Source organism: Jiella soli (genome assembly GCF_020615385.1).
Lineage (GTDB): Bacteria > Pseudomonadota > Alphaproteobacteria > Rhizobiales > Rhizobiaceae > VKMB-3413.
Genome location: NZ_JAJAVB010000023.1, coordinates 1 through 55,615, shown reverse-complemented (window position 1 = coordinate 55,615; position 55,615 = coordinate 1). Strand labels below are relative to the sequence as shown.

Below are 55,615 nucleotides of genomic sequence, written 5' to 3'. Positions count from 1 at the left end.
CTTCGCACAGGGGAGCCCCGCTTGCCCGAACCGCGCGGTGCAGGCGATGCGCCCGATCGCCTTTTGCGCTGCGGGCGAAGCGCGGCCGTCGCGGCCGACCGGGAAGTGCATCCGCACGATCGCCGCCGCATCGCTATCGCCGAGGGCGAGATTGTAGTAGCCGGAGCGCCGGTCCGCCTCGAGCCCGGAATAGACGAAGGCGTCGGCGAACTCCTTGCGATAGGTGATCCGTCCGCGCGGTTCTGCATCCCGCCGCGCGGCCTCGGCATCAAGCAGCGCCGGCGCGCCGACCTCAACCTCGACGTCGAGATCGCCGAAGCGATAGGTTCGGCGCCCAACGGCATTCTGCAGCGGGTCGGCGTCGGACACGAGGGCCGCGCTGAACCGCGACAGGAGGGTCGAGACTGGCTCGGACGGCCGCTCGACGGCCGCAGGCTCCGAAGGCTCCGAAGGCTCCGAAGGCGAAGGCTGGGACGGCAGCGCGATGCCCGCCTTGTCGTTCCGCATGGCGAGACGCGCCGCCTGCGGCAGATCGGCGATCCGCATCTCGTTCGGCAGGAGCCAGGAGAGCATAGGGGTCAGCCGCAGCGTGCTCTGCGCGGCCTGGCCGCCATTGTAGCCGGCCTGGTTCCAGCCGTCCTGCGCGAAGACGAAGTGGACGAAGGGCTGGGTGAAGGTGTCGCTGACATCGGCCTTCCAGGCCATCCGCGCGACGGAGATCGAGAATTGCGGCGAGGGGATCGCCTCGCTCGCCAGCGCGCCGCAGAACGAGGTGTTCAGCGGCCGGTCGTCGACGCGATAGCCGAGATAGGTCTCGCCTGCCTCCGCCTTGCTGTCGGCCTCGCCATATCGACGTTCCAGATTGTTCGGATCTGCCAGGCTCATATTGTAGTATAGCGCGATCAGCTTGGTGCAGACGTTCCAGGTGATCGCCTCGCGGCCGAGGCCAAGGGTTTCGACCGGGGCCGGGGGAAACTCGGCGCGAAAGGCGACGAGGTCTGCGATGGTGTCGAGCGACATCACCTGATCCGGCCCCATGCCGACGATCCGGTCGATCACCTGCGGCGCGACACCGAAGACTGTGAGGAAGCGGACGAGGGCGGAGATGCCGGTCCGCAGCCCGTTCGCCTGGATGCCGAGCCTTTCCTCCGGCGCGAGCGCCGCCATCGCCTGCGCCGAGATGTAGGGGGAATGGAAGCCGATCCTGGCTCCCGGCTCGATGGTGCGGTCGATATAGGTGCCGACGCCGCCGGTGGCGTGGAAGCCGGAACCGCCAAGCCAGGCGAGCGCGCAGGCCGAGAGGCAGACCTTGCCGTCTTCCACCACGGTCGCGACATTGGCCTCGCGGATAGCCTCGGCGAGCGCGATGCCCTCGCTGAAACTCCCGCCGGGACTGTCGAAGCTCACGATCGCCGAGACATTCTCAATGTCGCAATCCTTGCCGGCGCAGATCTGCTTGATCAGTGCCGCGAGCTTGTCGCGGTCGCCCTTGGTGACCACGCCGGAAAAGGTGATCAGCGGCTCGAACCGGGAATGGCTGTAATGCTCGCGACCGAGACGAAAATCACCGGCGAAGGCGACCACCGGCAGAAGGATCGCGGCGAGGGCCGCAATCGCGAGTGGTCTGATCGCCGGCATGTCTTGCCTCCTCCCCTTCGAACGGCCGGTTCGAACGGCCTGTCCACAATCCCGGCGATCCGGCCGCAGGATCGTTCTTGACGTATGGGAAGAATAACAAGTCTATCATCGGCTGCAACGGCAAACCGGCCAGACCGTCCGGGCGGTTTGCAGGTTGCGCGTGGGTGCCGCCCGCGATTCCGGCTATAGCCGCCCGCGGGGCGCTCCCCGGCTGGGGTCCTCCCGACGCCGCGGGACGTCGCCGATGGCCCGGCCCGGATCAGCGCGAAGCCAGTCATCGTAGAGCCAGACCATGCGGTCCACGAACCAGAGCTTGCCGCCGGACGCCATGACGAGGCCGAAGAGCGTGGGCCAGGCCTTCAGGGCGACCAGGCCATAGGTGAGGATCATTGCCCCGATAATGGAGACGGCGGTGAGGATCGCTGCCGCCCGGCGATGATGTCCGGGGATCGGCTCATGCCGGCGCGAAAGGAAGACGCGCTCGCCGAGCGTTCCCTTCGAGGCCCAATTGTCGAGGGATTCAGGAGGCGGAAACAGCCGCGGATTGACGAAGGCGAAGAGCGCGACCGCCGTCAGCGGCGCCAATGCCCACCAGCCGATCCAGGCCCGGCTGAAGACGGCGAGGGTGAAGAGCGGGAGGATCGCGACGCGGGTCCACACGCTCCATGGATTGGCATGGCGCGCCCAGGCCCGTCCGTCCATTCCCATCATGCGCTCGGAGAGGGCGAAGAGATCCATGTCCTCCAGGCGGTGCTTGCGACGGCGCGGCAGCGCCCGGCCGGGAAGGCCGGGAGAGCCTCTCCCGGCCGTCGCTTCTGGCGCAGGGGTTCGGCCAGCGGCCCGCCCCGTGCGGTAAGTCCGGCGATTGCCGGACTCGGTCCGCTAGGCCCCGGGTTCGGACGTAAGGCCGTCGAACAGGGCGGTCGACAGATAGCGCTCGGCGAAGGACGGGATGATGACGACGATGTTCTTGCCCTCCATCCCCTCGCGCTGGCCGACCTTGATCGCCGCGGCGAGCGCCGCGCCGGAGGAGATGCCGACCGGCACGCCTTCCAGCCGGGCGACGAGCCGGGCCAGTTCGAAGGATTCCTCATTAGAGACCTGGACGACCTCGTCATAGATGTCCCGGTCGAGGATCGCCGGGGCGAAGCCCGCGCCGATGCCCTGGATCTTGTGCGGACCGGGGTCGCCGCCCGACAGGACGTGCGAAGCCTCCGGCTCGACCGCGACGACCTTGAGGCCAGGCTTTCGTGATTTGAGCACCTGGCCGGCGCCGGTGATGGTGCCGCCCGTGCCGATCCCCGCGACGAGGACGTCGATCCCGCCGGCGGTGTCGTTCCAGATCTCCTCGGCCGTCGTGACCCGGTGGATCTCCGGATTGGCCGGGTTCTCGAACTGCTGCGGCATCACCGAATCCGGGATCTCGGCGATCAGTTCCTCGGCCTTGGCGATGGCGCCCTTCATGCCCTTCGGCCCTTCCGTCAGGACGAGGTCGGCGCCGAGCAGGCGCAGCATCTTTCGCCGCTCGATCGACATCGTCTCGGGCATGGTCAGGATCAGCCGGTAGCCCTTGGCCGCCGCGGCGAAGGCGAGCGCGATGCCGGTATTGCCCGAGGTCGGCTCGACCAGCGTCGTCTTGCCCGGGGTGATGCGGCCGTCCGCCTCGAGCTTCTCGATCATCGCGACGCCGATACGGTCCTTCACGCTGGCGATCGGATTGAAGAATTCGAGCTTGGCGAGAAGATTGGCCTTCACCCCCTTCTCACGGGCCAGCTTGTTCAGCCGCACGATCGGGGTATCGCCGATCGTATCGACGATGGAATCGTAGATCTTGCCGCGGCCCTTCGTGCGGGCCTGGTTCTGGTTGGCAGACGTATCCATGAGCGTCCTCCTGTTCGGCACCCGGTCTGCGAGCGCCCTTTTCCGTCGTCAGCGTCAATTTAGGTCATGATGTCGCGAGCGTTGAGGCGGGAAATGCCAAAGCCGTGGCGCGATGTGAAACAGCGTTCCATTTCCGGCGCGCAAGGGCGCCACACGGTCCAGAAAAATCAGGATTGCTCAATTGTCCGCAAATCCGTCAATCGTTTCTTGGGTTGATTCCGCGACACTCGCCGAAAGGGACAGGTGACGCGCCGGAACGACGGCAATAGCCGGTGGAGTTAGACCATGAACCGCCATTTCACATTCATCAAGGACGCCTGCGGCGAGTTCATGCTGCTCGTGGCGGTGGTCACGCTCGCCTCGGTGGCCTTCACCTTCGCCACCTTCCAGTCATACGGCCAGGACGTCCTCCTGAGCGCCCTGCTTCTGGCGCTGGGAATCCCGCTCGCCAGCGCCGTCCCCTATCTGATCTTCCTCTCGGTGCGCATGTCCTCGCTAATGACGGACAATGACGGCCTGCAGCGCGTCGCGACGACCGACCGCTTGACCGGCGTCCTCAACCGGCAGGGCTTCGACCGCAAGATCCGGCGGCATATCCACGGGCTGGTCGGCCAGACCGAGATGGGGCTTCTGGTCCTCATCGTCGACGCCGATCACTTCAAGCGGATCAACGACCGCCTGGGCCATCCGGTGGGCGATCAGGCACTGAAGAAGATCGCCGCGACGCTTCACCGGTCGGTGCGCGGCACTGACGCGGTCGGCCGCCTCGGCGGAGAGGAATTCGTCGTGTCGCTGCCCTGCACCGATCCCGAACAGGGCATGGCCGTCGCCGAGCGCCTGCGCCAGGCGATCAACCGGCTGGTCGTCGGGCAGGGCGCCAACAGCGCCCAGCTCTCGGTCTCGATCGGCGGGGCTTTCCTGCGCACGCCTCAGTCCTTCGACAGGATCTACGCCGTCGCCGACGCCAATCTCTACCGCTCCAAGCAAGACGGACGAAATCGCTGCACGATCACCTCGATCGCGGCGGGCGGGCGCGGTCATTTCCAGCCCCGCTCGGCTCACCGGCCGATCGCGCTCGTCGACGCGCGTTGAGCCGCACCTACGAGACCGCGCCGCTCACACCCAGTCAGCCGCTGCCGGTCGAGCCGAAGCCGCCCGCCCCGCGCTGGCTGGCGGAAAGGTCCGCCGCCTCTTCGAACGCGGCGCGGACCACCGGCGCCACGACCATCTGGGCGATCCGGTCGCCGGGCGCCAGCGTGTATGCCTCGCCAGACAGATTGACGAGAAGCACCATGACCTCGCCGCGATAGTCGCTATCGATCGTGCCGGGCGTGTTGAGAACGGTGACGCCGTGCCGGGCGGCGAGGCCGGAACGCGGCCGCACCTGCACCTCGTAGCCCTGCGGGATCTCGAAGACGAGACCGGTCGGCACCAGGGCGCGCGCGCCCGGCGCGAGCGTCAGCTCCTCGGATATCGCGGCGCGAAGATCGGCGCCCGCCGCCCCCTCCGTGGCATAGGAGGGCAGCGCGATATCGGCGCCATGCGGCAGGCGCGCAATGCGGATCGTCGGGGCGGTCATTGCGCCTCCAATTGGGCGAGCCGCGCCGCGATCCAATCGCCGAGGCGCCTTGCGACGTCCGTCTTGCCCAGCTTCGGCCAGTCCTCGACGCCCTCGCGGGTAACGATATGGACGGTGTTCTCCGTCCCACCCATGACGCCGGCCGTTGGCGAGACGTCGTTGGCGACGATCGCGTCCGCGCCCTTGCGGTCGAGCTTGACCCTGGCATTGTCGAGGAGTGCGTCGGTCTCCGCCGCAAATCCGACAACCAGCTTCGGCCGGTCCGGTGCATGGCCGATGGTCGAGAGGATGTCGGGATTCTCGGCGAGGGAGAGCGTCGGCGGCCCGCCCGCGTCCTTCTTGATCTTCGCCCCGCTTTCGCTCGTGACGCGCCAGTCCGCGACGGCGGCGACGAAGACCGCGATATCGGCCGGCATCGCCTTCTCGACCGCCGCGAGCATCTCCCGCGCCGTCTCGACGTGATGCACCGTCACGCCGGGGGGATCGGCGATCGCCACCGGCCCGGAGACCAGCGTCACCTCCGCGCCGAGTGCCGCCAGCGCCTCGGCGAGCGCATGGCCCTGCCGGCCGGAAGAGCGGTTGGCGATGTAGCGCACCGGGTCGATCGGCTCGTGCGTCGGACCGGACGTGACCACCGCCCGGCGGCCTGCCAGCGGCTTGTGCCCGGCGTCGAACAGAACCTCGGCGGCCGCGACGATCTCCAGCGGTTCCGCCATGCGCCCGGCCCCCGCCTCGCCGGCCTCGGCCATCTCGCCGGCATTCGGCCCGACGAAGCGGACGCCGTCGGCTTCAAGGCGCGCGAGATTGCGGCGCGTCGCCGGATGCGCCCACATCGCCGGGTTCATCGCCGGCGCCATCAGGACCGGCGCCCGGGTGGCGAGCAGGATCGCCGTGGCGAGATCGTCGGCCCGGCCGGCCGCTGCCCGCGCCATGAAGTCGGCGGTCGCCGGCGCGACAAGGATCGCGTCGGCCCCGCGCGCGAGGCGGATGTGGCCGACATCGTGCTCGTCCTCGCGGTCGAAGAGGTCGGTGAAGACCTTCGAAGCCGAAAGCGCGCCGACCGAAAGCGGCGTTACAAAATGCGCCGCCGCCGCGGTCATCACCGGCGTCACGGTGGCGCCGCGCTCTCTTAAGCGGCGGACGAGGTCGAGCGACTTGTAGGCAGCGATGCCGCCGCCGACGACGAGGAGGATGCGCTTGCCGGAAAGGATGCTCATGCGGGGATGGCCGAGGTATCGACGACGATCATTCCTCGACAAAGCTCCAGAGTTCGTCGGTGAATGCCTTTTGGTCGAAGGGCTCACCGAGCTTTCGGCCAAGAGATTGGAACCGCTTCATGACCCTCTCCTGCTCCTCGGGAGAGCGCCGGGACTGATCTTTCAAGAATATGTCGCCGCGCGTCTGCTCGGGCTGGCGTGGCTGGGCCTCGGACACCCTCGCCGTCAGAAGGCCCCTAGCCTCCTCTTCCACGGTGCGCCCGTTCAGGCGCGCGATCTCTTCCAGCCGATGCAGGGCCTCGTCGGGAACATCGGAAATGGTCAGGCTCGCCATGGCTGCCTCGCAAGATCTTGCGCGGCCGAAGCCGCCTCGTCTTCCTATCTATGCGGAGAGGCGCGGCCGGGCAACGACGCGGTGGCGGCGGAACCGGCCCCGGCGGCTGTGCGACATTCGTGCCGGCGGCGACGGTTCGTTCTTCCTCGGGAAGTCCCTTGGCTCAGCCGAAGAACAGCGTCCCGGCGATCGCCACCAAAGCCGCGGCGATCACCCAGCGCTCGATATGGCCGAGTACGATGGAGGTCTTGGAATCCTTGACCAGTTCGACCAGCGTATCGTCGTTGAGCCGCAGCCCGTTCTCGATCAGCTCCGGCAGCTGCGAGGCGAGGACGTCGAGACCCACCGCGAAATCCGGCGCCTTGCGAACGAGCCGCAACAGCGCATCGAGCCCCTGCCTGGCATCGCGCAGCTTCGCCGCCGGTCCGAGCTCGTTCATGATGTAGTCGGAGACGACGGGCTCGGCCGCGACCCACATGTTGAACTTCGGGTCGTAGGTCCGCGCGACGCCTTCGACCACCACCATGGTCTTCTGCAAGAGGATCAGTTCCGGCCGGGTCTCCATGTCGAAGAGCTCGGTCACCTCGAACAGCAGCGACAGGAGATGGCCCATCGAGATCGTCTCGGCGGGTTGGCCGTAGATCGGCTCGCCGATCGCCCGCAGCGCCTGGGCGAAGCTCGCCACGTCCTGGTTGCGCGGCACGTATCCGGCCTCGAAATGCAGCTCGGCGACCCGCCGGTAGTCGCGCCGGATGAAGCCGTAGAGGATCTCGGCGAGGAAGCGCTTCGAATTGTCCGACAACCTTCCGACGATGCCGAGGTCGACCGCAACGATCGCTCCGTCAGGCGCAACGAAAAGATTGCCCTGATGCATGTCGGCATGGAAGAAGCCGTCGCGCATGGCATGGCGCAGGAACGACTGGACGACCTTGACGCCGAGCTGCTTCAGGTCGTGGCCGGCCGAGGCGACGGCGGCCACGTCGTTCATCTTGATGCCCTCGATCCATTCCATGGTGAGGACGTCGCGCCCGGTCCGCTCCCAGTCGATCTTGGGGACCCGGAAATCGGGATCGTCGACGGTGTTGTCGGCCATCTCGGAGGCGGCTGCGGCTTCGAGGCGAAGATCCATCTCGATCTTCGTCGACTGCGCCAGCGTCTCGACGATCGCGACCGGGCGAAGGCGCCGCGAGGACCGCACGAAGCGCTCGAAGAATCTGGCGATGAAGGCGAAGGCCTCCAGCTCGCGTCGGAACCGCCCCCTTATCCCCGGCCGGATCACCTTGACCGCCGCCACCCGCTCGCTGCCGTCCGGATTGCGGATCCGCGCCTTGTAGACCTGCGCGATCGAGGCCGCGCCGATCACCTCGCCGAGATCGATGAAGAGGTCCTCGACCTTGCGGCCGAGCGTCGTCTCGATCTCGGCGACCGCCTGCGCGCGCGGAAACGGCGGCACCTTGTCCTGCAGGGAGCCGAGGGCCCGGGCGATCTGCGGGCCGACGATGTCGGGCCGCGTCGCCAGGAACTGGCCGAGCTTCACATAGGAGGGGCCGAGGCGATGCAGGGCGCGCGACAGATTGTCGGAACTGGCCCTTTCCTCGGCCGAGCCGCGTGCTACGAACCGCGACAGCGCATGCAGGAATGCCGGCCCCGCCGGGAGCCCCTCAGCCGGGAAGGACGCGATGACGCCTTCGCGCGCCAGAACATATATCGCCCGTATGAGGGCGACCGTACCATAAACGGGATTGGCCAAAGCTCAGTTGCCCAGTCGTCTCAGAGCTTCCAACCGGAATGGATCGCCGCGATGCCCCCAGACAGGTTGCGATAGTCGACGCGCTCGAATCCGGCCTCGCGGATTGCCGATGCGAAATTTTCCTGGTTGGGGAAGCGGCGGATGGATTCGACGAGATATTCGTAGGATTCGCGGTCGCGTGCGACGGTCTCGCCGATGCGCGGGATCGCCTTGAAGGACCAGGCCTCGTAGATGCGGTCGAGGATCGGCATGTCGACCTCGGAGAATTCCAGGCACATGAAGCGGCCGCCCGGCTTCAAAACGCGGAAGGCCTCGCTCAGCGCCACCTGGATGCGCGGGACGTTCCTGATGCCGAAGGCGATGGTGTAGGCGTCGAAGCTGGCATCGTCGAACTTCAGCGACTCGGCATTGTTCTCGACGAAGACGAGGTTCTGGTCGAGCCGGCGCTTGGCCGCGCGCTCGGCCCCGACACCCAGCATCGAGGCGTTGATGTCGACCACCGTGCCCTTTGCCCGGCGGCGCGAGGCCTCGACGATGCGGAAGGCGACGTCGCCGGTGCCGCCGGCAACGTCAACGAAGCGGTAGTTGGGGCTGTGCGGCGGGCTCAGCCAAGCCACCATCGCGTTCTTCCACAAGCGATGCATCCCGCCCGACATCAGATCGTTCATCAGGTCGTAGCGCTCGGCGACGCGGTGGAAGACGGCGTTGACGCGCTCCTGCTTCTCTTCGCCTCCCCCCACGGTCGCATAGCCGTAGGCGGTCTCCATCGCGTCGGCGCCGGTTACGCGGGTCTGCGACATCACTTCAACCTTCGTTGCATCGCACCTTATCGATGCGGATATAGGGAGAAACGAGCCGTCAAAGGCTCGGCACTCGGCAGAAGACGGCGGTTCCGCAAGGCGGCCGACGCGCTCCCGCGGATGAAGGACTTAAGCGAAAATGCCGGAATTGCCAGAGGTAGAGACCGTTCGACGCGGGCTTCTGCCGATTCTCGAGGGTGCCACGATCGAGGCCGTCACCTTGTCGCGGCCAGATCTGCGCTTTCCGCTGCCCGACCGCTTCGCCGAACGCCTCGCCGGACGGCGCATCGAGAGCCTGTCTCGGCGGGCGAAATATCTGATCGCCGACATCGACGGCGGCGAGGTGCTCGCCATGCATCTCGGCATGTCCGGCTCGTTTCGTATCGAGCGGGAGGCCGGCTCCAGCCAGCCCGGCGCTTTCGTGCATCCGCGCGGCATCGCCCGGCTGCACGACCACGTGCTGTTCGACGTCGTCGACCCCGACGGAACTCCGGCGACGGTGATCTTCAACGATCCGCGCCGCTTCGGCTACATGACCCTCTTCGCGCGGGCGGAGCTGTCGACGCATCCGCATTTTCGCGGGCTCGGCATCGAGCCGACCGGCAATGCGCTTTCGGGCGAGGCACTGGCGCCGCTCTTTGCCGGCCGCGCGGCGCCCTTGAAGGCGGTGCTCCTCGACCAGCGGATCATCGCCGGGCTCGGCAATATCTATGTCTGCGAAGCGTTGTGGCGGGCGCGTCTCTCGCCGCGCCGGGCGGCGGGCACGCTGGTAAAACGTGACGGGGCGCCGACCCGGCGGCTCGCAGACCTTGCAATCCACATTCGCGAGACGATCGCCGACGCGATCGCGGCCGGCGGTTCGTCCTTACGCGACTATCGCCAGGCCGACGGCTCGCTCGGCTATTTCCAGCATTCCTTCGCCGTCTACGACCGGGAGGACGAACCCTGCCGGCACGAAACCTGCCGCGGCATCGTGAAGCGGATCGTCCAGTCCGGCCGCTCGACCTTCTTCTGCCCGGTCTGCCAACGCTGAGGCGGCGGCAGGGCCATCCTATCAGCCGGCCGCACCGGGAAGGGCCCGTTTGGGGCGCCGGATTGCGTTTGCGACCCCGATGCGCCACTCATGGCGGCAAGGCGCCCCCCGCGGCGCGGCAATTCTTGACGTGGGACCGCCATGGCTTACGACACGATCAAGGTCGAGACGCGCGGCCGCGTCGGACTGATCACCCTCAACCGGCCGAAGGCGATGAACGCGCTTTCGATCCAGATGATGCGCGAGGTCGTCCAGGCGCTCGCCGGCCTCGGGGGCGACGCCAAGATCGGCGCCGTCGTCATCACCGGCTCGGAAAAGGCCTTCGCCGCCGGCGCCGACGTGAAGGACATGCACGAGATGGGCTTCTCCGAGGCCTACCAGTCGGACCTTTGGGCGGACTGGCAGGCGCTCGGAAGCTTCCGCAAGCCGACGATCGCGGCGGTCGCGGGCTACGCGCTCGGCGGCGGCTGCGAGGTGGCGCTGATGTGCGACTTCGTCATTGCCGCCGACAACGCCAAGTTCGGCCAGCCGGAGATCACCCTCGGCACCTTGCCCGGCATGGGTGGCACGCAGCGCCTCGCCCGCTCGATCGGCAAGGCGAAGACGATGGATCTCTGTCTCACCGGGCGCTTGATGGATGCCGCGGAAGCCGAGCGCTGCGGCCTCGTCGCCCGTGTCGTTCCGGCCACCGATTTGATCGAGGAGGCGCTGCGCGCAGCCGAGAAGATCGCCGACTTCTCCCTGCCGGCGGTCATGATGGTCAAGGAGGCCGTCAATCAGGCCTTCGAGACGCCGCTTGCCGAGGGGCTGCGCTTCGAGCGGCGGCTGTTCCACTCCACCTTCGCCACGGAAGATCGCTCCGAGGGCATGGAAGCATTCATCCAGAAGCGCAGCCCGCAGTTCCGCAACCGCTGACGAGGAGGCCGCCGTCCTGGCGGCCCGTCGCGCGAGGCGCTAGGCGCCGGAAAATCCATTCGCGGCGCCGTCCGGGCGAACGATCGCTTGACGCGCCCGCCTCGCCTTCTTATAAGACGCGCCATCAAGGCGGCGTCTTCGGGCGCCGTCCGTGTTTTTGCGCTGCCGACTCGTGCATGGTCCGCGCGGCGCCCCGAACGCACCGTTTGACGGATACGACTGACAGAAAGAGACCAAGCATGGCCAATACCCCTTCGGCCAAGAAGGCGACGCGCAAGATCGCACGCCGCACGGCCGTGAACACAACACGGCGTTCGCGCGTCCGGACCTTCCTGCGCAAGGTCGAGGAGGCGATCGCCGCCGGCGACAAGGACGCCGCCCTCGCCGCCTTCCGCATTGCCGAGCCGGAAATGATGCGCGCCTCGTCGAAGGGCGTGTTCCACAAGAACACCGCGTCCCGGAAGATCTCGCGCCTGTCGCATCGCGTTCAGGCGATCGGCTCGGTCTGATACGACTTCATTGTGGAAAGAGAAGGCCCGGCGGCTCGCCGGGCTTTTTTGATTCCGGCGATCGCGTCATGCTTTTAGCCGGCAACGTCACTGAGTCGTCATGTCAAACGCCCCGTGTCGACGATTATGAGTTGCGGTTCCGGGTTAAATCATGTTTTTCAGTGATTTACAGAAGGTCACTGAGCACCATCGGTCTGCCGGCTAACCGAATTTTCGGGAAGCCCGGAGTCAAGCGGGCCGCGGAAAAATTTGTTCATTTATAAAATTTTCGAGCCCCGCCGGTAGCCGGTCTGGCCCATACCCCGGCATTTGCTGCCTTTTCGGCGCCCCTGCCTCATGCTCGCATGACGAGTCCGCCACACATCGTCTCCTCCTGGGACAATTCTGGCCGGACTCGGCTTGCCGTGGTGGAGGTCGTTTCGTATTTTCCCGGAACGAAAAGTGCGGAGAAAGATGAAGTGCCGGATCGAGCCACGTATTCCCACAGTTTGAGAACACGAGCCCTCGAACCGCACTCGGTCAGTTTCCACGGCCGCACTTAGCTTCCCAAGCTTTTTTCAGTCCATCTTTAGATTTTCCACCGAGTTCTCGGAGAACTCGGGCGGACTTCTTTTGCTGACTACAGCGTAACCTCGGAGATCTCTACGATGAGCGCAGGATACAAGGGCGATGTCGGTGTCCGGCAATGCTGGTCGACGCTCGCCGAGACGCCCGATGCCGTTCTTGTGGATGTCCGTACCGTTCCGGAATGGACCTATGTCGGCATTCCCGAATTGTCGTCGCTGGGCAAGGCGCCTGTGCTGATGGAATGGCAAAGCTTCCCCTCGATGACCGTCGACCCGCATTTCGCCGAGACGCTGGCCAAGCGCATCGCCGAGAGCGGCGGCAACCAATCTTCGCCGATCTTCTTTCTCTGCCGATCGGGCGTGCGCTCGATGGCGAGCGCCGCAGCGCTGACCGCGGCCGGCTACGAAAATTGCTTCAACGTGCTCGACGGCTTCGAGGGGCCGCTCGACGAGACCGGACACCGCGGGTCGCGCGGCGGCTGGAAGGCCGAGGGCCTGCCCTGGGTGCAGCGATGAAAATGATCTCGGCCGTCGCACCCGCCGGGGCACTGGCACATTCGAAGAGTCTCGCGCCGGCCGGCAGCGGGACGACAGACAATTTTGGCATCGGGGCAGACACTGACATGGAGAGCAGCGACAGCACTGCGGAGCTGATGGACCGGGTTAATGCGCGACTGAAGGCGCAACTCGGCCAGGACATCTTTGCGAGCTGGTTCCAGCGCATGAAGGTGGACTCCGTCGGCAAGGGCGTGTGCCAGGTGTCCGTGCCGACCGCCTTCCTGCGCAGCTGGATCCAGTCGCACTATCAGGACCTTCTGACCGAGATTTTCCAAGCCGAGGTGCCGGGGACCCTGCGCGTCGACATCTCCATCCGCAGTGCCGTTCGCGGCGGCGGAGTGACCATCCGCCGCAGCCGCGTCGCCGGCCGCGCCGAAGATCCTTCCATGGCGCGCGCCACCCCGGCGGCGGAGACCGCCCCCTCCGCCTCGCGCGGCGAGCCGACGAGAGCCCAGGCCGCCGGCTTCGCCCTGCCCGCCCAGAGCACGCCCGATTTCGGTTCACCGCTCGACGGGCGCTACGTCTTCGAGACCTTCGTGGAGGGCGCCTCCAACCGCGTGGCGCTCGCCGCCGGACGGGCGATCGCCGAGAACGGCCCGCAATCGGTGCGCTTCAATCCGCTGTTCATCCATGCCGCCGTCGGGCTCGGCAAGACGCATCTGTTGCAGGCGATCGCCAATGCCGCGGTGCGCCGCCCCGACCGGCCGCGCGTCGTCTATCTGACGGCGGAATATTTCATGTGGCGCTTTGCCACCGCCATCCGCGACAACCGCGCGCTCGACCTGAAGGAGACGCTGCGCGGCATCGACATCCTGATCATCGACGACACGCAGTTTCTCCAGGGCAAGTCGATCCAGCAGGAGTTCTGCCATCTCCTCAACGCGCTGATCGATTCGGCGCGGCAGGTGATCTGCGCCGCCGACCGGCCGGCGACGGAGCTGGAATCGCTGGATCCCCGCGTCCGCTCGCGGCTCGCCAACGGCATCACGCTGGAGATCGCCAATCCGGACTACGACCTGCGCCGGGCGATTATCGAAAGCCGGGCGGCCGCGATGCGCGCCGAGGATCCCTCCTTCTCCATGCCGGAGCGGATGCTGGAGACGATCGCGCGCCGGGTCGCCGGGTCCGGGCGCGACATCGAGGGCGCCTTCAACCAGATCGCCTTTCGCCATTCGCTCGGCCAGCCGCTCTCGCCGGAGCATCTCGACGACCTCCTGAACCAGCTGAACCGGGCGGGGGGCGAGCGGCGCGTCCGGATCGAGGACATCCTGAAGTTCGTCTCGCGGCACTACAACGTGACCCGCACCGACCTTCTGTCGGCCCGCCGGACCAAGACGATCGTCCGGCCGCGGCAGATCGCCATGTACCTCGCCAAGACGATGACGCCGCGCTCGCTGCCCGAGATCGGCCGGCGCTTCGGCGGGCGCGACCATACGACCGTCCTCCACGCGGTGCGCAAGATCGAAGGCGAGCGGGCGAAGGACGAGAAGTTCTCCGAGGAACTCGACATCATCCGGCGGATGATCGAGGAATAGGAGGCGGGCCCGCCTCCCCTCAGCGCCGGGTCCCGGCCCGCGCCCTGCCCGACTGCGCGGGCGCCGCGGCTCGGGTTCCAGCCGAAGGCGGCCCGGGAGGCGGTCTGAGACCGTCGGCGGCCAACGGCTGCGCTTCAGCGGGGCGGGTTTCGCCGGTTTTGCCTTCCCAAGCCGGGCCGCAATCTCTAAGAACGACGAACCCGGTATCCGGCGCCGCGCGGGACGGCGCCCCGCACCGAACCAAACGGCCTTCAGTCATGCGTATCATTATCGAACGGTCCAACCTTCTGAAGTCGCTCGCTCACGTTCATCGCGTCGTGGAGCGCCGCAACACCATTCCGATCCTGTCGAACGTCCTCGTGCGCACCGAGGACGATGCGCTCAGGCTGAAGGCGACGGACCTCGACATCGAGATCACCGAGAGCGTTCCGGCGACCGGCGAACAGGCCGGCGCCACCACCGTGCCGGCGCATCTCCTCTACGACATCGTCCGCAAGCTGCCGGACGGCTCCGAGGTCAAGCTCGCCACCAATGGCGAGGGCACGCAGATGACGGTCTCCTCGGGCCGGTCGAACTTCCGACTGCAATGCCTGCCCGAATCCGACTTCCCGGACATCACCGCCGGCACGCTGACGCATGGCTTCACGATCAAGGCCGGCGAGCTCGAGCGGCTGATCGAGCGCACCCAATTCGCGATCTCCACCGAGGAGACGCGCTACTATCTGAACGGCATCTTTCTGCACACGATCGAGGCCGGGTCGGAGCTGCGCCTGAGGGCGGTGGCGACCGACGGCCACCGCCTCGCCCGCGCCGAGATGGACGCGCCGGCGGGCTCGGAGGGCATGCCGGGCATCATCGTGCCGCGCAAGACCGTGGGCGAGGTCCAGAAGCTCCTCGGCGACTGCGCCGACGACGCCGAGGTGAAGGTCGAACTGTCGGACTCCAAGATCCGCTTCACCATCGGCGACGTGGTGATGACTTCCAAGCTGATCGACGGCACCTTCCCGGACTATCAGCGCGTCATCCCGCAGAACAACGACAAGGCGCTGACGCTCGACCGGCAGGATTTCGCCGCCGCCGTCGACCGCGTCTCGACGATCTCGTCCGAGCGCGGCCGGGCGGTGAAGCTGGCGCTCACCGATTCGCAGCTCGTCCTCACGGTGAATTCGCCGGACTCCGGTACCGCGACCGAGGAGCTCGCCGTCGGCTACGATTCGGACGACATCGAGATCGGCTTCAACGCGCGCTACCTCCTCGACATCACCAGCCAGCTCTCCGGCGAGAGCGCGATCTTCATGCTGGCCGATCCGGGTTCCCCGACGCTGATCAAGGACGGCGGCGACGACGCGACGCTCTACGTCCTGATGCCGATGCGGGTCTGACCCGCACCCTCGCTTTGTCCGAGCGCCCCCGCAACGAGACCGACATCGACACAGATCCACCGCACCCGGCGGCCGTGCGCGTGACGTCGCTGCGGCTCGGCGATTTCCGCAATTATGCCGAAATCGCGCTACGGTTCGAGAGCTCCTTCGTCGCCTTTTTCGGCGACAATGGCGCCGGCAAGACCAATCTCCTGGAAGCGCTGTCGCTGCTTTCGCCGGGCCGTGGCCTCAGGCGCGCGACCTATGGCGACATGGTGCGGCAGGGCGGCAGCGGCGGCTTCTTCCTGCGCGCCGCGATCGTCTCGAACGACACGCCTTCCGACATCGTCAGCCAAATCCGCCCCGATCCTTCGGGCCTTGGGTCACGAACCGTCAAGATCGACGAGACCGCCGCGCGGACCAGCGAGGAACTCCTCGACCTTCTTCGCGTCCTCTGGTTGACGCCGGCGATGGACGGCCTCTTCACCGGGCCGGCCGGTGACCGCCGACGTTTCCTCGACCGCATGGTGCTTGCCGTCGACCCGGCCCATGGACGGCGGGCCAGCGATTTCGAGCGGGCGATGCGCTCGCGCAACCGGCTCCTCACCGAAGGCCGGCTCGACGATTCCTGGCTCTCCGGGCTCGAGGCGCAGATGGCCGAACTCGGCGTCGCCATGGCGCTGGCGCGAGCCGAGTTCGTGCGGATGATGGAAGACATGATCCACAAGGCCGCGGCGGACAGTCCCTTTCCGGTCGCGCGGCTGGAACTCGCCTCCGGCTACGAGGCGCTGGAACTCGGCGGAGCGGCGGTCGATGCGGAGGACGAGGTGCGTCAGCGCCTTCGCGCGGCGCGCCATGTCGACCGCGCCGCCGGGCGCACGCGCGAAGGCGCGCACCGGGCCGATCTCCAGGTCACGCATGCGGAAAAGGCGATGCCGGCAGCGCTTGCCTCGACCGGCGAGCAGAAGGCGCTTCTGATCGGCCTGGTGCTCGCCCATGCGCGGCTGACGGCCGCCGTCTCCGGCCTGCCGCCGATCCTCCTCCTCGACGAGGTCGCGGCCCATCTCGATCCGGGCCGCCGGGCCGCCCTCTTCGACCTTCTCGGCGCGCTCGGCGTGCAGGCCTTCATGACCGGAACCGACGCCTCGCTCTTTGACGCGCTCGGGGACCGGGCCCAGATGCTCAAGGTGAGCGGCGGTCGGGTCGGGCCGGACGCGGCGTGACACGCAGGATCCTGTCGATGAGCGAGACCATCTTCGAACCGGGCGAAGTCGAACGCTACGCCCGCCACATCGTCCTGCCGGAGGTGGGCGGGGCGGGCCAGCAGGCGCTGAAGCGGGCGAAGATCCTGGTGATCGGCGCGGGCGGCCTCGGCTCGCCGGTGGTCCTCTATCTGGCGGCGGCGGGCGTCGGGACGATCGGCATTGCCGATGACGACGTCGTGTCGTTGTCGAACCTCCAGCGCCAGGTGCTCCATGGCACCGGGGATGTCGGCCGGCCGAAGCTCGACAGCGCGGCGGACGCGGTGCGGGCGCTGAACCCGCATGTGCGGATCGTGCCGCACCCGCTGCGGATCGACCTTGAGAACGGGCCGGAGGTGATCCGGGGCTACGATCTCGCCATCGACGGTTCGGACAATTTCGCCACCCGCTACGCCATGGCCGATCTCTGCGAAGCGGCGGGGATTCCGCTCGTCACCGCGGCGGTCCAGCGCCTGTCCGGATCGCTGACCGTCCTCGCGCCGCATCTTCAGGACGGCGATGGCCGGCCCAATCCCCGCTACCGCGACCTCTTTCCGGAGGCGCCGCCGGCCGACCTCGTGCCGACATGCGCCGAGGCCGGCATTCTGGGCGTCACCACCGGCGTCCTCGGGACGCTCGCCGCCACCGAAGCGATCAAGCTCGTCTGCCGCTTCGGCGAGCCTCTGATCGGCCGCCTGTTGATGATCGACCTGGCGACGATGCGGTTCGAGACGATCCGCTATCGCCGGCCGAAGGCTGATTGAGGCGCCGGACGCAAGGCATCCTGCCCGCCTTCGCAGCCGGATTGCATCTTGAAGTCTTAAGACGCGGCCGCGATTCCCGTTGGACGTCGATGTCATCTGCGATGCCACGCGCCGGGCTGTCGCAGGCAATCGACCGTCACTCGAGGATGATGTGCGGAATGAAGCGCGAGAGGTTGCGGGTGATGCGGCTCGCATCCTCGCGAATGCCGAGACCACAGGCGCGGTCGGCGACGATCCAGCTGCCGAGCACGGCGAAGCGCTCGTTCGCCTGGAACAGCCGGGTGAGTTCCTGGACCACGAAGCCCTCGGCGCCGTAGTCGCCCTCGGCCGTCTCGGTCACCAAGCCATTCTCGATGATCACGACATTCTCGCCCTCGCGCGAGAAGAGCGGCTTCTTGACGGCGTTGGTCAGGCGGGCGGCGCCCGGATCGTCCTCGAAATAGGCCGGCAGCAGGTTCGGATGGCCGGGGAAGCGGTCCCAGAGCAGCGGCAGCAGGCCCTTGTTCGAGAGGATCGCCTTCCAGGGCGGCTCGACGATCATCGCTCCCGCCGTCGAAAGATGTTGCGCGAACGGCTCGCGCAGCATGTCCTCCCAGGGATAGAGCTTGAACAACAGGTCGATCACCCGGTCGTCGGTATCGGTGAAGCGGCCCTCGGCGTCGACGCCGATGTCGCGGATATCGAGCAGGCTGACGCGGTGGCCGGCCTGCACCGCGCAGTCCATCAGATAGGCCGCGGTGCCGCGGTCCTCGTCGCTCTCGGTATAGGCGGCGAAGTGGAAGATCGGCTCCGTCGGGAAGGCGGCGAAGGCCTCGACCAGGCTCTCCTGGATCGAATTGAACTGGTCGGCGTCCTCGGGCAGCACCCCGCGCGCGACATTGTCGGTCAGCCAATTGTACTGGAAATAGGCGGATTCGAAGATCGCGGTCGGTGTGTCGGCATTGTATTCGAGAAGCTTGGCGGGTCCCGTCCCGTCATAGGCGAGGTCGAAGCGGCCGTAGAGATGGCGGTCGCCGTTCTGCCAGGAGGTCTTCACGAGATCGCGCATCTCGCCGGGAATCGCCAGGCGGTCGAGGACGGCGTCGTCCTTGACGACGTCGGCGACGAGATCGAGGCACATCTCGTGCAGTTCCTGGCTGGGCGCCTCGATCGCCTCCTCGATCTCGGCGAGCGAGAAGACGAAGGCGGCATCGTCCACCCAATAGGGCTCGCCATACATTTCGTGGAAGCCGAAGCCGACCGCCTCGGCCGCCGCCTGCCATCCCTCCCGCTCGGGCAGATCGATCCGCTTCAACGCAAGGCTCCGCGCGCATCGGGAGGCCCGCGATTTTCTGGAGGAAAGCTGGTCGCCATCATCTAGCCGCCGAAGAAGCCGCGCGAGGAGGACCGGCCGCCGAAGCCGTAGCGCGAGACCGTGCGGGTGTTGACGTTCACCGGCCGCGAGGTGCGCTGGCCGCCGGAGATCGTCGATGTCAGCGTGTCGCCGGCGCGGTTGCGATAGATCGGCGTCGACGAATAGCGGGAGGAGGAGCGATAGTCCCGATAGGCCCCGTATCCCGACAGGTTCGAGAGCGCCGAGGACACCAGATAGCCGGTCATGAACGGCACGAAGAAGCCCGAGCCGGAGCCGCTGGTCTGGCCGGCGGAGTTCTGGCCGGCCTGCGCCGTGGGGTCGGTCGCCTGGAAGCACTTGCCCTCGCCGATCGCCGCTTCGCAGGATTTGAGATCCGTGTAATGCGGCGCCTGGGCCAGATGCTTCTGCAGGGCCTCCTGATATTCGGCCTCGCAGATCTGCAGGTCGATGCCCGATTGCGAGCATTCCTGCGGCGTCGAATATGCGACCTCCTGCGGCGTGTCGTCGCCGCAGCCGGAGAGCATCACGCCGGATGCGGCGATCGTCCCGAGCGCCAGCAGCGGCGGCGACTTGCGGGTGAAGCGTCTGCGCATCGTCTCCTCCTGTTCAGTACGTCATGCAGGCGGCATTGAGGATGCCGACGGCGAGCGCGACCCCGGCACCCCAGACGCCGGCCGCAACCTCGCCCTTGGTGATGCGGTCGGCCAGGCCCGGCATCATCGCCGAGGCCGCGAAGAAGGCGAGCAACTGGGCGATCGCCCCGATCACCGCCCAGATGACGAAGTCGACGATGGACACCGAATTTGCCGCCGCCGAGGCGAGCGGCAGCGAAAAGCCGAGAACCGTCCCAGCGAAGGCGGTGACCCCCGCAATATTGCCCTCGCGGATCAGCGCGAATTCCTTGTGCGGCGTGATCGCCGCGTAGACGAAGGCGAACACCGCATAGAGGATGAGGCCGAGGATGAAATAGGCCAGGAAGGCCGGCAGTCCCGAAGCGTAACCGTACATCGATCCCTCTCGTTTTTTCGTCGGCGAGCATTCGCCATCCGGTTGACTGGCGACGGGGCTCCTCGCCCGGCCGCCTTGCGTTCGATCAGATCCTGCGCACGTCCGCCGGTCCGAGCCCGTAGCCGAGCAGGAACTCCACCGAGCCGCCCTCGCGCCTTGCAGCGTCCGCGAGGTCGCGCTCGACATTGAGGAGCAGCATCTCCATCGTCGTGCCGAGCGGACGCGAGTAGAGCATGCAGGTCTGGTGGATCGAGCGCTTGGAGCGGCCGTCGTCGACCTCCTCGACGAACTGCACCGGTTCGGCGCGCCCGGCCCCCTCACCCCAATAGCGCTGGAAGAGGATGCCGTCGGCATCGTAGGTCGGCTGGCCGATCATCCCGGACGGGCCGGTCCAGCGGGCCCATTCGGCCGAGCCCACCGGAGCGACGCTGTCCCAGGACTGGTAGAGGCTGACGTCGTCGGCCGGGTCACCCGGCCGGCCGCCGGCCGAAATGACCTGCAGGATTCGGTCGTCGTCGTCGTAGTAGCGCGACAGGATCGTGTCGGCGTCGAGCCGCGCCTCGCCATAGGCGACGACGATGAAGGAGCCGCCCTCCGGCAGTTCCATTCCCGGCGATGCCCCCGTCGTGTCGGCCTGAAGCGCCAGCGTGTCGATCTCCAGCGCACCGCCGATGGGCACGGCCAAAGGACCGCGCTCCTCGGGCAGCTCGGGCGTCTTGTTCCTGCCGAACGGCCAGCTGATCATGCAGTTGTCCCTTGCAAGGCGTCCCAGGCGACGGAGCGGGGTTCGAGCCTGTGGTCGGAGATATAATAGAGGACGTCCCCGGCGCTGATCTCGTCGTCCTCGTCGCAGTTGAGATCGACCTGGCCGGATTTGGCGAGGCCGACCAGCGTCACCTTGTGCAGCCGCTTGAGGCCGGTCAGGGCGGCGCCGTAGCGGATGGTCGCCGCGATATCCGGAACCCGCACCGAATAGGCCGTGTCGGAGGACGCCGCGGACAGGAGCAGAGTGGCGACCTCCGACGAGCCGGGATCGCGCGCCGCCCGCACGAGAAGCTCGGAGGACAGGGAGGTCACCGCCTCGATGCGCGGATTCTGCCGCCTGAGGATCGCCGCCGTCCGCTCGAACTGGAAATAGGCGACCACATGGGTCGTCTCGGCGATCGCCGCTGCGATCAGCGAGGCCGCGAAGGTCTCGTCGTCGTTCTCACCCTGGACGATGATCGAGCGCGCACCGCGCGCCCCGCCGCGCTCGAGCGCTTCGGGATCGGCGAGCCGGTCCGTGCGCACGAAGTCGACATCGCCGGCCGCGGGATTGGAATCGATCGCCTTGGCGATCAGGACGACCGCCGGCTCGTTGCTCGCGCGTTCGGCCGCGAGCATCGCCAGCAATTGCCGTGTCGAGCCGTCGTGCCAGCCGACCACCACAACGTGGCCGCTGCGCTCCTCGAAGCTGCCGAGCCCCTTCATGCGTCTCCTCCAGAACGTGCCGACCGCCGTCAAGAGCTTGCCGAGGGTCGCGGTGAAGATCGCGATCGCCCCGGGGATCACCAGGAAGGACGCGGCGATCTTGCCGCTCGCCGTCACCGGCGAGAGATCACCGTATCCGACCGTGGTCGCCGTGACGACGTAGTAATAGACGAAATCGACCGCGTCACCCGCGAGTGTGCTCTCGCCCGCCAGCCGGAAGATCACCCAGGACAGGACCATGTGGGCGACGACGATGACGAGAATGGCCGACCAGGTGAGCTCGGCGAGCGCGACATAAAAGCGGCGCATGAAGCTGACAAGGAGGGGCACATCGACTCCAACGCAGGCGCGTAACGCCGGCAAACTTACCTAAAGTCAACACGAATCGAAACCGATCTGATTCCGTTTGTGTCGGACCGTGGGGCTGATGTAGGACTTCGCGACGATGCTACGCAACCCGAGGGACCAATGCCGCTGGAAACGTGGAATCTTACGAGCCTGACCGAACTGTTCGCTTCCGACCCGGAGGCGCTGGGTGACGTCGATGTCAGCATCGTGGAGACGGGCGACGTCATCCGCGTGACGCTGAAGGAGCGGGGCGATCTCGACGTCCTCGTCGCGCCGGGCGGCGACCAGATCCTCGCCAGCGTGATCCTGGCGCCCGCCGAATCGATCCCGAACCGCGCGGCCTTCGACCGGATGGTCCTGTCGACGCACAAGCTGGTGCCGCTGTCGACCTTCGGCATCGTCACCATCGACGGCGAGGAGTGGTATGAACTCTTCGGATCGCTGTCGGCGCGTGCGCGCGCCGAGGAGATGGTCGAGGAGGTGGCCGTGCTTGCCGCCAATGCGGTCGACGCGGCGAACATGATCGAGGATTGGAAGAAGCGGGAGACTGCCCGATGAGCGTCTGGAACAAGCTCTTCACCGCCGTGCGCGGCGGTGTCAACGAGGCGGCCGAAGGCGTCGCCGACACGCAGGCGCTCCGGATTCTCGACCAGGAGATCCGCGACGCCGAGGAGGCGCTGCGCCGCGCCCGCTCCGACCTTGCCGGGATCATGGCCTCGAACAAGTCGCTGTCGCGCCGCGTCGAGGAGGCCCGGGCCAAGGAGCAGAAGGACATGGAGAGCGCCCGCGCGGCGCTGCAGGCGGGGCGCGAGGATCTTGCCCGGGGGCTCGCCGAACGCGTTGCCAAGACCCGCTCCGAACATCAGCGCGACGCCACCGAACTGGAGCGCCTGCAGGTCCGCCAGCAGCAGATGATCAAGGCGGTCCAGGATACCGAGCAGCGCATCCAGCAGATGCGCCGCGAGGTCGAGAACGTGAAGGCGAACGAATCGCTGATCAAGGCGCAGTCGGCGATCGCGACCTCGCAGTCGGGCATCAATTCCAAGCTCGGCAATGCGATGGATTCCCTCGAGCGGATTCGCCGCAAGCAGGAAGAGGCGCAGGGCCGGCTCGAGGCGGGCCAAGAACTCGCCGCGCTGGAATCGGGCAGCGACCTCGACCGGCAGCTGCTCGAGGCTGGCATCGGCGGGCGCACCTCCTCGGCCGACGACGTCCTCGCCCAGATCATGGGGACCGGCTCGCAGACCTCGCTGCCCTCGTCCAAGGACCCGCTGTCGTTGGATCGGCCGAAGGAATCCTGACGCCGCCCCTCCCTCGGGACGAACGCGGCCGTTGCGGCCCGTCGTCCTCGGCGATCGCTGCGCGGCCCAACCCAGCTATCGAGACACCGCCGGAGGTCCATCCCCCGGCGGACGGCAGACGATGAACGATAAACTCCGCAACCTCCCGCCCGGGCAGTTCGACATCCCGCGCAGCGCCGCCCTCCTCGCGCCGGCCCTCGCAACATTTGTCCTGCCGCTCGTTCCCGCCCTCGCAGCGCCGCTTTTTGAGGCCTCGCCGACGGCGTCAGGATCCGGACCGGAGACCGCGCTTTCCACCGACTCCGAGACAGGCGCGATCGCCAGCGCGCAGTCGCCCGCGACCAGGATCATCGCCATGCCGCGGGCGCGCCCGAGCCGGCTCGCGCTGACGCTCGAACCGGTGGACGTCGTCGAGGGCGAGACCTATCAGATCGACGTCTTCCTGTCGGAGCCGGATGCCGCGCCCTATGCTCGCGCCTATGCCGGCACGGTCGCCTTTCCGGACCGTCCGCATGCGGACGAGCCGCAGTTCTTCCTGGTCAATGTCCCGCGCAACTTCTTTCTCCACGGCGAACGCGCGGCGGTGACGATCGAACTCGTCGGCATCAACACGCCGCTGACGCTCTCGCGCGTCCGCCTGGCGGACGCGCGACTGATTCGCTGACGAAGTTCAGCTCGGACGAAGACCGGCGGGATCAGCCGTCGACCATGACCTCTGCCGAGAGTTCGACCGGGAAATTCACCGAATTGGCGACGAAGCACATTTCATGCGCATTGGCATGGAGGCTTTCGGCCGCCGCGATGTCGGAGCCCGGCGCGATCCTCACGCGCGGCTTCAGGACGACGCGCCGGAACCGGCCGGCACCGCCGCCCTCCTCCGCCATCTCGCCCTCGGCGTCGTCCTCATAGCCGGTCACGACGACGCCCGCGACGGCGCAAAGATGCAGGTACCAGAGCTGGTGGCAGGCAGAGAGCGAGGCGACGAGAAGCTCCTCCGGGTTCCAGGAGGCGGGATCGCCGCGAAAATGCGGATCGGCGGAGGCGGCGATGGCCGGCTTGCCCGGCGCCTCGATCGCATGGCTGCGCGCATAATCCTTGTAGCCGCTGGTCCCGCTGCCCGTATTGCCGGTCCAGCGAACCCTGACCCGGTAGCGGTGAAGCCGTTCCATCGAATCCCTCCCCTGGCGAACTGGCGAGTTGTCGAAAATCGCCGCCCGGGGTTATGAGCGTGTGCCCGCCCGCGCGGAAGCGCCGGCCGGTCGCGGCTCAGGCGCCGGAACGATCAGTATCACAAGGACGAGCGCATGCGCGCCTATGAGGATTTCACCGAGGGAAGCGAGTTCGCGCTCGGCCCCTACGCCGTCACGCGCGACGAGATGGTCGCCTTTGCCGAGGAATTCGACCCGCAGCCCTTCCATCTCGACGACGCGGCAGGCGCCGCCAACGATCTCGTCGGTTCGCTATCGGCCTCCGGCTGGCACACATGCGCCATGCTGATGCGCATGATGGCCGAGAGCTTCATCCTCGATTCGACCTCGCAGGGCTCGCCGGGCGTCGACTTCGTGAAATGGCTGCGGCCCGTCCGGCCCGGCGACACTTTGTCCGGCACCGCCCGCGTCGTCTCGGCCCGGCTCTCGGCCAAGCGGCCGACCCTCGGCATCGCCAAGATGGCGGCGGATCTCGTCAACCAGAAGGGTGAGCCGGTGCTCGCCTCGGAATACACGCTCCTGCTCCTCACCCGCTCGGGGGCCGCGGCATGAGCTTCTGGGACACGATCACCGTCGGCGAAAAGGTCGACCTCGGCTCGCACACCTTCACGGCGGAGGAGATCGTGCGCTTTGCCGAGCGCTACGACCCGCAAATCTTCCATCTCGACGAGGAGAAGGCAAAGAGCTCGGTCCTCGGCGGCCTTTGCGCCTCCGGCTGGCACACGGCCGCGGCCTGCATGCGGCTCAACGTCGAGACCCGCTATCGCCGGGCGCGCGAATGGGTGGAGGCCGGCAATCCCCCGCCGCGGGTCGGCCCCTCGCCGGGCGTGAAGAACATTCGCTGGCTGAGGCCGGTCTATGCCGGCGACACGGTCAGCTTCAGCCAGACGGTGACGGCCAAACGCGCCTCGGCGAGCCGGCCTGGCTGGGGCGTCTTGGAATTCGTCACGAAAGGCGTCAACCAGGCCGGCGAGACGGTGTTCAGCTTCGAGGGAGCCGCCTTCCAGGGCCTCGACTGAGACGGCGCCCGACGCGCCGGTAGGCGATCATCCAGATCGCTTGACGCCGCCGGGTCCGGCTCCGGGCCAACCCGTTGATGCCCGCCCGGCTCGGACGATGTCCGCTCGAGGCGACCGGACATCGTCTCATGCCCCCGGGGCGTTTTACTGCGCGGCCGGCGTCCAGGGCTTCAGCGCTTCGACCTTCTTCGCCCGCTTCTCCTCGGTGGAAAGCTTGTAATTGTTGTCGTAGGCGGTCGATTCCCACGAGCCGTAGGTCGGATTGGCGAGCATGAACCAGTCCTTGCCGAAATGGTCCTTCAGCTCCTCGAACGCCGCCTCGCGCTCGTCCATCGTGCCCGAGGCCTTGTCGGTGAAATCGTTGAAATTGTCGCCGAAGAGTTCGAGGACCCGGTAGTCCTTCGCGACATGGTCCCGGCGCGGCGTCTTGTCGGACGTCCACTCCGGCTTCTCCTTGTTCATCAGGAAGGTGTCGACATTGCCGCCCATGGGGTAGCCGAGCGCCTCCATGTTGGCGCGCGTCGCCTCTTCCTGATCGGCGTTGCGATTGGTGATGTAGAAGATCTTCACGCCCTTGGAATCGGCATATTTCAGGAAGTCGATCACGCCGGGAACGGCCTTGGCGTCCTCCGCCTTCGTCCAGGCGTCCCAGGTCTTGGAGCTGTAGTCGCTGTTGGTGGTGACCAGGCCGGATTCATAGGCGGAATTATCGATCGCGGTCTCGTCGAGATCGAGGATGATCGCCGCTGGCTTGTCGGCGGCGTCGCTCTGGTCGAGCGCGCTCCAGGAGGGGTCGGCGAGCGCCTCGTCGAGGCGGACCCGCCCGAGGGCGTAGATGACCAGCGAATTGGCCTTGTACTCGACCGAGCGCTGCATCCACAGCGTGGCGTTGAGAAGGTCGTTCGGCCCGGTCGGCGAGGCCATGGCCGGTTCGGCGGAGGTCGCCTGGTCCTGGGCCCAGGCGGGCGCGACGGCAGATCCCGCGATCAGGCAGGCCACCGCAGCCAGGGCGGTGATCGATCCACTTGCGGAAAGACGGGACAGTCTCGGCATCATCGGGTTCTCCACGTTCGCCTGACGATACCCCGCCCGAAGCGGGACGTCGTCCGATCGACTTATGAAGAGCCGCCTGCCGCTCTCGTCAATGGCCGGGGAAGGCGACCAGCGTCTTCACCTCGACGCCGAGAGCCTCCAGCCGCTTGCGGCCGCCGAGATCCGGCAGGTCGATGACGAAGGACGCGCCGACGATCTCAGCGCCGAGCTCGCGCAGGAGCTTGACGGCGCCTTCGGCCGTCCCGCCCGTCGCGATGAGGTCGTCGGTGAGGAGCACCCGGTCGCCCGGCTTCACCGCGTCCCGGTGCATCTCCATCTCGTCGATGCCGTATTCCAGGCTGTAGGCGATCCGGACGGTGTCGTGCGGCAGCTTGCCCTTCTTGCGGATGGGCACAAAGCCGCAGGAGAGCTGATGCGCCTGCGCCCCGCCGAGGATGAAGCCGCGCGCCTCGATGCCGGCGACGAGATCGACCCCCATCGCCTTGTAGGGGGAGACCAGCGCGTCCACCGCCGCCCGGAACGTCGCAGGCTCGGCGAGAAGGGTGGTGATGTCGCGGAACAGGATCCCCGGCTTGGGATAGTCCGGGATGGTGCGGATCGCCGCGGCGAAGTCCACCGCGGCTTCTTCGTTCGTCTCGATGGCCGATGCCATGGTCAGGCGTCCCGGCCGATCGTCTGGATGACCTCGAAGCCCTCGAAGTTCGGATGGCCCTGATAGAGCGGCCGCGTGGAGCCGGCACCGCCATGGGCTGCGCGGAAGGCTTCCGACTTGGTCCAGCCCTCGAAGGCGGCATAGCTCTCCCAGACTGTGTGGGACGAATAGAGCGTATGGTCCTCGTTCTTCGGCCCGCGCAGCATGTGGAATTCGACAAAGCCCGCGACCTCGCGCAACTTCGAATCCCGGTTCAGCCAGAGCGTCTCGAACTCCTCCTCGGCGCCGGGCAGCACCTTGAAGCGATTCATCGCGATATACATGGTTCCTGTCTCCTTCAGCCCGTGACGGCCGCACCGAAGTCTATCCGGCCGCGAGCGAACGCGCATGGAAAAAGGGAGCCGAAGCCCCCTTCCCCTCAGACCGGACCGGCGAGCGGCGCAAGGTCAGTGCGGCGTACCCGCCCAGACCCGCTTCTTCACCACATAGAGCATGCCGGCAAAGACGATCAGGAAGATCATCGTCACGAAGCCGGTCGCCTTGCGCTCGACGAGATGCGGCTCAGCGGCCCACATCAGGAAGGCGGAAACGTCCCGCGAATACTGGTCGATCGTCTCCGGCGCGCCGTCCGGATAGGTGACGACGCCGTCGGACAGCGGCGGCGGCATCTTCAGCGCCGGACCGGAGATGAAATTCGGGTTGTAATACGTGCCGTCGGCGACCGTGATATCGGCCGGCGGTTCCGCGTCATAGCCGGTCAGAAGACCGTGGATATAGTCGGGCCCGGCTTCCTGATACTGGGTGAAGATGTCGAACACGAAGTTCGGGAAGCCGCGCTCGACGGCCCGCGCCTTGGCAATGAGCGACAGATCCGGCGGCGCGGCGCCGCCATTGGCGGCCGCGGCGGCTTCCGGATTGGCGAAGGGCGACGGGAAGTAGTCCGACGGAATGCCCGGCCGGTCGAACATGTCGCCGTCGCCGTTCGGCCCGTCCTGCACGGTATATTCCGCCGCGAATGCCTTCACCTGGGCGTCGCTGTAGCCGAGCGCCTCGAGATTGCGGAAGGCGACCAGATTGAGCGAATGGCAGGCCGCACAGACGTTCTTGTAGACGTTGAGCCCGCGCTGCAACTGGCCGATGTCCCAATGCCCGAAGGGACCCGCGAAGCTCCACGAGAGCATTTCCGGCTCCCGCATCGGGTAGTGCGGCGTATGCGCCGCGCCCGCTTCGGCCGCGTGTTCGGACGGCGCGCCGCCAGTGGCCGCGGCCTCGTCGGCCGCGGAATTCTCGGTCGGGCCCTGACCGTCCTGCGCATGGGCAAGAGCGACCGGCGCGAGCAGCATGCCGGCGGCCAGAAGGGCTGACAGAAGTCTTTTCATCTTGCGTCTCTCTCCGAAGCCGTCTTGCGGTCAGCCTTTGGTCTCGGGCGAAGCGGTGGCGCCCACCGGCGTGCCGGAGCCCCCGTTCTTGGCGAGCACCGCCTCGGCGATCGAGCCCGGCAACCGCTTCGGCGTCTCGAGAAGGCCGAGCACCGGCAGCACGATCAGGAAGTGGCCGAAATAGTAGATCGTGCCGGCCAGCGCCAAGGCCGGGTAGATCCCCTCTGCCGGCTTCGAGCCGAGCCAGCCGAGGAAGATGCAGTCGGCGACCAGGATCCAGAAGAAGATCTTGTAGATCGGCCGGTAGGCCGTCGACTTCACCCGCGAGGTGTCGAGCCAGGAGACGAAGAACAGGACGATGATCGAGCCGAACATCACCAGGACGCCGCCGAGCTTGGAGTCGATCGGACCGATGTTGAAGGTGATGGCGCGCAGCATGGCGTAGAACGGCAGGAAGTACCATTCCGGCACGATGTGCGACGGCGTCTTCAGCGAGTTCGCCTCGATGTAATTGTCGGGATGGCCGAGATAGTTCGGCAGGTAGAAGACGAAATAGGCAAAGACCGCCAGGAACACGACCATGGCGAAGCCGTCCTTGACGGTCGCGTGCGGCGTGAACGGCACGGTGTCCTTGGACGACTTCACCTCGACGCCGGTCGGATTGGTCTGGCCGGTGACGTGCAGCGCCCACACGTGCAGGATCACCACGCCGGCGATCATGAACGGCAGGAGATAATGCAGCGAAAAGAAGCGGTTGAGCGTCGCGTTGTCGACCGAGAAGCCGCCGAGGAGCAGCGCGTGGATCGGGTCGCCGATCAGCGGAAAGGCGGTGAAGAAGTTGGTGATCACCGTCGCACCCCAGAAGGACATCTGGCCCCAGGGCAGGACGTAGCCCATGAAGGCGGTCGCCATCATCAGGAGGAAGATGATCACGCCGAGGATCCACAGCACCTCGCGCGGTGCCTTGTAGGAGCCGTAATAGAGGCCGCGGAAGATGTGGATGTAGACGGCGACGAAGAAGAAGGAGGCGCCGTTGGCGTGCATGTAGCGCAAGAGCCAGCCCCAGTTCACGTCGCGCATGATCTTCTCGACGGAGGTGAACGCGATGGCCGAGGACGCCGCATAGTGCATGGCGAGGACGACGCCGGTGAGGATCTGGGCGACGAGGAAGAGCCCGAGGATCCCGCCGAACGTGTAGGCGTAGTTGAGATTGCGCGGCGTCGGATAGGCGACGAAGGAATCGTAGACGAGCCGCGGCAGCGGCAGCCGCGCGTCCAGCCAGCGCATGAAGCCGCCCGAGGGCACGTAGGAGGAGTGGCTGCTCATGATCGTCTGGTTTCCCTTGTCAGCCGATGCGCACGGTGGTGTCGGACGTGAACTCGAACGGCGGAATCGCCATGTTTTCCGGCGCCGGGCCGGAGCGGATCCGGCCGGCGGTGTCGTAGACCGAGCCGTGGCAGGGGCAGAACCAGCCGTCATAGGCGCCGGACTGGCCGAGCGGGATGCAGCCGAGATGCGTGCAGACCTGCACCATGACCAGCCACTGCTCCCTGTCCGGCGCCGCGCGATTGGCGTCGATGGCGGGAGCATCGCCCGGCAGGTTGGCGTTGCGGGCGATCGGATCCTTCAACTCGTCGAGCGAGGCGTCCTTGGCGGCAAGGACCTCGGCTTCGGTTCGCTGGCGGATCTCCACAGGCTTGCCGCGCCATTTGGCGACGATCGACTGGCCGACGGCGATCTGGCTGACGTCGACGTCGATCGCGGCGAGCGCCAGCGTCGCGGCGTCCGGGTTCATCTGGTCGATGAACGGCCAGGCGAGCGTCACCGCGCCCACGGCGCCCACGGCGCCCGTGGCGATGTAGAGAAAATCCCGGCGGGACGGTTCGGCAGTGTCTTGGACGCTCACGGCGGCTGGAACTCCTTGACTGATCCCCTGGGATCGGTCGCCCCCGCGCCCGATCCATGTGGCGGGGGAGACCCGTCAAGATTCGCGTCTTTGCCCCCCCAGCATCTTTGGAGGCGTTCTATGCGCGAAACTCTCCGCTTGTCCAGAGCCGACGAAAGACGGATGGCAACGTGTCGCTGCGGCGGGGGAGGGAAAATCAATGTTCGCCGTTCTGCCGAGCGGCCGAGCCGACAGGTCCCAACAGGAACCTGCCGGAATGCCGGCCATGGTGGAAGATGTTGGTGATCCTATCTGGTTTGCTCGGTCGTCAGATACCGGAACCGGAGAATCCACCCTGTTGCGCGACAGCGGCCGCATCGCGCGCACCGTGAAGCACCCGCACGATCACCACCTGGCGATCATCGTGCACGTAGTAAACGGCGTATTGGCCTTCGAACGTCACGCGTAGGCCGGAGCGAATGTCTCGCGCATGGCACTCAGCTGCGGGAATTCGCAAAGCGGCCGGCATGCGAGCTCGATCCGGCGTACGAGCTGGTTCGCAACAGCTTCCGAGGCATTGCCGGCCACATAGGCCCAGATGGCGGCAAGATCGGCTTCCGCCTTCTCGGTCAGGCGGAGGGCGAGCGGACGGCTAATCGCTTTTTCCCCCGCGCGATGATGCCTTCCGCGTCGAAGCTCCGCACGCGCCCTACAGCGAGATCGGCGAGACCCGCGGCGATGTCGTCCCTCAGTGCCGACGCGTCGTTTTGATCGCCCGTTACTCCAACTCTTCTCTCCGAGAGTGCAGCCTGATGGTCCGATTCCGCCGCTTGTCTCTCGAGGGAAGGATCGATGCCAGCTTCGCTGGCGTCACCACCGGCCTCGACCGGAGGCGTCCAGCTTCCGGCGCAACTCATCCAGCTTCGCCTCCCGCTCCGCGACCAGACGCAGAAGAATTTCAAGAAAAGGATCGAAGCACGTTCACCGGCTATGGCCACGAGGACGGGCGTGTGCTTAGCGCTCGAGGGAACAAGCTGGTTCACGGAACTTGGAAGTAAGTTCGACTTCCAATCGGCTCCCCGTTATTCTCGAAGCGCCCGGACGTCCACTTCTCGGGGCGCTCCATGAAGATTTCCCAGACCATCAATCCAAAGCAGCGAGCGGCGATGTCAGAGTTCTGACGGGCGGCCTTTTCGTAGATTGCCTGAAACGGTGTCGGCCTCCAGTCCGATCCGGGCATCCAACCGGCGGTCTGAATCTCTGTGCCGTCAATCTTCGCATTGAGTTCCGCTTTAATCGCCGCGACCTCAGCAGGTGTCAGGCGAGCCATCCATTTCCGGTATTCCTTTCCAAATGGGACCTCCGTGATCGCCTTGCCGCTCATCATGTCGACCAACATTTCTTTCCCTCCTCCTTCACCCAGGCGCGCTCGCCCGTCCGCGCGGGTGCATGGGCTAGCGCATAGATATAGATGTTATCACACACCCACACCTTGAGTTGTCCCCTACTCCGCCGCCTCGCTCTCCTCCGCCGCCGTGTCCAGCAAAAACCCGCCGGACTGCCGCGCCCAGAGGCTGGCATAGAGGCCGCCGCGGGCGATCAGTTGGGCGTGCGTGCCCTCCTCGACGACGCGGCCCTTGTCGAGGACGACGAGGCGGTCCATCGCGGCGATGGTCGAAAGGCGGTGGGCGATGGCGATGACGGTCTTATTCGCCATCATCGCGGTGAGGTTCTCCTGGATCGCCGCCTCGACCTCGGAATCCAGCGCCGAGGTCGCCTCGTCGAGGATGAGGATCGGCGCATCCTTCAGGAGCACGCGGGCGATGGCGATGCGCTGGCGCTGGCCGCCGGAGAGCTTGATGCCGCGCTCGCCGACATGGGCGTCGTAGCCGGCGCGGCCCTTGGGATCGCGCAGCGTCGGGATGAACTCCTCGGCATTGGCGCGTTCGGCTGCCATCAGGATGTCGCCCTCGTCGGCGCCCGGCCGGCCATAGGCGATGTTCTCGCGGATCGAGCGGTGGAGGAGCGAGGTGTCCTGGGTGACGACGCCGATCGCGGCCCTGAGTGAGGCCTGCGTCACCTGGGAAATGTCCTGCCCGTCGATCAGGATGCGCCCGCCCTCGAGGTCGTAGAGGCGCAGAAGGAGGTTGACGAGCGTCGTCTTGCCGGCGCCGGACCGGCCGACGAGGCCGACCTTCTCGCCCGGCCTTATGGTCAGCGACAGTTCGTCGATGACACCCTCGCCCTTGCCGTAGTGGAAGGTGATGCCGTCATAGCGGATCTCGCCGCTGGACGCGTCGAGCGGCTGGGCGTCCCTCGCGTCGATCAGCGTCGGCAGGCGCGTGACGGTGGCGACGGCGTCCTGGATGGTGCCGTAATTGCGCACGAGGCCGTTGATGTTGAACATCATCCAGCCGGACATCTGATTGAGGCGCAGGACCAGGCCGAGCGCCGTCGCAACCCCGCCGGAGGTCACGTGGCCGGCCTGCCAGCCGAGGATCGCGATCGCGCCGACGCCGGTCATCATGAAGCCGTTAAGGACGGCGACGACGGTTCGCACCTCGGTCAGCGCCCGCGTCATGCGGCGGGTGGCGTCGACGAGATACTGGAACCCGTCCTTGACGAAGGTGTCCTCGCGCCGGGTCGAATCGAAGAGCTTGACCGAGAGGATGTTGGTGAAGCTGTCGACGACGCGGCCGGAAACGACCGAGCGCGCCTCCGCCGTCGCCCGGCCGTTCTCGCGGATCTTCGGCAACAGATTGCGGATGATCCAGACATAGCCGAGCGTCCACAGGCCGAGCACGACCGACATGCGCCAGTCGATGGCGCCGAGGATGGTGACGGTGAGGATGATGAAGGTGACGAAGGACCAGAAGGTCTGCAGGACCGTCGTCACCAAGTCGCCGGTCGCCTGGCCGACCTGCTGGACCTTCTGCGCGAGCCGGCCGGCGAAGTCGTTCTGGAAGAAGGTGTAGGCCTGGTCCATCAGCCGCCGATAGCTCTGCCAGCGGATGCGGTTGTAGAAGCTCGGCGAGATCACCTGCTCCTCGATCACCGAGGACAGGAAGAGGACGAGCGATCGGCCGATCAGCGTCAGGAAGGCAAGGCCCGCGATCAGCCAGAAATGGTCGGCGATCAGGGTTTCGGGCGTCGAGCGTTCGAGTGCGTCGATCAGCCAGCCGACGCCGGTATACATCGCCGCCTCGACGCCGCCGGTCAGCCCGCCGAGAACGAGCAGGGCGAGGAGCGGCCACTTCGCCTGCTTGGCGAAGTGCCAGATGAAGCGGTTGGTCTCGTCCGGAAGCGGATCCAGATGACCGGTGCGGTTGAGCCGGGCGTCCTCCCTGTCCTCGCCGTGATCCTCGAACGGGTCGAGCACCGTCTCGAAGCGCTGCAGCAGGCGGTCCATGATCATTCGGCCGCCCTCAGCGCGTCCGGGCGATCCTCGCCCTCCCCCGACAACAGGAAGCCGCCTGCCTGGCGCGCCCAGAGCTGGGCGTAGAGCCCGCCGGACTCCACGAGTTGGCGATGGGTGCCCTCCTCGACGATGCGGCCCTTGTCCAGCACGATCAGCCGGTCGAGCGCGGCGATGGTGGACAGGCGATGGGCGACGGCAATGACGGTCTTGCCCTCCATCAGCCGGTAAAGGTTCTCCGCGATCGCCGCCTCGACTTCGGAGTCCAGCGCCGAGGTCGCTTCGTCGAGAAGCAGGATCGGCGCGTCCTTCAGCATGACGCGGGCGATTGCGATCCTCTGGCGCTGACCGCCGGAGAGCTTGACGCCGCGCTCGCCGACCTCGGCGTCGAGGCCCGCCCGCCCGTCGCGGTCGCGCAGGTCGGCGATGAATTCAGCCGCTTCGGCCCGGTTCACGGCGCGCTCCAGATCCGCCTCGCTGGCGTCCGGCCGGCCGTAGAGGACGTTCTCGCGGATCGAACGGTGGAGCAGCGAGGTGTCCTGCGTCACCATGCCGATCTTCTCGCGGAGGGATTCCTGCTGGACGGACGCGATGTCCTGCCCGTCGATCAGGATGCGGCCGCTTTCCACGTCGTGGAAGCGCAGGAGGAGGTTGAGGATGGTGGATTTTCCGGCGCCGGAGCGGCCGACCAGCCCGACCTTCTCGCCCGGCCGGATCTTGAGGTCGAAGTCCTGCAGGACACCGCCGCCCTTGCCATAGTGGAAGGTGACGCGCTCGAAGGCGATCTCGCCCTTCGGCACGGCGAGCGGCACCGCATCCGGCCGGTCGGTTACCGCATGCGGGATCTGCAGCGTCGCCATGCCGTCGCGGATCGTGCCGATGTTCTCGAAGAGGCCTGACACCTCCCACATGATCCATTGCGACATGCCGTGGATCCTGAGGACGAGGCCGACCGAGGCGGCGATCGCGCCGACGGTGACGAGCCCGTGCGTCCACAGGCCGATGCCCGTCGCGCCGACGCCGAAGAGGAGAAGCGAGTTCAGCGTCTGCAGGCAGACGACGAAGAGCGTCACCAGCCGGCCCTGGCCGTAGACAGCGGTGAGGAAGCCACGCATCGAGGCACGCGCGTAATCCGCTTCGCGCCTCGTATGGGCGAAGAGCTTGACCGTCTGGACATTGGCATAGGCGTCGACGACCCGGCCGGTCATCTCGGCTCGGGCATCGGCCTGTCGCTCGGAGATGCGGTCGAGCCGCGGGATGAAATACCACAGCATCACCCCGTAGAGCGCCAGCCAGCCGAGGAAGGGCAGCGCCATCTTCCAGTCGGCGGTCGCGACGAGAACGAGCACGCCGGTGAAATAGACCGCGACATAGAGGAAGACGTCGATCGACTTGACAACCGTCTCGCGCACGGCGAGCGCCGTCTGCATCAGCTTCTGCGAGACGCGGCCGGCGAACTCGTCCTGGAAGAAGGACAGGGAATGGCCGAGCAGCCAGCGATGCATCACATAGCGGAAGCGCATCGGGAAGTTGCCGAAGATGCCCTGGAAGTTGACGAGCCCGTCGATCAGTTGGATCCCCGGCAGGAGGACGAGGACGACCACGCCCATCAGCGCCAGCTGCCAGCCGCGCTCGGCAAGGAGGGTTTCGGGCGAGGTTTCGGAAAACCAGTCGACGATGTTGCCCAGGAAGGAGAAGAGCGAGACCTCGATCACCGAGATCGACGCCGTCAACACCGCCATGGCGAGGAGCAGCGGCCAGACCGGGCGCGCGAAGAACCAGATAAACGCGAACAGGCCACCCCGCGGCGGCTCCTTCAGTTCGCGTTCCGGGAACGCGTGGACCATCCTCTCGAAGATCGAGAACATCTGCGGAGCTTTCCTGCTTGGGCCACCGCGACAAAGCCCGGGACGTGGAACAGGGCGCGAGGGGCGCGCGCTGCAAGCGGGTGGTCGTCCCGATATAGGCATCGGCGGGACGGTGTCACCAGGGCGGAACGCGCTGCGGCGAGAGCCGGTGCGATCACGTCGCCTTGAGCGCCGAGGGCGCGACCGGAGCAGCCTTCGGCGCCGAAGGCGCGACCAGGTGCGGCCGGACGATCGGTTAGCCGCCCATCGAACCCGGCGCAGGAGCGCCAGCGATGGTGCTTGCTCCACCATCTTGCGCGGCTAGGTCTTCCGTCCAACGCCGCATGACGCGGTCGTCCAGCAAGGAATTTGACCCATGCTTCGGATTTTCCTCTCGGCCGCGCTCGCTTCGGCCGCCCTCACCGCCACCGCCGCCGCGCAGTCGTCGGACACCTCGGCCACGGCCGCCGGCAGTTCCGCCGGGCCGACGACCTGCCAGCAATATGTGAAGCTCAGCGCCGACGCCCGGCAAAAGGCCCTCGCCGCGATGAACAATGCGGCCGACGCCTCCGCCGGCGCTTCCGATTCGCCTTCCGGCGATACGGCCGGAACGGACGGATCGGTGGAAAACATGGAAGCGGACGGCATGGCGACCATGGGCGACGAGATCGCCACCTATTGCAGCGAGAACCCCGATGCGACGGTGGACGACGCCGTCAATTCGATGAGCGACTGAGGGCGACAGGCGGGCGGTAGAGCCCGCTCCGCCTCCTGTTCCGTCCGGTACCATTGCGGTCCGATTGAGCATCGGACAATCAAGAAGTTCGTTTGGCGACCGGAAACCGCGACGGGCATGAAATGCGAGGCGAGCGCTGCGCCTTTCGGCGGACGCAACCCGATGGCGCGTTCAGACATTATGAGGTCAGGACAAACCTCGAAGGAGACTGGCATGATCAGGAGCATCCTGAAGGCGTTGGTGGTCGGTTGGATCGCCAAGAAGTTTCTCGGCCGCGACAGCGGCCCGCGTCGTGGTCCGGCTCCGGCTCCGCGCCGGGTCTGAGGCCATACGACGAAGCCCGACTTTCTGTGATGGAAAGCCGGGCTTTTCTATTTCGCCTACAGGACCGGCTAACGCGACGCCGGTCCTTTTTTCGTTGCAGTCAGTCGATCGGCCGATGCTTGGCCGTGTGCCAAAACGCAAAGCGCTGACGGGACCCGCTGGCCCAGGCTGTCGTCGAAGAGTTCAGCCGTCGACGTTCGCAGGGCAGGTCGGGAGATTGCCCTCCAGATGTGCCTGGCGCTCCAGCCCCGCCCCTCCCGGATCTCCCCGATCGCTGTCGTCGGCTTTCCGCTCGCTTCGTCGAGCCCGTAGAAGTCGAAGCAGTTGGCCCCGTGCCGCATCACCTGGAAACAGCCACTCGAGGCGTTCGAGCCGTCGTAGCTTGTGCAGAAGCCGTCCGCCTCCGCCGCCCAGCGGCCGGTGAGGCGGCCTTCCTGTCCCTCGTAGAGGAGGGTACCGGTCGAGGAATAGCTTTCGCGCCAGGCGCTGCCGTCGGAATATGTCCCGGTGAGTTGGCGATCGGCGAAGACCGCCTTCAACGCGGCCTCGCTCATGAACCGGGACCGCCGGGCGAGGCGAGGGGTTGCGAGCACGACCGGAGCGCCCTGCGGCAGCCCAGTGAGGAGACTGGAGAAGATCATCCGGATGCTTCCTCTTCACGGCGACACCCTCGGCGACCGTCTCCCGCCTTCAGGATCGCCTCCGCCCTCGTGGGGCGACCTTACCAGTTCCGGCGCAAAGCGGCGATGCGGTGACCGCTCGCCGACATGGCCTCCGCGCAGCCAGATGCGCTCCTATCCCGGCACCGGGCCTGCTTCCTGTCCGGCACGCATCGAGATCAGTCCCACCGGGCAGGTCGTGGCCTTGCCGCTGAGCGAGCCGCGCGCCGACCAGCCGGCGGCGCGCTCGATATCCTGGCGCGGGACGGAGGGTCCGCTGGAGCCGGGCTCGACCACATAGAAGTCGAAACAGTTCTCGCTGCGCCTGACGACCAGGAAGCAGCCGCCGACGAAATTCGTCTGGTCGTAGAAGGTGCAGAAGAGGTTCGTGGCGACGGACCAGCGCCCACCGGCCTGGCCGGTCCGGTCGGCATAGGCGAGCGTGCCGTCCGGCCGGTACGTCTCGTTCCAGCGTCCACCGTCGGAATAGATCCCATCCAGCGTCTGGCCGGAGACGAGGGCCGCGATGCCGGGCCCCGCCATCACGCCGGCCGGGCTCGCGGCGGCAAGGACGGGCCAGAGGACGGCGGCCGCGATCGCGGCAAGGCCCCTCCGCAGGAACGGGCCGCGACGGCGGACAAAGCCCCGGCCGTCGCCTTCAGGTCGTGAGACCTCATGCGAAGGACGTGATCGCAGCATGGCGCTTCTCCGACGAGCCGACGAGCAGGGCGGCCGGATCATGCCGCGACCTCGCCGGCCTGCCAAGGGGCGGCCGGGGTGCTGCGGCCGTGCGTGCGGTCATTGCCGCCGCGGCACTCAAACCATAAAGGCGATGAAGCGCCCCGCGACGATCGCCCCGACCCAGATCGCGACGGAGAGGGCGGCCGATGCCCTCAGGCCGGCCGAGGCGACGCCGGTATCGAGCATCCGGCGCCAGCGGCGGCCGGCGTGAACGAAGGCCGCATGCAGGGCACCGAGGGCGACGAGCCCGAGCTTCACCAGAAAGGCGGGGTTTGCCGCATAGTCGATCGGCTGCACCATAAACAGCAGAAAGCCCGTCACGACCGCGCCGCTCAAACCCGCCGCGGCGACCAGCGGCAGGAAGCGCGCGAGCGGCGGCAGCGCAACGGCGCCGAAGAAGCCCATCAACCGGATGTCCAGCGCCAGGATCGAGCCGAACAGGGCGCCGATCGACAGGATGTGGCCGGCGTTGACCAGCGGATAGACCAGACGCGACGACTTCAACAGCGCGGCGACCGGCGAAGTCGCAAGGCCGGCAAGGGCTTCCTCGATCACGGGTCCGGAAACCGGATTTCCAGGTCAGATCTCCGGCTCAAGGCTCTTTTCGCGGCGCGGATAGACATCGTAGGTCTTGCCGCCCACGGTGATCGTCTCCGCCTTGAAGGCGCGTTCCGACTGGTCGCGCGAGCGGTGGCCGGTGAACGAAGCCTCGTCGCCGACCTTGGCGGCACCTTCGACGAAGCCGGCGCGCTCGGTCGCATAGGGCGGCGCGAGGTCCACCTGCCAGACGCCGTCCGACGTCTCCACCTCGAGATGCGCATGCGGATTGCCGAGCTCGATCGAGCGGATTGTGCCGGCGAGGCGGCTTTCCTCGTCTTCCGTCCAGGCCCAGCCGTGATGGGCGAGCGCGGCGACGGGGCCGAGGATCAGGGCGAAGGCGGCGGCGGCGAGAAGGCCGTGGGTGCGACGAGTCGGCATGGCGCGTCCTTGGTTCGCATCGATCGGAAGAGCGAGGTCTCGATGCTCGGGAAGATGGAGGCTTGCGCCGAACCGACAGCGCCGAGGCGATGACTTTTCGTCAAGCTCGCGTGATTGACATCCACTTCGCGGACGCGCATATCGCGGCGATGATCGCGCGCTCCACCATCAAAACGTCGATTAGCTGACGCCGCCTGCCCCGCTTGTCTCCCCCGGGGCGGAAGACGAGCGTGCCTATCGAATGGCGGGGAGCGAAGGATGGGTCCCATGGGTTACAAGGTCGCCGTCGTCGGCGCCACCGGCAATGTCGGACGCGAGATGCTGGACATTCTGGCCGAGCGCGGCTTTCCGGCCGACGAGGTCGTGGCGCTCGCCTCGCGCCGCAGCCAGGGCACCGAGGTGTCCTTCGGCGACAAGACGCTGAAGGTGAAGTCCCTCGACCAGTTCGACTTTTCCGGCACCGACATCTGCCTGATGTCGGCGGGCGGCAATGTCTCCAAGGAATGGTCGCCGAAGATCGCGGCGACAGGCTGCGTCGTCATCGACAATTCCTCGGCCTTCCGCTACGACCCCGACGTTCCGCTGATCGTGCCGGAGGTGAACGCCGACGCCGTTTCCGGCTTCACCAAGAAGAACATCATCGCCAATCCGAACTGCTCGACCGCCCAGCTCGTCGTCGCGCTGAAGCCGCTGCACGACGCCGCCAAGATCAAGCGCGTCGTCGTCTCGACCTATCAGTCGGTCTCCGGCGCCGGCAAGGAAGGCATGGACGAGCTCTTCACCCAGTCGCGCGCGGTCTTCGTCGCCGACGAGATCGAGAAGAAGAAGTTCACCAAGCGCATCGCCTTCAACGTCATCCCGCATATCGACGTCTTCATGGAAGACGGTTCCACCAAGGAAGAGTGGAAGGTGATGGCCGAGACCAAGAAGATGCTCGACCCGAAGATCAAGGTCACCTGCACGGCGGTGCGCGTGCCGGTGTTCATCGGCCATTCGGAAGCGGTGAACATCGAGTTCGAGAGGGAGATCACCGCCGAGGAGGCGCGCGAGATCCTGCGCGAGGCGCCGGGCTGCCTCGTCGTCGACAAGCACGAGGACGGCGGCTACATCACGCCCTATGAGTGCGCCGGCGAGGACGCGACCTACATCTCCCGCATCCGCGAGGACCAGACCCTCGACAACGGGCTGAACATCTGGGTGGTCTCGGACAATCTCAGGAAGGGCGCCGCGCTGAACACCGTGCAGATCGCCGAGCTCCTGGTCAATCGCGGCCTCCTGAAGCAGCGTCAGGCCGCCTGAGAAGCGTCCACTCGAAACGGGCGGAGGGCGGTCTCTGGGCCGCCCCGCCCGATGCTGCCTCGACCGGCGGCCCGTTTACGAATAGCGCCTTATGCCGATCCGCTCGATGTGATCGAGGATCAGCCGCGCGGCCTCTTGGGGATCGGGATGGACATGCAGCTTGTCGCCGGCCTCGTCCGCCGCGCCGCTACCGGCCGCAGCCGAGCGCATCAATTTCGGGCGCGCGCGATGGGGCTTTTCCGCGAAGGGTGAGGCGGCGACCGGCGCCGGCAGGCCGGAAAGCGTCCGCACCACGCCCCGCCGCGCCCTCGCGAAGACGAAGGGCGCCGGCGCCGGCGCCAGCGGATGCACGGTGACGATCGCCGGCAGGCGCAGCGTCACCCGCCGCTTGGCACCCTTCGGCAGCGCCTGATCGAAGCGCAGCGCGCCCGGCTCGTCCGCCGCCGCGATCGCGGTGACGTCCGACAGGATCGGCAGTCCCAGCGCCTCGGCGAGCGCATAGGGCAGAAGACCTGTGTCCTCGCCGCCCTCGGCGCGCCGGCCGGCCAGGATCAGCTCCGCCGGATGCTCCTTCAGATGCCGGGCGAGCGCGGGCAGCGGATCGGCCCCTTCGGCGATTTCCAGCCGGTCGATCGCTTCGAGGCCGTGGCCGAAAGCGTCGGCGATGCCCTCATCCCCCGGGCCCGCATGAAGGCCCGAGAATGACATGGCGGAGGGCGGGCGCTCTCCGCCCGTCCCTGCCTCGCCGGCGTCGGCCAGCGCCGCGGCAAGCGCGATCGCCTGGGCCTCCACCCCCGGCAGAGACGGACGGCCGCTGACCCTGTGCCGGCCGGCGGACAGGAGGACGACGATCCTCATGGCGCCCGCTCCTTCAAGAGTTTCAGAAGCGCCGGCATGACCAGCTGCGCGTCCTGGACGATGGCGAGACCCGCCCGTTCGACCATGGCGGCGTGGAGGTCGGTGTTGACGGCGATGACATGCTCGCAGCCGGCGATGCCCTGCAGATGCTGCGGCGCGCCGGCGATGCCGAGAGCCAGATAGCAGTCGGCCGTGAGCACCGTGCCGGAGGCTCCGACCTGGGCCTCCCGCGGCATCAGGCCCGCGTCGCAGACGACGCGGCTCGCCCCCGGCGTCGCCTTCAAGGCCGCGGCAAGCTCGCGAAAGGCGCCGAAATCGGTGACGCCATTGCCGGCGGAGACGACGAAGTCGGTCTCGGCGAGCGACATGGTCGCGGGATCGCCCGGGATGATCTCCACCGACAGGACCGGGCTTTCGCCGGACGACGGCGCCTCGGCCGGGCCGGCGATCTGACGCGCCTCGCAAGGGATGCCGGCATAGTCGGCGACGCGGTCCTCGCCGATCGCCATCAGCCGCGGCGGCGCCCCTGCCTGCTCGCGGCGTCCGCCGCGCGAGGCGCGGGAGGCCGTGCGCGCCGTCAGATATTCGACATCCGTCAGGATCGCTTCGCCGAGCCCTGCCGCCAGACGCCGCGCGAGATCGCCGCCCACGGGCGTCTCCGCGAAGAGAACGTGGCGCGGCTCATGCTCGGCGATGAGCGCCGCAAGCCGCCTCGCAACATTCGCGGGATCGTCGGCAGGCGGATGGTCGTCCGCCGCATCCCCGCTTCGGCCGAGCGCTGGTACCACCCGATCAGCTCCCGCCGATCCCAATCCCTCGACGGCCTGCGAGACGATCGCCACGACCGCGCCGCCGCCTGGACCCGCATCGGCCAGAAGCCGCGCCGCGCCCAGCGCCTGCCGGTCGAAGCGGCTGAGCCGGCCTTCGCCCGCGTCGAGCACGGCGAAGACCAGGAAGGCCGGTGTCTCGACCACGCGCAATTGCGGCAGCTCTGCCTCGGCGCCGACGGCGTAGGCCATGACGAAGTCCGACGGCCCGGTCTGGCCGCGGTCGAGGCGCAGCCTGGCGGCTCCGGGCACGAGCGCCCGCGCGAACTCGCCGCGCGGGTCGCGGCGCCTGCGCCGCGTCAGCGGTACGTCCGAGGCAAGGTCGAAGCGCGGCCGGCCGGCGGCCGGCACGGCATGGGCGGCGCGCTCGGTGCGGGGATCGCGGCGCGGCCGGTTCATGCCGGCACCCGTTCGGCAGGGGCAGGCTTCGCGGGCATCGCGCTTCTGCCGGCCTCGACCGCCTGGAGCACGAGTTCGGCGACGTCCAGCACCTGCGGCCGTGTCCCGACGACGCCTTCCAGCATCGCAGTGCATTGCGGGCAGGCGACGGCGACGATCCCGGCGCCGGTCTCGGCCGCCTGGCCCATGCGGAGATCGGGGATCCGGTTGTCGCCGGGAATGTCGGCGTTGGGCGCGCCGCCCCCGCCGCCGCAGCACATCGCGCGCCGGCCAGACCGCGCCATCTCGCGCCGCTCGACGCCGATCGCGTCGAGGAGCTCGCGCGGCGCGTCGAACTCGCCATTGTAGCGGCCGAGATAGCAGGGGTCGTGATAGGTCACCGCCGCGCCCTCCAGCCGGCCGGGCGCGAGCCGCCCGGCGGCGACGAGCTCGGCGAGGAGGGCCGTGTGGTGGACGACCTCGAATTTCCCGCCAAAGGCCGGATATTCGTTGCGGATGACGTGCAGCGCATGCGGGTCGGCGGTCAGGATGCGGCCGAACCGGTAGCCGGACAATGTCGCGACATTGTCGCGGGCAAGGCGCTGGAAGGTCGCCTCGTCGCCGAGCCTTCGGGCGAGATCGCCGCAGTCGCGCTCTTCCTCGCCGAGGACGGCGAAGCTGACGCCCGCCTCGGACAGAAGCCGGATCAGCGCGCGCAGCGTCCTCTGATAGCGCATGTCGTAGGCGCCCTGGCCGAGCCAGAGCAGGAGATCGGTCTCCGCGACATCGCGCATCAGCGGCAGGCCGAGGCCGGCGGCGAAGTCGGTGCGGGCGGCGAGCGCTCGTCCGTTCGGCTCGTCGCAGCCGCGGGTATTGTCGAGCGGCTCGATCGCCTTCGGCGGAATCGCGCCGGTCTCCAGCGTCTGGAAGCGCCGGAGATCGACGATCGCGTCGACATGTTCGATCATCATCGGGCATTCCTCGACGCAGGCCCGGCAGGTCGTGCAGGACCAGATCGTATCGGGATGCACCACGGCGCCGGCGCCGATGATCGGCCGCTGCGGACCGCAGGCGCCAGTGACGGGCCGCGCGTTCGGATAGGGCATGCCGGCATAGAAGGTGGCGCGTCCGCCGGCGCCTGCCGCCGCGAAGTCGGCGATCAGATGCTTGGGGCTGAGCGGCTGGCCCGCCGCAAAGGCCGGACAGGCTGCCTCGCAGCGGCCGCACTGGATGCAGGCGTCGAAGGCGAGGAGGCGGTTCCAGGCGAAATCCGCCGGCGCCTCGGCGCCGAGCTTATCCGCCGCGAGATCGAGCGGCTTCAGCCCGGTCGAGCGGCCCTTCGGCTCGCCCGCCGCGAAGCGCTCCGGCCGGGGATGGGCCGCAAGATGGGTCGCCCCGGCCAGCGCATGGCGCATCGGCCCGGTGGCGACCTCGGTCGCGAGCATCAGCCCGCCGGCCGCCGCGAGGATCAGGGTCAGGAAGGACGGGAGCGGCAGCGGGTTGCCGATGGCGGCGAGAGCGGCGGTGAGGCAGCCGCCAGCCGCGAACGCCAGGAGATAGACGGGCAGGCGCTGGAAGCGACCGAGCGACAGCCGCGGCATCGGCTCGGGATAGCGCCGCCGCGCCACCAGAAGCGCCCCGGCAAGCATGAGGGCGAAGGCGATGGCGACGAGCGCCATGAAAAGCCGCGACTGGCCGAGCACCGGGATCAGCGCCAGGAGCGACAGGCCGCAGGCCGAGACGAGACCGGCCGCGACCGGCACATGCATGCGGGATGCGGATTTGTCGCGGTCGACGACGTGATGGACGTCGACGAGGTAGCGCGCTGGCAGCGCCTTGAGGCCGGCAATCCAGTCGACCTTGGCGGGCCGGCCCTTGTTCCACACGCGCACGCGCCGGCCGATCTGCACGGCCGCGACGGCGAGCATGACGAGGATCAGATAAGGGAGGAAGGCGGCGGCGGTCATGGGCGGCTTCCAGTCGCGGCGATGGCGGCGAGGCGCCCCCCTCTGTCCTGCCGGACATCTCCCCCACAAGGGGGGAGATCAGCTGTCTCGTCGCCGAGATCTTCCCTTCGACGCCCCATCAAAGTCGCAGCGTTCGAGGAACGGCGCTGCGGATGAACGCGATCGATCTCCCCCCTTGTGGGGGAGATGCCCGGCAGGGCAGAGGGAGCGGATCCAGGGCGCGCTGTGCGCGAGACGACAGCCTGAGCCGCGCCGCTCACCGTCACAGATCCTTGCACAGCCGGAGCGCGTCGTAGATCGCGGCGTGGATGTTGCGGCCGGCGACGGCGTCGCCGATGCGGTAGAGCGTGTAGCCGGGCGCAGCGCCGGCCCCGTTCAGCTCGTACGGCTGCGGCTCGCCCTTCACGATGGCGGCAAGGTCGGTGAAGCCCTTGTTCTTGGACCCGGCCTTCAGCGCGAAGTGCAGGTCGTCCACCGGCTGCGTCCCGTAGTCGACCACCACCGTGTCGACCACGCGCTCCTCCTCCGCCTCGGTCATGGTGTTCCTCAGCGCCGCGATCATCCGGTTGCCCTCGGGATAGATCTCGATCAGCTCCATGTTCGGGGTCATGATGACGCCGAGCTTGTAGAGTTCGCGTAAGTGCACCGGCTGGTTCGTCGTGCCGACTTCCTCCGCCACCATGCGGTCATGCGTCGCCACCTCGACGAGACAGCCGCGCTTGGCGAGAAGCTCGGCCGTCGAGGCGGCGTTGTGGCCGCCGATCTCGTCGAAGAGGAGGACGGTTCCGGCCGGCTCGACCCGGCCTTCGAGCACGTCCCAGGTCGTCACCGCATGCTCGTATCCCTTGGCCTCGCCCCGCGACGGCAGGCCGCCGGTGGCCACGACCACGATATCAGGTGACAGCGCCGCGATCGCCTCGGCATCGGCCGCCGTCTCCAGGCGGATGTCGACCCCGAGCTTCGTCACCTGGCCGGCGAGCCAGCGCGGAATGCCCGACAGCGCCTCGCGCCAGGTGGCCTTGGAGGCGATGTTGACCTGGCCGCCCAGCCGGTCGGTCTTTTCGAACAGCGTCACTTTGTGGCCGCGCTCGGCGAGGACCCGCGCCGCCTCCAGCCCGCCGACACCGCCGCCGACGACCACCGCGGTCTTCTTCGCTTCGGCCTTGGGAATGACGTGCGGCATGGTGGATTCGCGGCCGGTCGCCGCGTTCTGGATGCACAGCGCGTCGCCGCCGACATAGATCCGGTCGATGCAGTAGCCGGCACCGACGCATTGCCTGATGTCCTCCGCCCGGCCCTCGGAGAGCTTCTTGACGAGATGCGGGTCGGCGATGTGCGCCCGCGTCATCGCGATCATGTCGACATGGCCCTCGGCAACCGCCCGCGCGCCGGTCGCAAGGTCCGTCACGCGCTGGGCGTGGAAGATCGGCACGTCCACCTCGCGCTTGATCGCCGAGGGCAGGGAGAGGAAGGGCGCGACGGGGAAGGACATGTTCGGCAGCGAGATCGCGTGCGCGATGTGATCGCGCGCCTGGCCGCCTATGACGTTGAGAAAGTCGACGAGGCCGCGGCCGACATAGTCCGATGCGATCGCGATGCACTCCTCGTGCGAGAGCCCGCCCTTCAGCATCTCGTCGCCCGACATGCGCATGCCGATGACGTAGTCGTCGCCGACCGCCTCTCGCATGGCGGTCAAAACTTCGATACCGAAGCGCATGCGGTTTTCGAGGGACCCGCCATATTTGTCGCTGCGGTGGTTGGAGTTGGGCGACCAGAACTGGTCGACGAGATGGCCGTGCGCGGCGGAGATCTCGAAGCCGTCGAGCCCGCCGTCCTTGCAGCGGCGCGCGGCGGCGGCGAAATCGGCGACGATGCGGTCGATTTCCTCCTGTTCGAGCTCCTTGGCGATCGAGCGGGAGGCGGGCTCGCGTGTCGCCGACGCCGATTTCACCGGGAACCAGTGCTCGGTGTCCCATTTGGTGCGCCGGCCCATATGGGTCAGCTGGATCATCAGCTTGGCGCCGTGCCGATGGATCCGGTCCGAGAACTCCCGGAAGAACGGCACCACGGCGTCGTCGGCGACCGAGATCTGGTTCCAGGGCGCGGCCGGACTGTCGAGCGCGACGGAGGACGAGCCGCCGAACATCGTCAGGCCGATGCCGCCCTTGGCCTTCTCCTCGTGATAGAGCTGGTAGCGCTCCTGCGGCTTGCCGTCCTTGCCGTAGCCGGGCGCATGGCTGGTCGACATCACCCGGTTGCGGATGGTGAGGCCCTTGATCGTCAGGGGCTTCAGGAGAGCGTCGGCATTGGCGATCATGATGGAGTGCCCTCCTGCGTGGTCGTGGATGAAATGCTTTGGCGGGCTTTAGCGGCTGGCGCGAGCGTGGTTGTGTCGCCAGTTCCGCGAATGCCGCTCGGTCGCCTGCGCCCTGTCGCCCCTGGATTCTCGGGACGGGGCCCGAGAATGACGAAGCGTTGGTGGTTTCGCTCATGCTGCCGCGCTGATGGCGACCTCGGCGTTGCATGGCAAGGCGCTGCACTTCCCATCCCGGTCGTCATTCTCGGGCTCCGTCCCGAGAATCCAGGGGAACGTCGGGCTCGCGCGGGCAATCGTCGAACGCCCTGACGAAAGACGGTCTGTATGGGTTATCCTCGTCGGAGAACCGCTCGAAGAGATCCTTCCACTGCGGGTTCAACTCTTCGATGAGCTTCAATTTCCACGCCCGCCTATGGCGCTTGATCGAAGTCTCGCGTTGAATGGCGGTCTCGATGTCGTCGTGCCGCTCATGCCAGACGAGACGTTTGCAGCCATACCTGACCGTGAAGCCGGGTAGGCCACCGGCGCGATGTTCCTGAACCCGGCGATTGAGGTCCGACGTGACGCCGACATAGAGGGTGCCGTTCCGCCTCGATGCCATGATGTAGACCCACCCACCCATAGCGTCCTACGCCTCTTGCCGCATGTTCCGGCGGGGACGGCAGCGGCCGGTTTCGCACGCTGCTCTGGATTCTCGGGACTGAGCCCGAGAATGACGAAGCTTCAATGGCAACGCCCTTTCTGCCACGACTGCGGCGAACTCGGCGTTCGAAGGAGTGACGTCCGTCCTCCCATCCAGATCGTCATTCTCGGGCCCCGTCCCGAGAATCCAGGAGATCGACGGGCGTCGGCGGAGAAGCCGCTCAATCATCGTGACCCTCCTCTCCTCACGCCCGATCTCCCGATTCATCGTTCGATGACCAGGTCCGTCGTCGGCCTGGAGCAGCAAAGCAGGGCCAGGCCGGCGTCGATTTCGCGCTGGCGGATGCCGCCGCCGTGCTTCATCTCGACCTTGCCGGCCGTCAGCTTGGACTTGCAGGTGCCGCACAGGCCCTTGGAGCAGGAGGACGGCAGGCGCATGCCGGCGCGGCGCGCGGCTTCCAGCACCGTCATCCCTTCCGGGCATTCGATCACCCGCTTGGTCTTGGTGAATTCCAGCTGGAACACCTTGACGTCGGACGTGATCACGTCGGTCGCGTCGGTGATCTGCTCCTGTGCCTCGTCGGTGAAGTCGCCGAAGTCGAAGCTCTCCTGATGGTAGAGCGTCATGTCGAAACCCGCTTCGCGCAGGGTCTCGCGGACGCCCTTCATGAAGGGCTTGGGTCCGCAGACGAACACGACCCGCTCCTTGAAGTCCGGGCAGACCGATTCCAGCAGCGCCCGGTTGATGCGGCCGCGATAGCCGGTCCAGACGTGATGCGGCGCGTCGCTCTCGACGAGGAAGGTCGGCCGAATCGAGCGGTTGCGCCGCGCCATGTATTCCAGCTCGTCGCGGAAGATGACGTCGGCGGGCGAGCGCGCCGCATGGACGAAGGCGATGTCGGAGATCAGCGCGAGATCGTAGGACGAGCGCGTCATCGACATCATCGGCGTGATGCCGGAGCCGCCGGAGAGGAACAGGTATTTGCGCGCCTGCATGCCTGCCCAGGAGAACTCGCCCATCGGGACGGTCGCCCTCAGCATCATGCCCGGCTGGAACTCGTCGTGCAGCCAGTTCGACACCGGGCCGCCCGGCACGCGCTTGACGGTGATCGAGATGGTGTCGGGCCGGGTCGGCGGCGAGGAGATCGTGTAGCAGCGATGGATGATCTCGCCGGCGATCTCGAACTCGAAGGTCATGAACTGGCCGGAGACGAAAGTGAACTGGCGCTGGAAGCGCGGCGCGAAGACGAAGGTCTTCACGTCGTGGGTCTCCTCGCGCACGCCGCGGCAGATCAGGACGTCGTCCTCTTCCGGCTCCCAGCGGAAATATCCGGTGGGAACGGGTCCGGTCGTCGGATTGGGTTCGGGAAAGTCCATCGCTGCCGTCCTTCGTCTTGTCTCGTCCGGCGTCAGGCTACGGCCCGGGTCTCGGCGAGATGCGACAGCATCCGGCCGACATACCAGTTGACGAACTTCTCGACGAGCATCTCGGTGTGCGGCGAGTACGGTCCGGGCTCGTAGCCGTCCATCGCGACGCCCTCCTGGCAGTAGCCGACGAGGTCGGAATCCTGCTGGTTGGTCGCCATCCACACGCCGATGAGGTTGTCGAGATCGTAGTCGACGCCTTCGACCGCGTCCTTGTGGACCAGCCATTTCGTGCGCAGCAGCGAGCGCTCGGCATCGAGCGGCAGCACTGAGAAGACGACGGCATGGTCGCCCATGAAGTGATGCCAGGAGTTCGGCTGCGTCCAGAAGTGCAGGCCGCCGAGCTTGGCATTGTCGAGATTGCCCATCAGCTTCTTGCAGGCGCGCTTGGTGTCGATCGTGTGGCTTTCGCCCTCGCCCGACAGCGGCAGGCGCTCGGTGCGGAAGCCGGTGACCATGTCGTCCAGCCGATCGACCTCGCGCGAGGGCAGGCCCGCCGCCTCCCAGTCGCGATGGTTGTCGTTGAGCATGCAGGCATATTGCGCGGCGTGCTCGCGCTCGGTCTCGTCCAGCTCCTCCGGCGCGAAGCCGAAGCCATAGGCAAAGAGCGGCACGGTCAGCTCCGGATGGTTCGCCCCGCAGTGATAGCACTCGCGGTTGTTCTCCATCGTCAGCTTCCAATTGCCCGGCTCGATGAGATCGTGCTGGTAGGCGACCTTCGTCTCGCGCAGATTATGCGGCGCAAGATACGGCGCCATCACCCGCTCGAGCTCGTCGAAATCCTGCGGCGGGTTATCCGCCAGGCAGATGAAGAGCAGACCTTCGAGCGAGCGGATGTGGACCGGCTTCAGCCCGTGGCAGGACCTGTCGAACCCCTCGCCCATATGCTCGGCGTGGATCAGCTTTCCGGTCGTGTCGTAGACCCAGGAATGATAGCGGCAGACGAGATTGCCGACCGTCGACTTCTCCTCGTGGACGAGGCGGGCGCCGCGGTGTCGGCAGACATTGTGGAAGGCGCGGACCTCGCCATCGTCGTCACGGACCACGGCGATGGAGTTCCTGCCGATGTCGACGACCATGACGTCGCCCGGCTCCGGCACGTCCGGCTCGACGCCGACGAAGATCCAGTGCCGACCGAAGATCACCTCCATGTCCGCCGCGAAGACATCGGGGTCGGTGTAGAACGGCGCTTCGAGCGTGTAGCCCTTCTTGCGGTGGGTCAGCTGCGAGACGAGATCGATCATGATGCACCTCACAAGGCCGGATGGGTTGGGGAAGCGCCGGCTGCGCCGAAATGGGGTTGGAGCCTGTCTGCTTTGCCGGCTCAGGAAGCCGGGCCGAAGTCCTTGGCGGCGTCGATCAGCAGGGCGTGGACATATTCGCCGAAGGAGCGCCAGCATTCGACGCGCCAGTTGGCGGGCCCGGTGCGCGCGATCACGGCCTCGGCCTTGCCGAGAAGCGTGCGCGTCGCCGTGCCGACCGGAAAGCCACGGTCCGAGAGATCGAGCGGGCAGCCGGCGTTGAGGACGGCGGGCGCGTCGGCGCCTTCGAGCCCGAAGGCGACATTGCGATGCGAGACGTCGACCAGCGAGAACGGGCTGTCGCCCATCGCCGCGGCAATCGCCTCGACATGATCCTCGCAATCGCCCTCCGGGCAGCGCAGGAGCCATTCGTCCGGGCCGAGCCGCAGGGCCGTCCGCCCGTCCGCGGTGGCGGTCACCGTGTTGATGGCGCCTCCGACCGGAAAGCCGGCGACGTCGCCGCGGCCCTCGAGCGCCTTCGCCCGGAAGGACAGGCGCCCCTCGGCCGGCAGCGGCGTGATGGACACGGGTCCGGAAGCGGCTTCGGGCGCCGGTGACAGCGCCGGCGTGCGGCGGGCGAGATTGACCTCAAGCATCGACTTTCGCTCCTTCCGGCTGGAGGAAGACGGAGGAGGAGACCACCGCCTCCGTGAAACCCGTCGGCGTCGTGACGTAGAGCGTCTCGCCCATGCGGGCGCGCCCGTCCGCGATCATCGCCATGGCGATCGAGCGCCCGCAATTGGCGGAAGCATAGCTCGATGTCACGTGGCCGATCATCTTCATCGGGATCGGCTGATCCGGCGTCTCGACGATTTGCGCCCCCTCGTCCAGCACCTCGTCGGGATTCTTGGCCAGGAGTCCGACCAGCTGCTTGCGGCCGGGCGCGCTCATGTCGGGCCGGGCGAGCGAGCGCTTGCCGACGAAATCGGGCTTCACCTTGGAGACGAGGCCAGAGAGACCAACATCGTCCGGTGTCACGGTGCCGTCGGTTTCCTGGCCGACGACGATATAGCCCATCTCGGCGCGCAGGACGTGCATGGTCTCGGTGCCGTAAGGCGCGATCCCGAAATCCTTGCCGCGCTCATAAAGCGCCTTCCAGACCGCCTCGCCGTAATCGGCGGGGATGTTGATCTCGAAGCCGAGCTCGCCGGTGAAGGACACCCGGAAGAGCCGCGTCGGCACGCCGCAGATCGTGCCGGTGCGCACCGACATGTGCGGGAAGTCCGCTTCGGACAGGTCGATGTCGGAGACGAAGGGTTCGAGCACCTCCCGCGCCTTCGGCCCCTGCAGCGCGATCACCGCATATTGCTCGGTGATCGAGGTCAGGAACACGTCGAGATCCGGCCATTCGGTCTGGAGATAATCCTCCATGTGGCGCATGACGCGCGGCGCACCGCCGGTGGTCGTCGTCACGTGGAAGCGGTCGTCTGCGAGCCGGGCGACGACGCCGTCGTCATAGACGAAGCCATCCTCCCGCAGCATCAGGCCATAGCGGCAGCCGCCGACCTTCAGCTTGGTCCAGGCATTGGTGTAGATGCGGTTCATGAATTCGGCCGCGTCCGGGCCGACGACCTCGATCTTGCCGAGGGTCGAGGCGTCGAAGATGCCGACATCCGTTCGCACCGTCTGGCACTCGCGCGCGACGGCGGCATGCATGTCTTCGCCGGCCTTCGGGTAGTACCAGGCCCGGCGCCACTGGCCGACCGGCTCGAACTTCGCCCCGTTCGCTTCCGCCCAGCGATCGATCGGCGTCTTGCGGACCGGATCGAACAGCGGCCCCCGCGCGGGGCCGACGAGCGCGCCGAAGGTCACCGGCGTATAGGGCGGACGGAAGGTCGTGGTGCCGACCGCGGGGATCGGCCTGTCGAGAATGCCGGCGACGAGGCCGAGCGCGTTCATGTTCGACGTCTTGCCCTGGTCGGTCGCCATGCCGGTCGTCGTGTAGCGCTTGACGTGCTCGATCGACTCGAAGCCTTCCTTCACCGCGAGCCGGATGTCCTTGGCGGTGACGTCGTTCTGGAAGTCGATGAAGGCACGGACCTTCTTCGGGTCGGCATCAGTCGGCAGCACCCGCACAGGCTGGAAACCGGTCCGCGTGGGCGTCGCCTCGACCGCGATCTCGGCACCGCCGGCCTTGGCACCGTCGGCTATGATGGCGGAAAGGTCGTAGACGCCGCGGCAGGCACCCACCGACACCTCGGCCTGCGCCGACTGGGCTGGCAGGAAGGCGTCGAGCCCGGCGTCGAAGGCGAGCTTGCCCCGCGACTGGGAGAACAGATGCACGGCCGGCGTGAAGCCGCCGGACATGCCGACGCAGTCGCAGGGCAGCGTCGTCTTGGCGCCGATCGTGCCGCCCTGGCCGATGGGCGCGACGACGAGGCCGGTCACGCGCTTGGTCCCCGTCGCCCGGATCACCGTGTGGCCGGCGAGGACGGTGACGCCCGCGCCGCGCAGCTCCGCGACCTCCGGTCCGCAGTCTTCCTCGAGGCGAAGATCGACGAGGCTGACATGCATTCCGGCGCGCCTGGCGTCGAGCGCCGCCGTATAGGCGGAGGCGCCGCTGGTGGCGAAGACGATGCGCTCGCCCGGCGTCACCGCATAGCGATTGATGAAGGCGCGCACGCTCTCGGCCAGCATGATGCCCGGCCGGTCGTTATTCTCGAAGACCAGCGGACGCTCGTGGCTGCCGGTGGCGAGCACGGCCCGGCCGGCGCGCACCTGCCACAGCCGCTCGCGGGCGAGCTCCGGCGAGACGTCGTCGCGGTGGTCCGAGACGCGCTCGACCATGGCGATGTGATTGTGGTTGTAATAGCCGAAGACGGTCGTGCGCGGCAGGATGACGACGTTCTCGCGGGCGTCGAGCGCCGCAATGGTGTCGGCGACCCATTCGTTTGCCCGCTTGCCGTCGATCGTCGCACTGGCGTCGTTCAGCAGCGCGCCGCCGAGCTCGAAGCCCTCGTCGGCGAGGATGACGCGAACGTCACCGTCCGCCGAAGCGGCGAGCGCGGCGGAGAGCCCGGCCGGGCCGGCCCCGACGACGAGGACGTCGCAATGGGCGTGGCGGTTGGCGTAGCGGTCCGGATCCGGCATGGCAGGCGCCTCGCCGAGGCCGGCGGCTCTACGGATCACCGGCTCGTAGACCTTGTCCCAGAAGCCCTTCGGCCACATGAAGGTCTTGTAGTAGAAGCCCGCGACGAAGACCGGCGAGAAGAGATCGTTGACCTGGCCGACGTCGAAATCGAGCGAGGGCCAGTGGTTCTGGGTGGCGACGACCAGACCGTCGCGCGCCTCGACAACGCTCGCCCGGTTGTTCGGATCGCGGTGGCCCGGCCCGCGCTTCGCCCGCCAGTCGACCGACAAAAGCGCGCTCGGCTCGTCCGACCCGTGCGAGAGGATGCCGCGCGGGCGGTGATATTTGAACGAGCGGCCGCAAAGATGCGAGCCTGAGGCGAGCAGCATCGAGGCGATCGTGTCGCCGCGATAGCCGTGCAGGGTCTTGCCGTTGAACGAGACGGTCAGCGGCTTGGAGCGGTCGATGCGGCCGCCGGTGGCAAGGCGAAAGGGCTGATGCATCGCAGGCGTCCGCTCAGGCTGGGGTGGAGTCGCCGTTCGGCGCGCTCGGGCGCGGCGCGCCCATTTCATAGGTCGTCTCGAACCGGTCGCTCACCGTGTCGCGCACGGCGTTGAACCAGCGCCCGCAGCCATGGCCATGCAGCCAGCGCTCGGCATGCCGTCCCTTGGGATTGGTGCGGTAGTAGAGGAATTCGGCCCAGGCGGCGTCGTCCATCTCGGCCGGCACCTCGGGCCGCGCGATATGGGCTTCGCCGCCGCAGTGAAACTCGGTCTCGGGGCGGTTACCGCAATAGGGGCATCGGATCAGAAGCATGGACGGGATCTCGACAGAGAAGCGGGCTGGAGCGTTTTCGTCGGCATTCGCCTCGCGGAGGCCGGTCAGTGCGACACCGCCGCCGCGGCGGCCTCGTCGATCAGTCGTCCGGTGCGGAACCGGTCGAGGCTGAACGGCGCGTTGATGCGATGCGGCTCGCCGGTCGCCAGCGTATGAGCGAAGACATGGCCCGAACCGGGCGTCGCCTTGAAGCCGCCGGTGCCCCAGCCGCAATTGACGAACAGGCCGTCGATCGGCGTCCTGCCGATGATCGGGGACCGGTCGGGGGTGACGTCGACGATGCCGCCCCAGGAGCGCAGCATGCGCATGCGCGTGAACTGCGGGAAGAGCTCGCAGATCGCGTCCAGCGTATGGTTGGTGACGTGGATGCCGCCCTGCTGCGAATAGGATACGTACTGGTCGGTGCCGGCGCCGATCACCAGCTCGCCCTTGTCGGACTGCGAGATATAGGCGTGGACGGCGTTCGACATGACGACGCAGGGAAAGACCGGCTTCACCGGCTCGGAGACGAGCGCCTGCAGCGGCACGCTCTCCAGCGGCATTCTAAGACCGAAGCGGCTCATGACAACGCCCGTGTGTCCGGCCGCGACGACGCCGACGCGCTTCGCCCCGATCGTGCCGCGCGTCGTCTCGACGCCCGCGACCGATCCGTCGGCATTGCGCTTGAGGCCGGTGACCTCGCAGTTCTGGATGATGTCGACGCCTCTGGCATCGGCGCCGCGCGCATAGCCCCAGGCGACGGCGTCATGGCGGGCGGTGCCGCCGCGCCGCTGCAGCGCGCCGCCGAGCACCGGATAGCGGATATCAGGCGAAATCGTCAGCGGCGGGCAGAACGCCTTGCATTCCTCCGCCGACAGCCACTCATTGTCGACGCCGTTCAGCCGGTTGGCATAGACGTGACGCTTGAAGGAGATGACGTCGTGATGATTGTGCGCGAGCATGAGCACGCCGCGCTGCGAGAACATCACATTGTAGTTCAGTTCCTGGGAGAGGCCTTTCCAGAGGTCGACGGCGTGATTGTAGAGCGCGGCCGATTCGTCGAAGAGGTAGTTCGAGCGGATGATCGTGGTGTTGCGGCCGGTATTGCCGCCGCCGATCCAGCCCTTCTCGATGACCGCGACATTGGTGACGCCGTGGACGGTCGCGAGATAATAGGCCGTCGCAAGGCCATGGCCGCCGCCACCGACGATGACGATGTCATAGGTCTTCTTCGGCTCGGGATTGCGCCATTGGCGCTCCCAGCCCGAATGGCCGGAGGCGGCCTGTTGAAGAAGGCTTGCGAAAGAGAAACGACGCATGGCCAAGGTCCGTTGTGACGCTGGCGGACAATGCGCAGAAGGGCCTAGCTTGGACTTGCTCTAAAGCGACGGGCAACGTCGGAAACAAGACATTTTTGGCAAGAATTTACGAACGCTTAAATGCGCGGCAGTCGCCTCGAAAAGCGGCGGTCCTGCAAGGAATTGCAAGTGAGCCGGACACTGCGCCTGACGGCTGCAACATCGCCATTGCGCCGCGTTTTGTCGGTCCCCTCGCCCCTTGTCGACGTCCACGTCCTTGCGGTTTTGCGGTTTCCGGACGCACGAAAGCCCCGCCGGGAAGACCGGGCGGGGCTTTTGTGATGGTGTTATGGAGAAGA

At 67.2% G+C, this 55,615-nt stretch carries 54 protein-coding genes and 2 pseudogenes (1 of these 56 cut by a window edge); 17 read left to right on the top strand and 39 right to left on the bottom strand.

Features of this window, described 5'->3' with window-relative positions:
• The 3 genes from LH400_RS13405 to cysK all read right to left on the bottom strand — a co-directional run.
• Positions 1-1,638, bottom strand: the 5' portion of a protein-coding gene (locus LH400_RS13405; RefSeq protein WP_229153238.1) for a hypothetical protein. Its footprint begins 6 nt before the window's first position; the window shows 1,638 of its 1,644 coding nt (coding positions 1-1,638); the start codon lies at positions 1,636-1,638; the stop codon falls past the left edge of the window.
• 183 nt (positions 1,639-1,821) lie between these two features.
• Complete coding sequence (locus tag LH400_RS13400; RefSeq protein ID WP_229153237.1) at positions 1,822-2,376, bottom strand: DUF6653 family protein; 555 nt, start codon at positions 2,374-2,376, stop codon at positions 1,822-1,824.
• 144 nt (positions 2,377-2,520) lie between these two features.
• Complete coding sequence (cysK, locus tag LH400_RS13395; RefSeq protein WP_229153236.1) at positions 2,521-3,519, bottom strand: cysteine synthase A; 999 nt, start codon at positions 3,517-3,519, stop codon at positions 2,521-2,523.
• A gap of 285 nt (positions 3,520-3,804) precedes the next feature.
• Between cysK and LH400_RS13390 the strand changes: the two genes are divergently transcribed.
• Complete coding sequence (locus tag LH400_RS13390) at positions 3,805-4,611, top strand: GGDEF domain-containing protein (RefSeq protein ID WP_229153235.1); 807 nt, start codon at positions 3,805-3,807, stop codon at positions 4,609-4,611.
• Between the two features lie 34 nt (positions 4,612-4,645).
• On the opposite strand, the gene dut is transcribed toward LH400_RS13390, so the two are convergent.
• From dut to ubiE, 5 genes are all read right to left on the bottom strand, one after another.
• Positions 4,646-5,098 (bottom strand): dUTP diphosphatase, encoded by a 453-nt coding sequence (gene dut, locus LH400_RS13385; protein WP_229153234.1) that lies wholly within the window; start codon positions 5,096-5,098, stop codon positions 4,646-4,648.
• Positions 5,095-6,315 (bottom strand): bifunctional phosphopantothenoylcysteine decarboxylase/phosphopantothenate--cysteine ligase CoaBC, encoded by a 1,221-nt coding sequence (coaBC, locus tag LH400_RS13380; RefSeq protein ID WP_229153233.1) that lies wholly within the window; start codon positions 6,313-6,315, stop codon positions 5,095-5,097. Before coaBC ends, dut begins: the two co-directional genes overlap by 4 nt.
• Positions 6,316-6,343: 28 nt before the next feature.
• Entirely contained in the window at positions 6,344-6,649 is a 306-nt protein-coding gene (locus LH400_RS13375; protein WP_229153232.1) for a FitA-like ribbon-helix-helix domain-containing protein, read from the bottom strand.
• Positions 6,650-6,812: 163 nt separating this feature from the next.
• Positions 6,813-8,399: a 2-polyprenylphenol 6-hydroxylase gene (ubiB, locus tag LH400_RS13370; RefSeq protein ID WP_229153231.1), complete on the bottom strand. Its 1,587-nt coding sequence runs from the start codon at positions 8,397-8,399 to the stop codon at positions 6,813-6,815.
• Positions 8,400-8,419: 20 nt separating this feature from the next.
• Positions 8,420-9,199, bottom strand: coding sequence for a bifunctional demethylmenaquinone methyltransferase/2-methoxy-6-polyprenyl-1,4-benzoquinol methylase UbiE (gene ubiE / locus LH400_RS13365; protein ID WP_229153230.1), 780 nt, complete (start codon positions 9,197-9,199; stop codon positions 8,420-8,422).
• Positions 9,200-9,338: 139 nt separating this feature from the next.
• Here ubiE and mutM point away from each other — a divergent pair, with 139 nt between their 5' ends.
• From mutM to LH400_RS13325, 8 genes are all read left to right on the top strand, one after another.
• Positions 9,339-10,232 carry a bifunctional DNA-formamidopyrimidine glycosylase/DNA-(apurinic or apyrimidinic site) lyase gene (gene mutM, locus LH400_RS13360; RefSeq protein WP_229153229.1) on the top strand — a complete coding sequence of 298 codons (894 nt, stop codon included), beginning with the start codon at positions 9,339-9,341 and terminating at the stop codon, positions 10,230-10,232.
• Positions 10,233-10,373: 141 nt separating this feature from the next.
• Positions 10,374-11,147, top strand: a complete 774-nt coding sequence (locus LH400_RS13355) for an enoyl-CoA hydratase (RefSeq protein WP_229153228.1) — start codon at positions 10,374-10,376, stop codon at positions 11,145-11,147.
• Between the two features lie 239 nt (positions 11,148-11,386).
• Positions 11,387-11,656 (top strand): 30S ribosomal protein S20, encoded by a 270-nt coding sequence (gene rpsT, locus LH400_RS13350; protein ID WP_229153227.1) that lies wholly within the window; start codon positions 11,387-11,389, stop codon positions 11,654-11,656.
• Positions 11,657-12,303: 647 nt separating this feature from the next.
• Entirely contained in the window at positions 12,304-12,738 is a 435-nt protein-coding gene (locus LH400_RS13345; protein ID WP_229153226.1) for a rhodanese-like domain-containing protein, read from the top strand.
• A 107-nt stretch (positions 12,739-12,845) separates the two neighbouring features.
• The gene (gene dnaA / locus LH400_RS13340; protein ID WP_229153225.1) at positions 12,846-14,315 is read left to right on the top strand and encodes a chromosomal replication initiator protein DnaA; all 1,470 of its coding nucleotides are present in this window, start codon (positions 12,846-12,848) and stop codon (positions 14,313-14,315) included.
• A gap of 257 nt (positions 14,316-14,572) precedes the next feature.
• Positions 14,573-15,697, top strand: coding sequence for a DNA polymerase III subunit beta (gene dnaN / locus LH400_RS13335; RefSeq protein ID WP_229153224.1), 1,125 nt, complete (start codon positions 14,573-14,575; stop codon positions 15,695-15,697).
• Positions 15,698-15,771: 74 nt separating this feature from the next.
• Complete coding sequence (recF, locus tag LH400_RS13330) at positions 15,772-16,899, top strand: DNA replication/repair protein RecF (protein WP_370638388.1); 1,128 nt, start codon at positions 15,772-15,774, stop codon at positions 16,897-16,899.
• Positions 16,900-16,916: 17 nt separating this feature from the next.
• Positions 16,917-17,681: a HesA/MoeB/ThiF family protein gene (locus LH400_RS13325; RefSeq protein ID WP_229153222.1), complete on the top strand. Its 765-nt coding sequence runs from the start codon at positions 16,917-16,919 to the stop codon at positions 17,679-17,681.
• A gap of 136 nt (positions 17,682-17,817) precedes the next feature.
• Here the strand turns inward: LH400_RS13325 and LH400_RS13320 are convergent, their stop codons facing one another.
• From LH400_RS13320 to LH400_RS13300, 5 genes are all read right to left on the bottom strand, one after another.
• Entirely contained in the window at positions 17,818-18,975 is a 1,158-nt protein-coding gene (locus tag LH400_RS13320; protein WP_229153221.1) for a glutathionylspermidine synthase family protein, read from the bottom strand.
• 62 nt (positions 18,976-19,037) lie between these two features.
• Positions 19,038-19,628: a DUF1190 domain-containing protein gene (locus LH400_RS13315; protein WP_229153220.1), complete on the bottom strand. Its 591-nt coding sequence runs from the start codon at positions 19,626-19,628 to the stop codon at positions 19,038-19,040.
• Between the two features lie 13 nt (positions 19,629-19,641).
• Positions 19,642-20,043, bottom strand: coding sequence for a DUF350 domain-containing protein (locus LH400_RS13310; RefSeq protein WP_229153219.1), 402 nt, complete (start codon positions 20,041-20,043; stop codon positions 19,642-19,644).
• A gap of 85 nt (positions 20,044-20,128) precedes the next feature.
• Positions 20,129-20,788 (bottom strand): DUF2491 family protein, encoded by a 660-nt coding sequence (locus tag LH400_RS13305; protein WP_229153218.1) that lies wholly within the window; start codon positions 20,786-20,788, stop codon positions 20,129-20,131.
• Positions 20,785-21,843: a potassium channel family protein gene (locus tag LH400_RS13300; RefSeq protein ID WP_229153217.1), complete on the bottom strand. Its 1,059-nt coding sequence runs from the start codon at positions 21,841-21,843 to the stop codon at positions 20,785-20,787. The genes LH400_RS13305 and LH400_RS13300 overlap by 4 nt, the downstream gene beginning before the upstream one ends.
• Before the next feature lie 138 nt (positions 21,844-21,981).
• On the opposite strand from LH400_RS13300, the gene LH400_RS13295 reads away from it, so the two are divergent.
• The 3 genes from LH400_RS13295 (at position 21,982) to LH400_RS13285 (ending at position 23,826) form a co-directional block, all read left to right on the top strand.
• Entirely contained in the window at positions 21,982-22,419 is a 438-nt protein-coding gene (locus LH400_RS13295) for a YjfI family protein (RefSeq protein WP_229153216.1), read from the top strand.
• Complete coding sequence (locus LH400_RS13290; RefSeq protein WP_229153215.1) at positions 22,416-23,162, top strand: PspA/IM30 family protein; 747 nt, start codon at positions 22,416-22,418, stop codon at positions 23,160-23,162. The genes LH400_RS13295 and LH400_RS13290 overlap by 4 nt, the downstream gene beginning before the upstream one ends.
• Before the next feature lie 121 nt (positions 23,163-23,283).
• Entirely contained in the window at positions 23,284-23,826 is a 543-nt protein-coding gene (locus LH400_RS13285) for a hypothetical protein (protein WP_229153214.1), read from the top strand.
• A gap of 31 nt (positions 23,827-23,857) precedes the next feature.
• Here the strand turns inward: LH400_RS13285 and LH400_RS13280 are convergent, their stop codons facing one another.
• The gene (locus tag LH400_RS13280) at positions 23,858-24,331 is read right to left on the bottom strand and encodes an OsmC family protein (RefSeq protein WP_229153213.1); all 474 of its coding nucleotides are present in this window, start codon (positions 24,329-24,331) and stop codon (positions 23,858-23,860) included.
• 135 nt (positions 24,332-24,466) lie between these two features.
• Here LH400_RS13280 and LH400_RS13275 point away from each other — a divergent pair, with 135 nt between their 5' ends.
• Entirely contained in the window at positions 24,467-24,922 is a 456-nt protein-coding gene (locus tag LH400_RS13275; RefSeq protein ID WP_229153212.1) for a MaoC family dehydratase, read from the top strand.
• Positions 24,919-25,389 carry a MaoC family dehydratase gene (locus tag LH400_RS13270; protein WP_229153211.1) on the top strand — a complete coding sequence of 157 codons (471 nt, stop codon included), beginning with the start codon at positions 24,919-24,921 and terminating at the stop codon, positions 25,387-25,389. The genes LH400_RS13275 and LH400_RS13270 overlap by 4 nt, the downstream gene beginning before the upstream one ends.
• A 144-nt stretch (positions 25,390-25,533) precedes the next feature.
• Here LH400_RS13270 and LH400_RS13265 read toward each other — a convergent pair whose 3' ends face one another.
• The 10 genes and pseudogenes from LH400_RS13265 to LH400_RS13220 form a co-directional block, all read right to left on the bottom strand.
• Positions 25,534-26,445 (bottom strand): 5'-nucleotidase, lipoprotein e(P4) family, encoded by a 912-nt coding sequence (locus tag LH400_RS13265; protein ID WP_229153210.1) that lies wholly within the window; start codon positions 26,443-26,445, stop codon positions 25,534-25,536.
• An 85-nt stretch (positions 26,446-26,530) separates the two neighbouring features.
• On the bottom strand, positions 26,531-27,094 hold the full coding sequence (locus LH400_RS13260) for an adenine phosphoribosyltransferase (protein ID WP_229153209.1): 564 nt from the start codon (positions 27,092-27,094) through the stop codon (positions 26,531-26,533).
• Positions 27,095-27,096: 2 nt separating this feature from the next.
• On the bottom strand, positions 27,097-27,417 hold the full coding sequence (gene hmuQ, locus LH400_RS13255; protein WP_229153208.1) for a heme-degrading protein HmuQ: 321 nt from the start codon (positions 27,415-27,417) through the stop codon (positions 27,097-27,099).
• Between the two features lie 123 nt (positions 27,418-27,540).
• Positions 27,541-28,473 carry a cytochrome c1 gene (locus LH400_RS13250; RefSeq protein WP_229153207.1) on the bottom strand — a complete coding sequence of 311 codons (933 nt, stop codon included), beginning with the start codon at positions 28,471-28,473 and terminating at the stop codon, positions 27,541-27,543.
• 30 nt (positions 28,474-28,503) lie between these two features.
• Positions 28,504-29,799: a cytochrome b gene (locus LH400_RS13245; protein WP_229153206.1), complete on the bottom strand. Its 1,296-nt coding sequence runs from the start codon at positions 29,797-29,799 to the stop codon at positions 28,504-28,506.
• Positions 29,800-29,818: 19 nt separating this feature from the next.
• Positions 29,819-30,379, bottom strand: a complete 561-nt coding sequence (gene petA, locus LH400_RS13240) for a ubiquinol-cytochrome c reductase iron-sulfur subunit (RefSeq protein WP_229153205.1) — start codon at positions 30,377-30,379, stop codon at positions 29,819-29,821.
• A gap of 307 nt (positions 30,380-30,686) precedes the next feature.
• Positions 30,687-30,946 (bottom strand): annotated as a pseudogene (locus LH400_RS26370) (type II toxin-antitoxin system RelE/ParE family toxin).
• Between the two features lie 451 nt (positions 30,947-31,397).
• The gene (locus tag LH400_RS13230) at positions 31,398-31,757 is read right to left on the bottom strand and encodes a hypothetical protein (protein WP_229153203.1); all 360 of its coding nucleotides are present in this window, start codon (positions 31,755-31,757) and stop codon (positions 31,398-31,400) included.
• Between the two features lie 105 nt (positions 31,758-31,862).
• Positions 31,863-33,773, bottom strand: coding sequence for an ABC transporter ATP-binding protein (locus tag LH400_RS13225; protein WP_229153202.1), 1,911 nt, complete (start codon positions 33,771-33,773; stop codon positions 31,863-31,865).
• Positions 33,770-35,641: an ABC transporter ATP-binding protein gene (locus tag LH400_RS13220; protein ID WP_229153201.1), complete on the bottom strand. Its 1,872-nt coding sequence runs from the start codon at positions 35,639-35,641 to the stop codon at positions 33,770-33,772. Before LH400_RS13220 ends, LH400_RS13225 begins: the two co-directional genes overlap by 4 nt.
• Before the next feature lie 355 nt (positions 35,642-35,996).
• On the opposite strand from LH400_RS13220, the gene LH400_RS13215 reads away from it, so the two are divergent.
• On the top strand, positions 35,997-36,356 hold the full coding sequence (locus LH400_RS13215) for a hypothetical protein (protein WP_229153200.1): 360 nt from the start codon (positions 35,997-35,999) through the stop codon (positions 36,354-36,356).
• A 392-nt stretch (positions 36,357-36,748) separates the two neighbouring features.
• Here LH400_RS13215 and LH400_RS13210 read toward each other — a convergent pair whose 3' ends face one another.
• The 4 genes from LH400_RS13210 to LH400_RS13195 all read right to left on the bottom strand — a co-directional run bounded on the left by LH400_RS13210 (position 36,749) and on the right by LH400_RS13195 (position 39,058).
• Positions 36,749-37,234 carry a hypothetical protein gene (locus LH400_RS13210; RefSeq protein WP_229153199.1) on the bottom strand — a complete coding sequence of 162 codons (486 nt, stop codon included), beginning with the start codon at positions 37,232-37,234 and terminating at the stop codon, positions 36,749-36,751.
• A gap of 240 nt (positions 37,235-37,474) precedes the next feature.
• Positions 37,475-38,038 (bottom strand): hypothetical protein, encoded by a 564-nt coding sequence (locus LH400_RS13205; protein ID WP_229153198.1) that lies wholly within the window; start codon positions 38,036-38,038, stop codon positions 37,475-37,477.
• Between the two features lie 117 nt (positions 38,039-38,155).
• Positions 38,156-38,635 carry a DUF2214 domain-containing protein gene (locus LH400_RS13200; RefSeq protein ID WP_229153197.1) on the bottom strand — a complete coding sequence of 160 codons (480 nt, stop codon included), beginning with the start codon at positions 38,633-38,635 and terminating at the stop codon, positions 38,156-38,158.
• Between the two features lie 24 nt (positions 38,636-38,659).
• A complete protein-coding gene (locus LH400_RS13195; protein ID WP_229153196.1) occupies positions 38,660-39,058 on the bottom strand; it encodes a DUF6152 family protein in 399 nt (132 codons plus the stop codon).
• A gap of 62 nt (positions 39,059-39,120) precedes the next feature.
• Here LH400_RS13195 and LH400_RS26025 point away from each other — a divergent pair, with 62 nt between their 5' ends.
• Complete coding sequence (locus LH400_RS26025; RefSeq protein ID WP_255617291.1) at positions 39,121-39,246, top strand: hypothetical protein; 126 nt, start codon at positions 39,121-39,123, stop codon at positions 39,244-39,246.
• Positions 39,247-39,325: 79 nt separating this feature from the next.
• Positions 39,326-40,357 carry an aspartate-semialdehyde dehydrogenase gene (locus tag LH400_RS13190; RefSeq protein WP_229153195.1) on the top strand — a complete coding sequence of 344 codons (1,032 nt, stop codon included), beginning with the start codon at positions 39,326-39,328 and terminating at the stop codon, positions 40,355-40,357.
• Between the two features lie 75 nt (positions 40,358-40,432).
• On the opposite strand, the gene LH400_RS13185 is transcribed toward LH400_RS13190, so the two are convergent.
• From LH400_RS13185 to LH400_RS13135, 11 genes and pseudogenes are all read right to left on the bottom strand, one after another.
• On the bottom strand, positions 40,433-41,215 hold the full coding sequence (locus LH400_RS13185; RefSeq protein ID WP_229153194.1) for an adenine nucleotide alpha hydrolase family protein: 783 nt from the start codon (positions 41,213-41,215) through the stop codon (positions 40,433-40,435).
• Entirely contained in the window at positions 41,212-42,441 is a 1,230-nt protein-coding gene (locus LH400_RS13180; protein ID WP_229153193.1) for an electron transfer flavoprotein subunit alpha/FixB family protein, read from the bottom strand. The genes LH400_RS13185 and LH400_RS13180 overlap by 4 nt, the downstream gene beginning before the upstream one ends.
• Positions 42,438-44,387: a (Fe-S)-binding protein gene (locus LH400_RS13175; RefSeq protein WP_229153192.1), complete on the bottom strand. Its 1,950-nt coding sequence runs from the start codon at positions 44,385-44,387 to the stop codon at positions 42,438-42,440. The genes LH400_RS13180 and LH400_RS13175 overlap by 4 nt, the downstream gene beginning before the upstream one ends.
• Positions 44,388-44,649: 262 nt before the next feature.
• Positions 44,650-46,704, bottom strand: coding sequence for an NADH:flavin oxidoreductase (locus tag LH400_RS13170; protein WP_229153191.1), 2,055 nt, complete (start codon positions 46,702-46,704; stop codon positions 44,650-44,652).
• A 352-nt stretch (positions 46,705-47,056) separates the two neighbouring features.
• Positions 47,057-47,326: pseudogene (locus LH400_RS13165) on the bottom strand (GIY-YIG nuclease family protein); the annotation flags it as partial.
• Between the two features lie 284 nt (positions 47,327-47,610).
• On the bottom strand, positions 47,611-48,723 hold the full coding sequence (locus tag LH400_RS13160; RefSeq protein WP_229153190.1) for an FAD-binding oxidoreductase: 1,113 nt from the start codon (positions 48,721-48,723) through the stop codon (positions 47,611-47,613).
• A gap of 32 nt (positions 48,724-48,755) precedes the next feature.
• A complete protein-coding gene (locus tag LH400_RS13155) occupies positions 48,756-50,015 on the bottom strand; it encodes an aromatic ring-hydroxylating oxygenase subunit alpha (protein ID WP_229153189.1) in 1,260 nt (419 codons plus the stop codon).
• Between the two features lie 80 nt (positions 50,016-50,095).
• Positions 50,096-50,668: a sarcosine oxidase subunit gamma gene (locus LH400_RS13150; RefSeq protein ID WP_229153188.1), complete on the bottom strand. Its 573-nt coding sequence runs from the start codon at positions 50,666-50,668 to the stop codon at positions 50,096-50,098.
• Positions 50,661-53,645 (bottom strand): sarcosine oxidase subunit alpha family protein, encoded by a 2,985-nt coding sequence (locus LH400_RS13145; protein WP_229153187.1) that lies wholly within the window; start codon positions 53,643-53,645, stop codon positions 50,661-50,663. The genes LH400_RS13150 and LH400_RS13145 overlap by 8 nt, the downstream gene beginning before the upstream one ends.
• Before the next feature lie 13 nt (positions 53,646-53,658).
• Positions 53,659-53,958: a sarcosine oxidase subunit delta gene (locus tag LH400_RS13140; RefSeq protein WP_229153186.1), complete on the bottom strand. Its 300-nt coding sequence runs from the start codon at positions 53,956-53,958 to the stop codon at positions 53,659-53,661.
• A gap of 65 nt (positions 53,959-54,023) precedes the next feature.
• The gene (locus tag LH400_RS13135; RefSeq protein ID WP_229153185.1) at positions 54,024-55,277 is read right to left on the bottom strand and encodes a sarcosine oxidase subunit beta family protein; all 1,254 of its coding nucleotides are present in this window, start codon (positions 55,275-55,277) and stop codon (positions 54,024-54,026) included.
• Positions 55,278-55,615: the final 338 nt, after the last annotated feature.

Bases quoted from the DNA above. Each gene is read 5' to 3' on its own strand.
- LH400_RS13400 (WP_229153237.1), bottom strand. From the start codon at position 2,376: ATGGATCTCTTCGCCCTCTCCGAGCGCATGATGGGAATGGACGGACGG.
- cysK (WP_229153236.1), bottom strand. From the start codon at position 3,519: ATGGATACGTCTGCCAACCAGAACCAGGCCCGCACGAAGGGCCGCGGC.
- LH400_RS13390 (WP_229153235.1), top strand. From the start codon at position 3,805: ATGAACCGCCATTTCACATTCATCAAGGACGCCTGCGGCGAGTTCATG.
- dut (WP_229153234.1), bottom strand. From the start codon at position 5,098: ATGACCGCCCCGACGATCCGCATTGCGCGCCTGCCGCATGGCGCCGAT.
- coaBC (WP_229153233.1), bottom strand. From the start codon at position 6,315: ATGAGCATCCTTTCCGGCAAGCGCATCCTCCTCGTCGTCGGCGGCGGC.
- LH400_RS13375 (WP_229153232.1), bottom strand. From the start codon at position 6,649: ATGGCGAGCCTGACCATTTCCGATGTTCCCGACGAGGCCCTGCATCGG.
- ubiE (WP_229153230.1), bottom strand. From the start codon at position 9,199: ATGTCGCAGACCCGCGTAACCGGCGCCGACGCGATGGAGACCGCCTAC.
- mutM (WP_229153229.1), top strand. From the start codon at position 9,339: ATGCCGGAATTGCCAGAGGTAGAGACCGTTCGACGCGGGCTTCTGCCG.
- LH400_RS13355 (WP_229153228.1), top strand. From the start codon at position 10,374: ATGGCTTACGACACGATCAAGGTCGAGACGCGCGGCCGCGTCGGACTG.
- rpsT (WP_229153227.1), top strand. From the start codon at position 11,387: ATGGCCAATACCCCTTCGGCCAAGAAGGCGACGCGCAAGATCGCACGC.
- LH400_RS13345 (WP_229153226.1), top strand. From the start codon at position 12,304: ATGAGCGCAGGATACAAGGGCGATGTCGGTGTCCGGCAATGCTGGTCG.
- dnaA (WP_229153225.1), top strand. From the start codon at position 12,846: ATGGAGAGCAGCGACAGCACTGCGGAGCTGATGGACCGGGTTAATGCG.
- dnaN (WP_229153224.1), top strand. From the start codon at position 14,573: ATGCGTATCATTATCGAACGGTCCAACCTTCTGAAGTCGCTCGCTCAC.
- LH400_RS13325 (WP_229153222.1), top strand. From the start codon at position 16,917: ATGAGCGAGACCATCTTCGAACCGGGCGAAGTCGAACGCTACGCCCGC.
- LH400_RS13315 (WP_229153220.1), bottom strand. From the start codon at position 19,628: ATGCGCAGACGCTTCACCCGCAAGTCGCCGCCGCTGCTGGCGCTCGGG.
- LH400_RS13310 (WP_229153219.1), bottom strand. From the start codon at position 20,043: ATGTACGGTTACGCTTCGGGACTGCCGGCCTTCCTGGCCTATTTCATC.
- LH400_RS13305 (WP_229153218.1), bottom strand. From the start codon at position 20,788: ATGATCAGCTGGCCGTTCGGCAGGAACAAGACGCCCGAGCTGCCCGAG.
- LH400_RS13295 (WP_229153216.1), top strand. From the start codon at position 21,982: ATGCCGCTGGAAACGTGGAATCTTACGAGCCTGACCGAACTGTTCGCT.
- LH400_RS13290 (WP_229153215.1), top strand. From the start codon at position 22,416: ATGAGCGTCTGGAACAAGCTCTTCACCGCCGTGCGCGGCGGTGTCAAC.
- LH400_RS13285 (WP_229153214.1), top strand. From the start codon at position 23,284: ATGAACGATAAACTCCGCAACCTCCCGCCCGGGCAGTTCGACATCCCG.
- LH400_RS13280 (WP_229153213.1), bottom strand. From the start codon at position 24,331: ATGGAACGGCTTCACCGCTACCGGGTCAGGGTTCGCTGGACCGGCAAT.
- LH400_RS13275 (WP_229153212.1), top strand. From the start codon at position 24,467: ATGCGCGCCTATGAGGATTTCACCGAGGGAAGCGAGTTCGCGCTCGGC.
- LH400_RS13270 (WP_229153211.1), top strand. From the start codon at position 24,919: ATGAGCTTCTGGGACACGATCACCGTCGGCGAAAAGGTCGACCTCGGC.
- LH400_RS13265 (WP_229153210.1), bottom strand. From the start codon at position 26,445: ATGATGCCGAGACTGTCCCGTCTTTCCGCAAGTGGATCGATCACCGCC.
- LH400_RS13260 (WP_229153209.1), bottom strand. From the start codon at position 27,094: ATGGCATCGGCCATCGAGACGAACGAAGAAGCCGCGGTGGACTTCGCC.
- hmuQ (WP_229153208.1), bottom strand. From the start codon at position 27,417: ATGTATATCGCGATGAATCGCTTCAAGGTGCTGCCCGGCGCCGAGGAG.
- LH400_RS13250 (WP_229153207.1), bottom strand. From the start codon at position 28,473: ATGAAAAGACTTCTGTCAGCCCTTCTGGCCGCCGGCATGCTGCTCGCG.
- LH400_RS13245 (WP_229153206.1), bottom strand. From the start codon at position 29,799: ATGAGCAGCCACTCCTCCTACGTGCCCTCGGGCGGCTTCATGCGCTGG.
- LH400_RS13230 (WP_229153203.1), bottom strand. From the start codon at position 31,757: ATGTTGGTCGACATGATGAGCGGCAAGGCGATCACGGAGGTCCCATTT.
- LH400_RS13225 (WP_229153202.1), bottom strand. From the start codon at position 33,773: ATGATCATGGACCGCCTGCTGCAGCGCTTCGAGACGGTGCTCGACCCG.
- LH400_RS13220 (WP_229153201.1), bottom strand. From the start codon at position 35,641: ATGTTCTCGATCTTCGAGAGGATGGTCCACGCGTTCCCGGAACGCGAA.
- LH400_RS13215 (WP_229153200.1), top strand. From the start codon at position 35,997: ATGCTTCGGATTTTCCTCTCGGCCGCGCTCGCTTCGGCCGCCCTCACC.
- LH400_RS13210 (WP_229153199.1), bottom strand. From the start codon at position 37,234: ATGAGCGAGGCCGCGTTGAAGGCGGTCTTCGCCGATCGCCAACTCACC.
- LH400_RS13205 (WP_229153198.1), bottom strand. From the start codon at position 38,038: ATGCTGCGATCACGTCCTTCGCATGAGGTCTCACGACCTGAAGGCGAC.
- LH400_RS13195 (WP_229153196.1), bottom strand. From the start codon at position 39,058: ATGCCGACTCGTCGCACCCACGGCCTTCTCGCCGCCGCCGCCTTCGCC.
- LH400_RS13190 (WP_229153195.1), top strand. From the start codon at position 39,326: ATGGGTTACAAGGTCGCCGTCGTCGGCGCCACCGGCAATGTCGGACGC.
- LH400_RS13185 (WP_229153194.1), bottom strand. From the start codon at position 41,215: ATGAGGATCGTCGTCCTCCTGTCCGCCGGCCGGCACAGGGTCAGCGGC.
- LH400_RS13180 (WP_229153193.1), bottom strand. From the start codon at position 42,441: ATGAACCGGCCGCGCCGCGATCCCCGCACCGAGCGCGCCGCCCATGCC.
- LH400_RS13175 (WP_229153192.1), bottom strand. From the start codon at position 44,387: ATGACCGCCGCCGCCTTCCTCCCTTATCTGATCCTCGTCATGCTCGCC.
- LH400_RS13170 (WP_229153191.1), bottom strand. From the start codon at position 46,704: ATGATCGCCAATGCCGACGCTCTCCTGAAGCCCCTGACGATCAAGGGC.
- LH400_RS13160 (WP_229153190.1), bottom strand. From the start codon at position 48,723: ATGGACTTTCCCGAACCCAATCCGACGACCGGACCCGTTCCCACCGGA.
- LH400_RS13155 (WP_229153189.1), bottom strand. From the start codon at position 50,015: ATGATCGATCTCGTCTCGCAGCTGACCCACCGCAAGAAGGGCTACACG.
- LH400_RS13150 (WP_229153188.1), bottom strand. From the start codon at position 50,668: ATGCTTGAGGTCAATCTCGCCCGCCGCACGCCGGCGCTGTCACCGGCG.
- LH400_RS13145 (WP_229153187.1), bottom strand. From the start codon at position 53,645: ATGCATCAGCCCTTTCGCCTTGCCACCGGCGGCCGCATCGACCGCTCC.
- LH400_RS13140 (WP_229153186.1), bottom strand. From the start codon at position 53,958: ATGCTTCTGATCCGATGCCCCTATTGCGGTAACCGCCCCGAGACCGAG.
- LH400_RS13135 (WP_229153185.1), bottom strand. From the start codon at position 55,277: ATGCGTCGTTTCTCTTTCGCAAGCCTTCTTCAACAGGCCGCCTCCGGC.